At 37.1% G+C, this 53153-nt stretch carries 45 protein-coding genes; 37 read left to right on the top strand and 8 right to left on the bottom strand.

What is annotated here, in order from left to right; genetic code table 11:
- Window positions 1-42: 42 nt before the first annotated feature.
- Window positions 43-354, bottom strand: a complete 312-nt coding sequence (locus N3F66_04210) for a helix-turn-helix domain-containing protein (GenBank protein MCX8123350.1) — start codon at window positions 352-354, stop codon at window positions 43-45.
- A gap of 243 nt (window positions 355-597) precedes the next feature.
- Here N3F66_04210 and N3F66_04215 point away from each other — a divergent pair, with 243 nt between their 5' ends.
- The 5 genes from N3F66_04215 to N3F66_04235 all read left to right on the top strand — a co-directional run bounded on the left by N3F66_04215 (window position 598) and on the right by N3F66_04235 (window position 4864).
- Complete coding sequence (locus tag N3F66_04215) at window positions 598-1293, top strand: hypothetical protein (GenBank protein MCX8123351.1); 696 nt, start codon at window positions 598-600, stop codon at window positions 1291-1293.
- 164 nt (window positions 1294-1457) lie between these two features.
- A complete protein-coding gene (locus N3F66_04220; protein MCX8123352.1) occupies window positions 1458-2264 on the top strand; it encodes an SDR family oxidoreductase in 807 nt (268 codons plus the stop codon).
- Between the two features lie 50 nt (window positions 2265-2314).
- Window positions 2315-3085, top strand: a complete 771-nt coding sequence (locus N3F66_04225; protein MCX8123353.1) for a polysaccharide deacetylase family protein — start codon at window positions 2315-2317, stop codon at window positions 3083-3085.
- 157 nt (window positions 3086-3242) lie between these two features.
- Complete coding sequence (locus N3F66_04230; protein ID MCX8123354.1) at window positions 3243-3965, top strand: M23 family metallopeptidase; 723 nt, start codon at window positions 3243-3245, stop codon at window positions 3963-3965.
- Window positions 3966-3982: 17 nt separating this feature from the next.
- Entirely contained in the window at window positions 3983-4864 is an 882-nt protein-coding gene (locus tag N3F66_04235; protein MCX8123355.1) for a PHP domain-containing protein, read from the top strand.
- Between the two features lie 98 nt (window positions 4865-4962).
- On the opposite strand, the gene N3F66_04240 is transcribed toward N3F66_04235, so the two are convergent.
- On the bottom strand, window positions 4963-5841 hold the full coding sequence (locus tag N3F66_04240; protein ID MCX8123356.1) for a hypothetical protein: 879 nt from the start codon (window positions 5839-5841) through the stop codon (window positions 4963-4965).
- A gap of 209 nt (window positions 5842-6050) precedes the next feature.
- Between N3F66_04240 and N3F66_04245 the strand changes: the two genes are divergently transcribed.
- The 3 genes from N3F66_04245 (at window position 6051) to N3F66_04255 (ending at window position 9768) form a co-directional block, all read left to right on the top strand.
- Window positions 6051-6944 (top strand): hypothetical protein, encoded by an 894-nt coding sequence (locus N3F66_04245; protein MCX8123357.1) that lies wholly within the window; start codon window positions 6051-6053, stop codon window positions 6942-6944.
- A gap of 1039 nt (window positions 6945-7983) precedes the next feature.
- Entirely contained in the window at window positions 7984-8322 is a 339-nt protein-coding gene (locus N3F66_04250) for an STAS domain-containing protein (GenBank protein ID MCX8123358.1), read from the top strand.
- Between the two features lie 126 nt (window positions 8323-8448).
- Window positions 8449-9768, top strand: coding sequence for a LysM peptidoglycan-binding domain-containing protein (locus N3F66_04255; GenBank protein MCX8123359.1), 1320 nt, complete (start codon window positions 8449-8451; stop codon window positions 9766-9768).
- A gap of 32 nt (window positions 9769-9800) precedes the next feature.
- Here N3F66_04255 and mazG read toward each other — a convergent pair whose 3' ends face one another.
- Entirely contained in the window at window positions 9801-10577 is a 777-nt protein-coding gene (gene mazG / locus N3F66_04260) for a nucleoside triphosphate pyrophosphohydrolase (GenBank protein ID MCX8123360.1), read from the bottom strand.
- A 416-nt stretch (window positions 10578-10993) separates the two neighbouring features.
- On the opposite strand from mazG, the gene N3F66_04265 reads away from it, so the two are divergent.
- The 6 genes from N3F66_04265 to N3F66_04290 all read left to right on the top strand — a co-directional run bounded on the left by N3F66_04265 (window position 10994) and on the right by N3F66_04290 (window position 18398).
- Window positions 10994-12262, top strand: a complete 1269-nt coding sequence (locus N3F66_04265; GenBank protein MCX8123361.1) for a serine hydroxymethyltransferase — start codon at window positions 10994-10996, stop codon at window positions 12260-12262.
- Window positions 12263-12477: 215 nt separating this feature from the next.
- A complete protein-coding gene (locus tag N3F66_04270; protein MCX8123362.1) occupies window positions 12478-13467 on the top strand; it encodes a FecR domain-containing protein in 990 nt (329 codons plus the stop codon).
- A gap of 158 nt (window positions 13468-13625) precedes the next feature.
- Window positions 13626-14801, top strand: coding sequence for an ATP-binding protein (locus tag N3F66_04275; GenBank protein ID MCX8123363.1), 1176 nt, complete (start codon window positions 13626-13628; stop codon window positions 14799-14801).
- A gap of 62 nt (window positions 14802-14863) precedes the next feature.
- On the top strand, window positions 14864-15649 hold the full coding sequence (locus N3F66_04280; GenBank protein MCX8123364.1) for an MBL fold metallo-hydrolase: 786 nt from the start codon (window positions 14864-14866) through the stop codon (window positions 15647-15649).
- Between the two features lie 23 nt (window positions 15650-15672).
- Window positions 15673-16866 carry an L-2-hydroxyglutarate oxidase gene (lhgO, locus tag N3F66_04285; GenBank protein MCX8123365.1) on the top strand — a complete coding sequence of 398 codons (1194 nt, stop codon included), beginning with the start codon at window positions 15673-15675 and terminating at the stop codon, window positions 16864-16866.
- A 197-nt stretch (window positions 16867-17063) separates the two neighbouring features.
- The gene (locus tag N3F66_04290) at window positions 17064-18398 is read left to right on the top strand and encodes a UDP-glucose/GDP-mannose dehydrogenase family protein (protein ID MCX8123366.1); all 1335 of its coding nucleotides are present in this window, start codon (window positions 17064-17066) and stop codon (window positions 18396-18398) included.
- Window positions 18399-18479: 81 nt separating this feature from the next.
- On the opposite strand, the gene N3F66_04295 is transcribed toward N3F66_04290, so the two are convergent.
- Window positions 18480-18938, bottom strand: coding sequence for a DUF3996 domain-containing protein (locus N3F66_04295; GenBank protein MCX8123367.1), 459 nt, complete (start codon window positions 18936-18938; stop codon window positions 18480-18482).
- 187 nt (window positions 18939-19125) lie between these two features.
- Here N3F66_04295 and N3F66_04300 point away from each other — a divergent pair, with 187 nt between their 5' ends.
- The 12 genes from N3F66_04300 to N3F66_04355 all read left to right on the top strand — a co-directional run bounded on the left by N3F66_04300 (window position 19126) and on the right by N3F66_04355 (window position 36868).
- Complete coding sequence (locus N3F66_04300; GenBank protein ID MCX8123368.1) at window positions 19126-20082, top strand: L-threonylcarbamoyladenylate synthase; 957 nt, start codon at window positions 19126-19128, stop codon at window positions 20080-20082.
- 194 nt (window positions 20083-20276) lie between these two features.
- Entirely contained in the window at window positions 20277-21668 is a 1392-nt protein-coding gene (locus N3F66_04305) for a glucose-6-phosphate isomerase (GenBank protein MCX8123369.1), read from the top strand.
- A gap of 15 nt (window positions 21669-21683) precedes the next feature.
- Window positions 21684-22298 carry a dTMP kinase gene (tmk, locus tag N3F66_04310; protein ID MCX8123370.1) on the top strand — a complete coding sequence of 205 codons (615 nt, stop codon included), beginning with the start codon at window positions 21684-21686 and terminating at the stop codon, window positions 22296-22298.
- 11 nt (window positions 22299-22309) lie between these two features.
- A complete protein-coding gene (locus N3F66_04315; protein ID MCX8123371.1) occupies window positions 22310-23611 on the top strand; it encodes a hypothetical protein in 1302 nt (433 codons plus the stop codon).
- Window positions 23608-25923 (top strand): SpoIIE family protein phosphatase, encoded by a 2316-nt coding sequence (locus N3F66_04320; protein ID MCX8123372.1) that lies wholly within the window; start codon window positions 23608-23610, stop codon window positions 25921-25923. Before N3F66_04315 ends, N3F66_04320 begins: the two co-directional genes overlap by 4 nt.
- Complete coding sequence (gene sppA / locus N3F66_04325; protein MCX8123373.1) at window positions 25841-28339, top strand: signal peptide peptidase SppA; 2499 nt, start codon at window positions 25841-25843, stop codon at window positions 28337-28339. The genes N3F66_04320 and sppA overlap by 83 nt, the downstream gene beginning before the upstream one ends.
- A gap of 64 nt (window positions 28340-28403) precedes the next feature.
- Complete coding sequence (locus tag N3F66_04330) at window positions 28404-29882, top strand: hypothetical protein (GenBank protein ID MCX8123374.1); 1479 nt, start codon at window positions 28404-28406, stop codon at window positions 29880-29882.
- Window positions 29864-31291, top strand: a complete 1428-nt coding sequence (locus N3F66_04335; protein ID MCX8123375.1) for a hypothetical protein — start codon at window positions 29864-29866, stop codon at window positions 31289-31291. The genes N3F66_04330 and N3F66_04335 overlap by 19 nt, the downstream gene beginning before the upstream one ends.
- 57 nt (window positions 31292-31348) lie before the next feature.
- Window positions 31349-32437 carry a glutamine-hydrolyzing carbamoyl-phosphate synthase small subunit gene (gene carA, locus N3F66_04340; protein MCX8123376.1) on the top strand — a complete coding sequence of 363 codons (1089 nt, stop codon included), beginning with the start codon at window positions 31349-31351 and terminating at the stop codon, window positions 32435-32437.
- A gap of 305 nt (window positions 32438-32742) precedes the next feature.
- Window positions 32743-35040, top strand: a complete 2298-nt coding sequence (locus N3F66_04345; protein MCX8123377.1) for a vitamin B12-dependent ribonucleotide reductase — start codon at window positions 32743-32745, stop codon at window positions 35038-35040.
- 3 nt (window positions 35041-35043) lie between these two features.
- Complete coding sequence (locus tag N3F66_04350) at window positions 35044-35856, top strand: 50S ribosomal protein L11 methyltransferase (GenBank protein MCX8123378.1); 813 nt, start codon at window positions 35044-35046, stop codon at window positions 35854-35856.
- A 19-nt stretch (window positions 35857-35875) separates the two neighbouring features.
- A complete protein-coding gene (locus N3F66_04355; GenBank protein ID MCX8123379.1) occupies window positions 35876-36868 on the top strand; it encodes an MBL fold metallo-hydrolase in 993 nt (330 codons plus the stop codon).
- 17 nt (window positions 36869-36885) lie between these two features.
- Here the strand turns inward: N3F66_04355 and N3F66_04360 are convergent, their stop codons facing one another.
- Entirely contained in the window at window positions 36886-37848 is a 963-nt protein-coding gene (locus tag N3F66_04360) for an alpha/beta hydrolase (GenBank protein ID MCX8123380.1), read from the bottom strand.
- A gap of 746 nt (window positions 37849-38594) precedes the next feature.
- Here N3F66_04360 and N3F66_04365 point away from each other — a divergent pair.
- From N3F66_04365 to N3F66_04375, 3 genes are all read left to right on the top strand, one after another.
- Complete coding sequence (locus N3F66_04365; GenBank protein MCX8123381.1) at window positions 38595-38870, top strand: DUF167 domain-containing protein; 276 nt, start codon at window positions 38595-38597, stop codon at window positions 38868-38870.
- A 123-nt stretch (window positions 38871-38993) separates the two neighbouring features.
- On the top strand, window positions 38994-39374 hold the full coding sequence (locus N3F66_04370; protein MCX8123382.1) for a hypothetical protein: 381 nt from the start codon (window positions 38994-38996) through the stop codon (window positions 39372-39374).
- Between the two features lie 9 nt (window positions 39375-39383).
- Window positions 39384-40205 carry an MnmC family methyltransferase gene (locus tag N3F66_04375; protein MCX8123383.1) on the top strand — a complete coding sequence of 274 codons (822 nt, stop codon included), beginning with the start codon at window positions 39384-39386 and terminating at the stop codon, window positions 40203-40205.
- On the opposite strand, the gene N3F66_04380 is transcribed toward N3F66_04375, so the two are convergent.
- Entirely contained in the window at window positions 40180-41886 is a 1707-nt protein-coding gene (locus tag N3F66_04380; GenBank protein MCX8123384.1) for a hypothetical protein, read from the bottom strand. The genes N3F66_04375 and N3F66_04380 overlap by 26 nt on opposite strands.
- 128 nt (window positions 41887-42014) lie before the next feature.
- Here N3F66_04380 and N3F66_04385 point away from each other — a divergent pair, with 128 nt between their 5' ends.
- The 3 genes from N3F66_04385 to N3F66_04395 all read left to right on the top strand — a co-directional run bounded on the left by N3F66_04385 (window position 42015) and on the right by N3F66_04395 (window position 44593).
- Entirely contained in the window at window positions 42015-42410 is a 396-nt protein-coding gene (locus N3F66_04385) for a secondary thiamine-phosphate synthase enzyme YjbQ (GenBank protein ID MCX8123385.1), read from the top strand.
- A 148-nt stretch (window positions 42411-42558) separates the two neighbouring features.
- Window positions 42559-43413 carry a MoxR family ATPase gene (locus tag N3F66_04390; GenBank protein ID MCX8123386.1) on the top strand — a complete coding sequence of 285 codons (855 nt, stop codon included), beginning with the start codon at window positions 42559-42561 and terminating at the stop codon, window positions 43411-43413.
- Window positions 43403-44593, top strand: coding sequence for a VWA domain-containing protein (locus N3F66_04395; protein ID MCX8123387.1), 1191 nt, complete (start codon window positions 43403-43405; stop codon window positions 44591-44593). Before N3F66_04390 ends, N3F66_04395 begins: the two co-directional genes overlap by 11 nt.
- A gap of 53 nt (window positions 44594-44646) precedes the next feature.
- Here the strand turns inward: N3F66_04395 and N3F66_04400 are convergent, their stop codons facing one another.
- Window positions 44647-45678 carry a tetratricopeptide repeat protein gene (locus N3F66_04400; protein ID MCX8123388.1) on the bottom strand — a complete coding sequence of 344 codons (1032 nt, stop codon included), beginning with the start codon at window positions 45676-45678 and terminating at the stop codon, window positions 44647-44649.
- 214 nt (window positions 45679-45892) lie between these two features.
- On the opposite strand from N3F66_04400, the gene N3F66_04405 reads away from it, so the two are divergent.
- Entirely contained in the window at window positions 45893-46858 is a 966-nt protein-coding gene (locus N3F66_04405; GenBank protein ID MCX8123389.1) for an ATP-binding cassette domain-containing protein, read from the top strand.
- The gene (locus N3F66_04410; protein ID MCX8123390.1) at window positions 46840-47688 is read left to right on the top strand and encodes a tetratricopeptide repeat protein; all 849 of its coding nucleotides are present in this window, start codon (window positions 46840-46842) and stop codon (window positions 47686-47688) included. Before N3F66_04405 ends, N3F66_04410 begins: the two co-directional genes overlap by 19 nt.
- A 28-nt stretch (window positions 47689-47716) precedes the next feature.
- On the opposite strand, the gene N3F66_04415 is transcribed toward N3F66_04410, so the two are convergent.
- On the bottom strand, window positions 47717-50809 hold the full coding sequence (locus tag N3F66_04415) for a HEAT repeat domain-containing protein (protein MCX8123391.1): 3093 nt from the start codon (window positions 50807-50809) through the stop codon (window positions 47717-47719).
- A 250-nt stretch (window positions 50810-51059) separates the two neighbouring features.
- On the opposite strand from N3F66_04415, the gene N3F66_04420 reads away from it, so the two are divergent.
- The 3 genes from N3F66_04420 to N3F66_04430 all read left to right on the top strand — a co-directional run.
- Entirely contained in the window at window positions 51060-51500 is a 441-nt protein-coding gene (locus N3F66_04420) for a ribosome maturation factor RimP (protein MCX8123392.1), read from the top strand.
- Between the two features lie 11 nt (window positions 51501-51511).
- Window positions 51512-52834, top strand: a complete 1323-nt coding sequence (gene nusA, locus N3F66_04425) for a transcription termination factor NusA (protein MCX8123393.1) — start codon at window positions 51512-51514, stop codon at window positions 52832-52834.
- Between the two features lie 35 nt (window positions 52835-52869).
- The coding region (locus tag N3F66_04430; GenBank protein ID MCX8123394.1) for a hypothetical protein at window positions 52870-53153 on the top strand (284 nt) is incomplete at its 3' end.

A 53153-nucleotide genomic window follows, 5' to 3' on the forward strand; every position in this document is an offset into this window, starting at 1 on the left:
GGAGATGTGTATAAGAGACAGTATCAACTCTGGTGAATAACCCTACGCCAGTAACGATAGTATGTTTTCCCGTAGTTCAGAGATGCGTTCTATTTTACTTTGTTTTGCCTCTTTCCGTCTTTTATGAGCTTTGTGCCTATCTTCTTTGGCATTGTAGGTATGTGTCGCATTCCGCTTGAGTTCTCGTAACACGGTAGATGGTGATGGGCCTATCTTTCGTGCAATTTCCCGTAGTGAAAAATTTTCATGTGCATACAGCATTTTTTGAATGACTTCACGCTCATTTCTGTTATATGTGTATAGAGCCTCATAAGAGCTTATCCTCCATAAGTGTTGTTGTGGATCAACAATCACTATATTGGATATCCTTCTTATGAGGCTACATTTTTTTCATCGTGTGTTGCACTTCATTATTGAATTTGCATTTATATTCTGCTTGAAGGAAGGCAAACTGTAAATGGGGTCAGAGCACATTAATAAGGCTTGACTTATTTTATATAATGAAATTAAATTAAGGTGATAGAAGAAAGATTCAGTTGAGCATTTACAACATTTTTTAAATGTTGATGTTACATAAAATATTGTGGAGGGTTCCCTGTGAAAAAGTTTAGTGTATTATTTGGCATTATGTTTGTTATATCATGTGGTGCTTCTGTTAATCCACAGTTGAAAGCAAAAGTAGACAGCCAGTTTGCGCAGTCCCAAGAGACAACGTATGCGGGCACACAAAAATTTATGAAGCCAAAACCGTATGCAGTAGGGCAATATGTGGTGATGGGACAAACTGATTCTGATGGTAAAAAAAGCGTAACAAGAATGGCAATAGTAGGTAAAGCACAGGGCGGATGGATCTTTGAAACTTATACGCTCTCAGACAATCAGGAAGGGATAATGCAGATGCTTATAACTGGTCTTGAGAAAGCCGCAATATCAGGCAATCTTGATGATATGGATATAGTATGGGTAAAGATAAAAGATGAAAAAGGTGATGTGCAGACCGTTGAAGGTCCAATGCTTACTATGATGAAAGGCATGTATAAAAAAGGAATAGCCAGTGTTAGCATGAAGATAACCAGCTATAAAGATGGTGGAGTGATTCAGGTGCCGGCAGGCATTTTCAAAGGGACTAACGTAGTGGATTCTGAAGCTTCATTCTTTGGCAAAAAAATAAAATCAAAAGGGTGGTATCATTATGCAGTTCCCATTAATGGCATTGTGAAAGCAGTGGATGATGATGGGAATACAATTGTTTTACTGAAATTTGGGAATGATGCGAAGCCAATGATGAAGTAGTCTAAATCTTCATAATGAGTGAATCATAGCTTCAGTGCATCTATATAATAAAACAATTATATTCTAAAATAGAGTCTCCCCTCTCCCTACTTTAAGGAAATAGGTTGGGGGTGAGGTTAAATAAGAAATCATTATTTGATCATTATTTGAAAGGAGGAAAGCCAATGAAATCCCTGCAGGGTGCCTGTATCTATATTACAGGTGGTTCAAGTGGAATTGGCCTTGCGTTTGCAAAATTAGCTGCATCAAAAGGTGCACATATTGCAATAATTGCACGCGACACAAAAAAATTGGAACAAGCAAAAAAGGAGATTCAATCCGTTTGTGTAAGCAGTAACCAAAAAGTTGATGCGTTTTCAATAGATGTGTGTAATGCAAAAAAGCTGTATAAAGTCGTACCTGCAATGATAAAAAAATTTGGTAATCCTGATGTTTTAATATGTGCTGCCGGTGTGGGTTTATCAAATTATTTTGAAAATATACATGATGATGACTTTAAGAAAATTATGGATATTAATGTATTTGGAATATGGTATACATTGAAAGCATTTTACCCGTATCTTAAAAACAGAAATACACACTGTGTATTGCTCTCATCTCTTGCAGGGCTTATTGGAGTGTATACATATTCGGCATACGGAACTTCCAAATTTGCTGTATTTGGCCTGGCTGACTGCCTTCGAAGTGAATTTAGAGAAAATGGAATAACATTATCGGTTATTTGTCCACCTGAAGTAGATACACCATTTTTACAGGAAGAACTAAAAACTATACCAAAAAAGGCAAAACGTATAAAACGCATTACAGGTATGTTATCAGCCGAAGAAATTGCTCAGGCAATAATGAAAGCTATAATGAAGAAAAAATTTTTGATTGTTCCTGGCTTTATGAGTAAAACTACATGGTTTTTGCACCGATTATTAAACGGATATGGTACACGGTTACTGACTGATATATTGATTAAGCTATGATAAAAATTGACAACCTGCTTATAATAATAAGTTTTTTAAGTGTTTTGTTGGTGTCAATATATATAGGTGTATACTATACAACTGATACATATATACAAAAAGAAAAAGAAGTATTTAAACCGATAGCTCATAGTAATTTTACAAGGTTTCATAATGTTCCAATCATACTGTACCACAACATAGATGGGAAAGGCCCTTACTCAATTCCTTTTGAAAAACTTAAGAATCAATTTACACTTTTGCAGAATAATGATATCAAAGTGATTTCACTACAACAGATGGAATCACATATTGATATGCATAATCCCTTTACGGAAAAAGTTGTTTCAATAACATTTGATGATGGGTATTATTCTATGTATTCTATATTGATGCCATTGGCCCGTTCAATGAACTATCCTATAACCCTTTTTGTATATATAGATACTATTATGCATAGAGGAACAAATAATTTGACTTGGAGGATGTTACAAATAATGCAAAAAAATAATATTGATATACAATGCCATTCTCAGAGTCATGTTGATCTGGTACAATTGCTTGAAAAAGGTACATTAGAGAGTAAATATGCATTATATAAAGAGATATATCTTTCAAAAAAAGTTCTAGAATTATATTTGAATAAAACAATTGATTATTTTGCGTTCCCGTATGGTAGGTACTGTGTGGAATTGACGGAGCTTTGCAGGGATGCAGGGTATACACGTGTTTTTTCAACTGATTATGGACCAAATATAGTAACAAGGGATAATTATTGTTTAAGAAGACACCATGTTAAAAGCAGTTATCCTGATGAAAAAGTGTTATCGTTGGCATGGTAAACTAAAAAATTGTTGACAAATGGAGACTATATTTCACGTTATAATAAGGTTGCTATCGGCTCCCAAAGAATTATCTAACAAATAGATGCAATACATAGTGATATAACCCTCAAAGTGGTTGTTGTATTAAAAATACTGTGTGCAGGATTGATCTGTTATGAGTATAAAGAAATTATTATTTATTTTTTTTATTATTTTTACTTCCTTCACATTTGCCAATGAAATTTACTTTATAGACAATGAACATATTCAACGGTATAAAGGAAAAAGTGGGAAATGGGTAGAAGTTGCCACTCTGAAACAGCTAAAAATGTATTCTGAGCAGTTTGGTGCAAGTACTGATGAAGTATACACAATCAATGGAATTAATGAAAAAAATTTCAAAAAATCATATATTTTTATTCCTTATTCAGATTCATATATTCAAACCTTGATGGAAAAAGGGATTACGTTACAACCAGTTACTATTTCATATAACGAATTTATCTGGCCAATAGGTGATCCTGAGAAAATTACGTCTGGGTTAGGAAGGCGTTGGGGGAGATTCCATCCGGGAGTTGATATACCTGCACCAAAAGGCACACTGGTGAGAGCTGCCATGGAAGGAAAAGTAATCTATGCAGGGTATTGCGGAAATTATGGTAATTCTATCACGTTAGAGCATAGAGATAATTATATCACTCGCTATGCGCATAATTCAGTGTTGCTGGTAAAGATAGGAGATTATGTACAGAAAGGCCAGGTGATAGCTCTTGTTGGTAGTACCGGACGATCAACGGGTAATCACCTACATTTTGAAATACGATGTGCTGATATACCTCTTAATCCGCTGGATTTGCTTCCAGAAAAAACCCTTATTATAATGAAAAACCCCAAATGAAGTGATACAATTAGTACATGGCCCACCGGATTGATCTGCATATTCATTCTCACTACAGCGAAGATGGTGATTACTCTGTAGAGTATATTTTTCAACTAGCCAAGCAGACAAGGTTATGTGCAATCAGTATTACTGACCATGACTCAATAGAATCAATACCCGATGCAGCCAGGTCATCCGAAAAATATGGCATAGAATATGTTCCTGGTGTTGAATTAACAACAATCTATGAAGATGGCTCTCAACAGCATATTTTGGGATATTATATTAAGGATAATCCCAAACTAAATGAAATATTAAAAAAAATAGGACAATATAGATGGGAGATAGCAAAACGCAGAATTGAAAAATTGCGTGAAATTGGCTTTTCCATGAATGAAGATAATGTATGGAAGAAAGCAAATAATCGTCCTCCAACTGGTACTGCAATAATGCTTGAAGTTTTTGAAAATCCTGCAAATAGAAAGGATGCGCGCCTACAGGAATATTTTGAAGGAAAAAAATCCGACAACAAATTAATGTTTTTTTATAGAGAGTATTTAGCAGAAAACATGCCTGCATACGTGCCGTTTATATCAATTCCAACAAAAGAAGGTATTGAGGTGATAAAAGCTTCAGGAGGTATTCCAGTGCTAGCTCATCCTAAGTTTGTTAGCGGTGAGGAGCATTTACAAAAGATTGTTTCAATGGGAATAATGGGAATAGAAGCTATCTCCTCATATCATACTAAACAGGAAGTTGAATATTTCAAAGAATTTGCCAAAAAATATAATCTATTAGTAACTGCTGGGTCTGATTTTCATGGCCCAACATCTAAGCCAAAAGTTTCTTTGGGAGGAATAGAGGGAAATGATTGCAGTCTCTTGGAAGATTTAAAGAAATTGAAAAATAACCAATAATGATAATTGGGATTACACAAAAGAAAGCAGGTATGATAAAAATAATAGAGGTGGGCTTTACCCCACCTCTTAATATATGAATTGCATATTACAGATATTTATTTAGTTTGTGGTGGAACCTCTAATTTAAATTCATTAATAATATCGCTGTCTTTGGGGAAATTTTGCAAAATTTCTTTTTCCTCTTCTGGAGTTCCATAATATGCCCAATGACACAATTGGCCTATTAAACCTTTAATCTCTTCATCCAAATTGTTATAAATAAAAATTATATTAGCACCTGATTTATATCCCCAGTTAAAGCCATCGGCGCTGTTAACCATAAATGTTTCAGTGATGCCATCACCATCACTATCCTCTGCATAGTAAAGCTTTTCGTCAATGGTTTTCCCACTTACGGTAACTTTGTATTTAGTTGGTGTTTCGGGTGCATTGAGATATGCAGGAATAGGAAGGGGAGTGCGGGTAACAATGAGCCCCGATTCTTTACGGTCAACCATAAGCTTTTTAAATACTTCAACATGTTTTTTAATTAACGCATTACGGACATTTATGAAAAAAGTTCCAAAATTTTTAGATACAAAATCCTCGCTGAAGTTTTTCAGCAGTTCTACTTTGCGTTCAGTTATGCGTACATAGTCAGGTTTATTATTAATTTTATTTTCCCATAAGTCGCCTACTAATTTTGTTTCCATTTCTAAACGAAGACGGTTGTTTGCAACTATGTCAGGATTATCATATCCATCCTGAATAAGATATATTTTCTTCCCTTTTATTATTAATAATGCAGAAAAAGAATTGTCCATATATGGTGAAACCTGTTTTTGAACATGCTGATATGCTATTCTGTCCTCATTGTAGCGGGAAAGGTCTTCAATTATAATTGGCTGGAAGTTAAAGTCAATTGCAATAACTGAAGTTGTACATAATAATATTACAAGCATAACAAGAAAATTCCGTTTTTGTAAAATAAACATACATGCCTCCATCCTTGTGTGTAGTAAAAATTCACGTTGGTACCGCTTGAAATAGCAGCAAAATAACTAAATAATAATCAGTGCATAGAATAACTGGTTAAAATGTTTTTGTCAAATCTTTTATCTAATTTAAAAAAATAGTTGTTATTTAAAACAAATTATTTCTATTTTTGCAGTGGATTGATTGTTATTAATATAATGAAATAAATATGCGACATAATAATTGTTATTATTGTGGTCAAAATGGATTTATATTCAGATCCTATCGTTTTGAGGATATGGCGATAGTTGCTGATGTAAAGATAGAAAAGAAGCATGAGGGCTGGCCAGGTATCCCTCACGGTGGGTTGGCGATGACCACATTCATTGAATTAATTGATATTGCTAAGGAATATCCAGCTCTCTATCCGCATGAATACAGATTTCGTTTTGCAGGGGAACGATTGATGTGTGGTGATGTAGTGCGATGCATTGTTAATAAAGGAGATGCTCGTTACTATTTTGGTACGTTTGGTAAATCATTACAACTTCCCTATTGCAATTGCCGTTACAGTGAAGAACATGTTCATTCATATAGGGGGGAGATTGTTGAAATCTTGAAAAATAATATGGATGCATCAACACCGTTTATTATTCCTAATATGTCAACAAAACTTATTAATACTTCTTCGGGCCAGCATGAGCAGCGGGTATTTTATATAACCGATTATAAAACAGATAGAACCTACTTGATTTCCCATTTAAGTGGTGATAATAATTTTGTGCAAACTTCGGATGGATATGTTCATAATGGTGTACTTAGTTCGCTGCTTGATGAAACCATGGGTTGGTCAACGTTTCTATCGGTATGGCAGGCAGGGGTTACTGTTGAATTACAGATAACATTTTATGATAGAGTAAGTGCTAATGAAGCATTTCATGTAATAGGATTTTGTGATGATGTAAGAGGTGAATACGGTAAAAAGATAACTACTGCCTATGGTGGTGTTATAGCACTGCGTGATGGTGGGCTTGCAATCATTGCATTGGCATATGGTAGATGGTTGACACTGCCAGGGTTTAAAGAACTTATGATACAGTATTTGAAACATTATAGTGAATAGATTAACCGATATAGTTAAACCTAATAATTACACCGGCGACATTATTATAGCTCAAAGCTTCATTAATTTTTTAATTAACTCAGCTAATGCTTTTGCCTTAGATTCATCATTTTTGGATGTTTTGTATATCCTAACTTCTAAACCTAATAATGTTATATTATTATCATTATTTATAATTCTACTGAAAATAAATATATAAATGTTATGATAATATATATAACAATTATATTAATTGTAATCAGTATGCTATCAAAAAAAAATGTGTACTGCCAAATCAGTGAAATGAATAAATTGGCGTAAAATAGAGCAATTAGGATAGTTTTGCAATAAAACGTAATAATGCAAACAATAGTTAAATTTATTGTATGTAAAGAATTATCAGTGTTTTGATTATAACAAAATGTTATAAAATATAACAACAGAATATTAATATTTTATATTTTTTTAAAATTATTTAAAATAAATGTTAACAGAATGTAAACGGTAGTAAATGAATAGAGCATTAAGAAATAGTAAACGTTATTTTAAAATGTATTAGTCCAATGGCTACACTTGCACATTGAGGGGCGATATGATACAAAAAGCAACGGAATGAGCGCCTTTGAGAGGAAAGGATTATTAAATGTAAGTGTAGCCATGATTTGTTATAAAATTTATGTTTTCATAGAGCTCATAGTATGCTCCTATGTAATATGCCAAAAAATTGCAAGTGCCATAAATAATGTTTTAATTTCTTACTTTTCACCCCATTTTTTTATAGCTATTTAAGTAAAATATTCCTTCATCATGCTTTATATCATACATTGTCATATATTGTAATATTATTATATTAAAATTAAATATGTTGATTTAAATCAACAAAAATATAATATAAAGGTATATATAATTTTTTTTAAGTTACAAAGAATTGGAACGGGTTGCAAAAAAAATTGTTTACAAAACATTAAAAATAAAATATCTTGACATGTTATTTTTATTAGTGTAGTATTTTTTATTAATGTAATGCAATGTGAGCATTATTTTTGGGAGTTAACAATTTATGGATATCACAAAAAGAACAAAGGATGACGTTGTCATACTGGATATCTCAGGCGAAATAGACCTTTACAATGCACCGGAGATTAAGGACATCATCAACAGCCTCATTGAAGAAAAAAAATTTAATGTCATTATTAATCTGGAAAAAGTAACGTATATCGACTCTTCGGGGATTGGTGCGCTTATTTCAAGTCTATCAAACTTAAAAAAATATCAGGGTGGGTTGAAGATAATTAACGTATTTGCATCAGTGCGAAAGGTTTTTGAACTCACAAAGTTAACATCCTTCTTTGAAATATATGATTCAGAAGAAGCGGCAATAGAATCATTCAAACGGTAAGTATAAATTCAACCTAAGATACGTGTTGCACATATCCATAATGAGTTTCAGTGGTGTAAGAATTTCAAATAAAGAATCAATGCTGAATCATGCTCAGCATGATGATCTGTATGTTCGGAGGAATATATGAAAATAAACAAAATTATCGCTGTAGTACTAGTTATTGGTGTAGCAATGTTAACTGCCTGTTTTGAAAAGGTTCCTGTTAAGGAGCTATCGCTTGCAAAAAATGCAATTAGCGAAGCTGAATCAGTGAAAGCTGATTACTATGCAAAAGATGAATACCTTTTATCTAAAGATTTGCTTTTAAAAGCTCATGATAATGTAAAAAATGAGGAATATGATAAGGCAAAGCAAAATGCGCTAGACTCACAGAAAAAGGCTAAAGAAGCCTATGATAAAGCGCTCCCACTTCTTGCCAAAGATACTCTTGACGTAGCAACGCAAAGCTTGCAGGCGGCTGATGATGCATATGCGGCAGTTCTTGCAAAGGAAGATTATGCAAAAGCTAATGACATGTTGCAGGAGGCAGGCAAGCAGTATGAAAATAAGAATTACCTTGCCACCTACAAAGCTGCCCTTGACGCAGATATGTATGCAAAAAATGCTCGCAATGTAGCAATGAACCAGAAGGAAACGCTGGCTGATTCAATTAAAGAAGTAAATATTGTTATTGCTCAGGCAGAAAGTTACGGTGCCACTCAATATGCTCCTGAAAAACTGGCTTTGGCAAAGGAACATTCGCAGGTTGCGCGCATGGCGTATGAAACAGGTGAACTTAAAAAAGGTTTTTCAGCTGTTGAAGTTGCAAAGCTCAATGCTGATGATGCATACTTTATTTCGCTGAAAGCAACTGCTGCCAAAAAGATTGAGGAAGCGCAAACAGCTATACAGACAGCTAAAGGCAGTCAAGCTGCACAGCTTTCATCAAGCGATATTAAGGCTGCAGAGGAATCGCTTGAGCAGGCAAAGACTTTATTTAACGATGCCAAATACAAAGAATCAATGATTGCTGCAGGGCAGGCTATCAGTATTGCACAAGGAGTGTCTTCAAAGAAGGCGGTGGCGATAGCTCCTGTGATTGAACAGCAGGCAAAAGAAACAGCAGTTGTAAAAGAAGAACCTAAAGAAGCCCTGCAGAAAAAAGTTGAAGAAGAAACCGACTACACACTGTATAAAGTAAAGTATAATCCTGCAAAAAGGGACTGCCTGTGGCGTATTGCCGAAAAATTTTACAATGACGGATTTAAGTGGAAAGTGATTTTTGAAACAAACAGGGATATTGTAAAAAACCCTGATTTAATAAAACCTGGCTGGATGCTGAAAATACCAAAAACTGCAACAAAGATAACACAGCCAGTAAAACCAGTAAAAGATGAAGGTAAACAAGCAGTTATAAAAGAAAAAGAGCCACCTGCAACTGAGCTTAAAATGAAAACTGAATAAATGTAAGGGGCTGCTTTTGCAGCCCCTTAGTATTATTTATTCTTTGATTCTTCCCACAGTGCATCCAATTCATGGAGTGAGGTTTGCGTAATATCCTTGTTCATTTCATCAAGGCGTTTTTCTATATATTGAAAGCGCTGTATGAATTTGGATACAGTATGTTGGAGAGCTTCTTCGGGATTGATTTCTACATGCCGTGCAATGTTAACTATAGTAAATAAAATATCACCAATTTCTTCCTTAAGTGCTTGGCGGTTTTCTTTATTGTTTTGTAGTGCATGGTTAAATTCACTTACTTCTTCGTGTAATTTGGATATAACGTCTTCAATACGCTCCCAGTCAAAGCCAACCCTACCAACTTTTTGCTGCACACGGTATGCCTTCAGCAATGCGGGAAGATGAGCTGGTACACCTTCTAACAAGGACTCTCCATTTTGTTTTTCTTTTTTCTTAATTTTTTCCCAGCGGTCTATGACCTCATATTTATCTTTTACGGTATCGTTGCCAAATACGTGAGGATGACGGCGGATTAACTTTTCAATGACAGTGGTGGCCACATCATCAATATCAAAGATATTTTGCTCACTGGCAAGCTGTGCATGTGCATAGATTTGATATAAAAGGTCGCCTAATTCTTCTTTAAGGTTTTCATAATTGTTGTTTTCTATTGCTTGATATACTTCGTAAGCTTCTTCAATGAGGTAAGGCTTCAATGTATCTGAGGTTTGTGCCTTATCCCACGCACATCCATTGGGGCTTCGTAATATGCTTGCGATTTCTTTTAATCTATACAGGGGTGGTGTTTCCATTGTTTTCTCCAGAAAATGAATGTTAAGTATGTGAATATGTATTGTTATAGAGATTAATAATAATTACATGTTGTATAGTACACAAAATAAAAAGCAATGATATCCGCTGCCACAAAAGAATACTACTATAGGGTATCCTGCAATTTTTATTACGATTGTTATACATTCATTTATAGCGCTTTATTACAGTAATATCAAAACTAATGCACTAAGCTTTAGATTTTTTATGCTGATGCTATGTGCACTGCATCACTATAAGAAAAGACAAAGATTTTAAAAAATTATTTGAGGAAATTATTAGTATCAAGTAAGTAAAATTTTATGTTGACACTATTATATTATTGTGGACATACGCACTATAGAGCATACCATAGTGTAGATACATACTAATTTTTCCCTAACATACGAGGTATTTCATGAGTATACAAAAATTTTTAAAGGATTCGGATCCTGAAGTATTTTCAATTATTCAGAAAGAAAATCAGCGTCAGGAGAACACGCTTATACTAATTGCATCAGAAAATTACACATCACAGGCGGTGCTGGAGGCGTCGTCCTGTACAATGACCAATAAATATGCAGAAGGGTATCCCGGCAAGCGTTACTACAATGGCTGTCAGTTTGTTGACGAGGTGGAAACCGTAGCTATCGCCCGCATTAAAAAACTTTTTGGTGCCGATGTTGCAAACGTTCAGCCACACAGTGGCACGCAGGCAAATATGGCTGTGCTTATGGCATTGCTTGAACCGGGCGATACCATTATGGGAATGAACCTTTCACATGGCGGTCACCTTTCGCATGGCTCCCCAGTTAACTTTTCGGGTATTTACTTTAAGGTTGTATCATACGGTGTCACAAAGGATACTCACCGCATAGACTACGACCAGGCAGCTATGCTTGCTAAAGAGCATAAGCCTAAAATCATCATTGCCGGCGCATCAGCATATCCGCGCATAATTGACTGGAACAGGTTTCGGGAGATAGCTGACAGCGTTGGCGCTGTGCTTTTAGCTGACATTGCGCATATTGCAGGGCTTGTTGCAACAGGGCATCACCCTTCGCCAGTGCCAGTTGCTGATTTTGTAACGATGACCACTCATAAAACACTGCGTGGGCCACGCGGCGGATTAATACTAGCAAAGCAAAAATACGAAGGGATGATGAACAAGTACATTTTCCCGGGCATTCAGGGTGGGCCGCTTATGAATACTATTGCAGCCAAAGCGGTGGCATTTGGTGAGGCGCTGCAGCCGTCATTTAAGGATTACTCGGCTCAGGTAATTGCTAATGCTAAATCTTTGGCCCAAACATTGTTATCGCGTGGACTTACTCTTGTCAGTGGCGGCACAGATAATCACCTGTTGCTGGTTGATCTTCGCAATAAAAACTTAACCGGCAGGGATGTTGCCAACAGGCTGGAAGAGGCTGGTATAACCTGTAATAAAAATGGTGTACCGTTTGATGATAAATCGCCTATGGTAACGAGCGGTATACGCCTTGGAAGCCCTGCACTCACTACAAGGGGCTTGAAGGAAGATGATTTCAGGCATATTGGCAATTTAATCTGTGACATCATTGATAATATGGATGATGAAAAAGTGCTAAACCGGGTGAAAGGCCAAGTGCAGGAAATTTGCAAGGCATATCCCACTGATTTTTTGCGCCTAGAGCCGCGAGGAATATAGTTCTTGACTAAATGCACGAAATGTAGTAGCATTCATACGTCATTTGATGAACATAAAGGTAAGAAGCATAAATCATTTATTCTAAAGATTTATCACCCTTTTGTGATTGGAAATGACAGGGTATGTAGTCTGGGATTTCTAATGACAGAAGAGAGAGTTTAGGTACCATGTTTTAAATCAAGCAAAAGCAATTTTTATTTTTATTGGAGGAATATATGAAAAAGGTAGTAGCCGTACTAATTATGTGTTCCATAGCAGTAGCTGGCTGTAAAAAAGAAAAGAAATATACCGTGGCGCGTGAAGGGCTGGTTAACTTTGTTTCTGGCACAGTGCTGCTTGTTACAAATGGAACTGAAGCAAAAGCCCAGATTGGCGATGCAATCAAAGAAGGCATGACTATCAAAACAGTGGGGCCAAAATCGTTAGCTGAGATTTATATTGGCGAAAATGCTGTAAAGATTTTAGGCGATACAGTTGTAAAAGTTGAAAAACTTTTGACCAATGTTGACAGCAATACTGAAGAGTCATCGTTTATTGTAGAAAAAGGGCGCATGTTCTCAAAAGTAACAAAGAAGCTTGCCAAGGGCGATAGTTATCAGGTAAAAACTCCTACCGCAATAGCAGCGGTACGCGGTACTGATTTTCTGGTGACTCAGGAAGAGGATAAGAGTAATGTTGCCTGCTTGGATGGTATGCTTGAAGTCTTGAACCAGAGCCTGGCAACAGGTCAGCCAATAGTGCTTGAAGAAAAGCAGGAAGTTGATGTTGTTCCTGGGCAGGACATGGTAGCAAAGCAGATATCTGAAGACAAGCTGCGTATGCTTTCAATTCTTCTTGAGATAAAGGCAATGCGAGAAGATATCCGCAAGAAGTATGAGCAGCAGCGCGAGGAAATTTTGAAGTATGTAGAAGAACAGAAGAAAGCTGACAAAACGATGCTAGAAGAACAGCGTGAAAAGGACAAAGCGCTGGTTGAAGAGCAGAAAGCTCGTGACAAGGCAATGATTGAAGGCATAAAGGGTGAGATAAAAGGTGAATCAGGCAAGGCTGCTCAGCAGTCACTTGATGCAGCAAAGAGCCAAATGCAGGATGCCAAAGCGGTTGATAAGGACCAGGCTTCAACAGAGGCAAAAGATCAGATGAGTGCGATGAAGCCAAAGATTGAAAAGCCAAAAGTAGATTTAAATCAGTTTAAGAATCAGTGATATATAAAATTTATTACTATTATACATATTACCCCGCTTCTGCGATAAGCGGGGTAATGTTTCTAATAATTTTGCTATCAGGCAAAATTATTAGCTATTTTTTTTGCTTATAGGCAAAAATTCTTGACTCCCACCCCATTATTTAGTACTGTATATTTATGACAGTAGATAGATATCTTACACGCTCCATTTACAATGATCTTAACCAAAAAATGGTATTTGTGGGTGGTCCACGTCAGGTTGGTAAAACTACACTTGCCAAAAAGTTAATTGGCAAAATGTATGACTGTGCTGCTTATTTCAACTGGGATAATCGTCAGGATAGAAAAATTATTATACACAGTCAATGGCCAGGGAATGCCAATCTGATTATTCTTGATGAAATACATAAGTATAAGAACTGGAAGTCGTTTGTAAAAGGAGAATATGATAAACATAATGAACGGTTTCACTTTCTTGTGACAGGGAGTGCTCGTCTTGATGTGTACAGGAGGGGTGGTGATTCTTTACAGGGCAGATATCATTATTACCGATTGTATCCTTTTTCACTGGCAGAATTAATTGGCAAAAACAATCTCCCTGAAGTGTTTAATGAGTTAAAGATTGAGAATATTCACCATGAAGATGTACTATTACAGCTTGATACGTATGGAGGATTTCCTGAACCTTGTATTAGTCAAAACAGTAAAACTCTGAGGCGGTGGCATAATGAAAAGATTGAACGAATGTTTAGAGAGGATATCCTTGATATTGAACGGATCACAGATATGAGTAATATGAAATTATTTAGTGATATGCTTCCAGAACGCGTGGGTTCACCGTTATCATTGAATTCATTGCGAGAAGACATTGGAGTAAGTCATAAAGCAGTTTCAAACTGGTTGAATATATTGGAATCATTTTATTACTGTTTCAGAGTATATCCTTATGCTCAATCAAAGATCAGGTCAATTAAAAAAGAACCAAAATTATATCTTATAGACTGGTCTGAGGTTGAAGATGAAGCTGCAAGGTTTGAAAATATGGTTGCAACACATCTTTTAAAATTTGCACATTTTATTTATGATAGCGAAGGGTATGTGTGTGAATTATGGTATTTGCGAAATGTTGATAAAAAAGAGGTGGATTTTTTACTGACAGTCAATAGAAAACCCTGGATAGCTGTTGAAACTAAACTATCTGATGTTTTAGTTTCAGGTAACCTTGAATATTTTAAAGAAAGGGTTCCTATTCCATTCTGTTATCAAGTTGTAAAAAAACCTGGCATTGATTTTTTTACTCCTTCAAATATTAGAATTATTTCAGCTGATAAGTTTTTGGCAGCTCTTGTATAAATTATTTATTTACAAATTCTTATTATATACTAAATTAAATAACCAATTTAAGGAATCGTACTATGATCAAATTAGCCTTCATAGGGACCGGCACCTGTAACGCAACTTCACGTAAACCACAGTCGCTTGCATTTTCTATTGATGGAGAGCTTGTCATGGTTGACTGTGGCGGTGGTGCCTATCATGCTATTGCTGCACTCAATGATCCTGATTTCAACTATAGCACTATTTCTACAATTATACTTACTCATTATCACGTTGATCATGTTTCAGGACTGCCTGACCTTTTATGGGGTGAGATGTGGGATCATACAGGGCACCGAACCGAACCGCTGACAATAGTGGGTCCGAAGGGATTGCATAACTTTTATCAGGAACGACTTATGCCGTTTATGGGGGACTATCCGCTGCCTTTTAAGGTGGATCTGATTGAATTGAAAGATGGTGATATTTTTGAAGGAAATGGATACAGGGTAACATCAGTGGCACTTGCACATGGTGATTATGCATCAGGGTATCGGTTTGATTTTGGTACTTTATCGGTAGCAATTACTGGTGACACAGGATACTGCGATGCGTTGGTTACACTACTTTCATCTGTGGATAAAGCTGTAATTGAGTGGGGTATAGCTTCAGAAGATGAGTATCCGTTGCATCTATCTTCCAAAGACATTATTACGTTAATAAAAAATGATGCCTGGCCACAGAATGTATATGCACTTCATGTATACCCTGTTGTGGATGTAGATTTTAATGAACAAATACAAAAAATGAAAGCACTTGTTGCTTCATACAATAAATCCATTGAATTCCCTTCCGATGGGGATATATTGACATTGATTTCTTGATATTTATTTTTTGGAAAATATTCATGAAAACAATAGAAACTGATTACTGTATCATTGGTGCTGGTGTTGTAGGTTTAGCTATAGCGCGAGAGCTATCGCTTAAAAAAAAGAAAAAAATTATTGTGTGCGAAAAAGAAGCATTGGCAGGCTGCCATGCTTCAGGCAGAAATAGCGGGGTACTGCATGCAGGCATTTATTATTCAACTGGTAGCATGAAAGCGCATACCTGTGTAGAGGGCAACAGATTGATGAAATCATTCTGTAGATCAAAAGGGGTTAAGGTTAATGAAACAGGCAAGGTCATTGTGGCAAAGAATGAAGCACAATTGCCCACTTTGCATTTGCTGTATGAGCGCGCACGTAATAATGGAGTCCAGGTCCAATTAATTAATGTAAAACAATTAGCTGCTATTGAACCTTGTGCAAAGACGTATAATGAAGCGTTATTTTCACCACAAACAGCGGTTGTTGATCCAAAGGCAGTGATGCAGGCATTATATGAAGACTGTGCGCAAAGGGGAGTAACGGTGCTATTTAATACACCGTTTTTTTGTTTTGACGACAGTGCTACTGTGATTGCTGGTCAGTATGCAATACAATTTGAAAAGCTCATTAACTGTGCTGGTGCATACAGTGATATCATTGCACATTCACGGGGGCTTGCACGTCATTTGACGTTAATACCGTTTAAAGGGATTTATGCCAAATTAAAAAAAACAAGCAGGCTTAAAATTAACGGCAACATATATCCCGTGCCCGATGTTCGCAATCCATTTTTGGGTGTGCATTTTACTGCTAATCCCCATGGCGATGTGTATATTGGACCCACGGCTATGCCCGTGTTTGGCCGTGAGCACTATGGGTTGCTCAAAGGTCTTGGCACAGAAAGTGCCAGTATATTCTTCAAGGATGCAGTGCTGTTTTTTACAAATAAAAATTTCAGAACCGTTGCGCTAGAGGAGCCAAAAAAATATATCCCCTATTTCTTTTACAAGGATGCAAAAGAATTGGTACAAAATCTTTTGTTCAGTGATATTGAACCAACAATAAAATCAGGCATACGTCCACAGCTGGTTGACTGGTCCAAAAAGGAGCTGGTGATGGATTTTAGCGTGTTTGCAGATGCAAATACAGTGCACGTGTTAAATGCAGTGTCGCCAGCATTCACTGCATCTATGGCATTTGCAAAATTAATAGTTGATAAATATTGTATATAATAATTGAAATGTTTTTTATAGGCGATAGTTTTATCTATACACTATTGCAGATAAATGTAGCATGTTATTAGTATGGTGTTAGTTTATACGGAGCGCATTGTTTTAAACTAAAGTGCTTTCATTACATTCCTTTGTTGATTGACCTGGTATACAAAAGTTAATAATAAAATCTATTTTTTAATTGAAGGAGTTGAAATATGAAAATTAGTGTTGTTGGTACAGGGTATGTGGGACTAGTTACAGGTACTTGTTTTGCTGTAATGGGGAATACTGTTATCTGTGTTGATAGCGACAGTGAAAAAGTGGAAAAGCTAAAAAAGGGAATTATCCCAATCTATGAACCAGGCCTGGATGAACTTGTTATTGAAAATTACAAAAAGGGAAATCTGCAGTTTACCACCGATATAAAAGAAGCACTGGAAAAAACCAATGTGCTTTTTATTGCGGTGGGCACTCCTATGGGTGAGGATGGCAGTGCTGATTTACGTCATGTCCTTGATGTGGCCCAATCAATTGGAAAATATATGACACATGACATGATTGTGGTGGATAAATCAACAGTACCGGTTGGCACCGCAGAAAAGGTTAAGGCAACCATTTTAGAGGAGTTAAAAAAACGAAAAGCCTCCTTCAAAATAACAGTAGTGAGCAATCCTGAATTTTTAAAAGAAGGTGCTGCAGTTGAAGATTTTATGCGTCCTGACAGAGTCATCATTGGTACTGATGATGAAGAAGCACTTGCTATAATGAAAGAGCTGTATGCTCCATTTACGCACAGCCATGAGCGATTTATAGCCATGGATATACGCAGTGCTGAGATGACAAAGTATGCTGCAAATGCCATGTTGGCTACAAAGATAAGCTTTATGAATGAAATAGCCAATATATGCGAAAGAGTTGGGGCTGATGTCAACATGGTGCGTATTGGTATTGGCAGCGACCACAGAATTGGGTATAGCTTTATTTATCCGGGTGTTGGATATGGTGGATCCTGCTTTCCCAAGGACGTACAGGCATTAATTAAAACGGCCAAAGATTATGGGTATGAGCCAAAGATTATTACAGCTGTTGAAGAGGTAAATGCAAAACAGAAACTTTTGCTGGTCAACAAGGTTGTAAAGCGCTTTGGTGAGGATCTCTCTGGGAAGGTGTTTGCAATATGGGGACTTGCATTTAAGCCGGAAACCGATGATATGCGCGAGGCGGCAAGCATTACTATCATAAAGGAATTACTAAAAAGAAATGCAAAGGTTAAAGCCTATGATCCTAAAGCAACAGAGCAGGCAAAAGGGTTTTATCTTAAGGGATTACAGAATATAGAATATTGCGATAGTAAATATGACGCACTCAATGGTGCTGATGCATTGTTGCTTATTACAGAATGGAAGGAATTCCGAAGCCCGGATTTTGATGAGATCAAAAAGCGGCTTAAAAACCCTATTATTTTTGATGGAAGGAATCAGTACAACATCAAAAAATTAACAAAAGAAGGTTTTGAAATTTACCAGATAGGCGTTGGTCAAATTAAGTAGTTTTTATAAAGAAATATTACGCAGAGTACACAGAGGGGCTCTCCCATTTTTCTGTGTATACTCTGCGTACGCACGACGGTATTAAAAATAGTAGCGAGCTCCCAGGCCTCCGCGGATATCAAAATCAATATCGGGAATTATACGCAATGCAGGCACCAGTTCCAGAAATATGCCTATTGGAACTTTAGTAAAAGTGTATTCCAGTCCAAAAGGTATTCTTACATCGATTCTATTTTCTTCTTCATGTTCATCTCGTTTGTCTTTTTCCCAATTATGAAAACCGCCACCAACACCAATGTAAAATGCCAGTTCACTTACTGGGAAAACTCCGTGGAAGTGGTGCAAGTAATCTGCATATATGTAAAGATCATCGGCAGATTCACCAATGCCAAAGTCAATGGCATCGCTTTTACCCATAAAAATTTTAGCTGTTAAACCGGATGGGTCACCCAAAATAAAACCTGCACCAATAGTATTTGCAGCAACCAGCGGGGTGGTGAGCAGTGAAAGGATTATCACAGGTAACAGTAATTTTTGCATTGGTCCACCTCATTCAATGTCACATTAATTGTACGTGCTGCCTGATAGTAAATATTCAATAATTACATACGTCAATTCAATTTTTATTGCCATTTTATGGCTACATAAAATTTTTAGCATGATTTATCCAATGTAATATAATAATTAGATAGTAGTATATGTATGGATAAAAAGGGTACTATATACAATGATATATCCTGCAACGGATACATACATCAATAACGCTGCACAGGCTATACAAAAAGGGGAAGGTGTTGCATTCCCAACTGAAACGGTGTATGGTCTGGGCGCAAATGCCCTGAATGCTACTGCAGTAGCAAAAATTTTTGAAATTAAACAAAGGCCTTTTTTTGATCCACTTATTGTGCACGTAGATTCGCACGAAATGGTAAAAGAAGTGGTGGCCTCAGTTCCGGATATTGCTGCTCGGTGTATGGAAACTTTCTGGCCTGGTCCGTTAACGCTGGTACTTCCAAAGAAACATATTATACCTGAGATAGTTACTGCGGGATTGGATACAGTTGCGGTGAGGATGCCCAAACATCAAGTGGCACAAAAACTGATACAAAAAAGTGGCGTCCCAATAGCGGCACCAAGCGCAAACCCTTTTGGTTATTTGAGCCCAACCACTGCTGGTCATGTTGCCTCACAATTAGGAGATAAGGTTGCTATAATTCTTGATGGTGGACAATGCCCCATTGGAGTTGAATCAACAATTATCAAAGTTGATGGTGAATCAATCATTGTGCTGCGGCATGGCGGTGTGCCGGTTGAAGAAATTGAAGCCATTGCAGGAAGTGTAACTGTCACACGTTCGGTCATGGTGGAAGCACCAGGACAGTTGCCCTTCCATTATGCTCCCCACACAAAGATTGTGCTAATTAAAACTCTTGATAATGTACCTGATGACAGTTCATGCGGATTGCTTCTTTTTAAAAAAAGAAAGCTTCAATATAAAAATATACATATACTGTATCTATCAGATGATGGTGATATGCGGCAGGCTGCAGCCAACCTCTTTACATGCCTTCATGCACTTGATGCAATGAATCTGTCGGTGATTTATGCCGAGGAGGTGCCTCAGGTAGGATTGGGAAAGGCCATCATGGACAGATTACTAAAAGCAAAGGCGCGCCACAGTTGATTCTTTAGTATAGCTTTTTAGCGTGCAAATTTTGTTTGTCACAGTAACTGTCGCCAATAATATGATTGACATGCTATGGTTTTATAGCATATAAAAATTATACTATATGCAATGGAGCTGGTTCAGGCTCTATTGTATTGCACGTCAAGTCCGTAATGGCATACTCACAATCCTGTTTTAAAAGGAGTTGGAGCATGATACAATTTGATTTTAATTATTTTATGGATGAGCATATTGGAGCTGTCCATGGCATTTCAAAAGATGATATAAATGCACTTACCCCCAAATGTGATGCTGCACTCAAAAGAATGGATGATGAAAAGGCTAAAGGGTTGCTGGGTTTTTTGGAGCTGCCATTTGCCACAGATATTGTAAATGATATCCGCACATATAAAAATACAGTATCATGGTGTGATACGATAGCTCTTGTTGGCATTGGCGGGTCAGCATTGGGACCACAAGCGTTGAAAAATGCACTTGCAGATATCTATCTTAATGAATTGCCAGAAAAAAGCCGTGGGAAACGATGTAAAGCATATTTTTTTGACAATGTGGACCCCGGTGAGATGCAGTCGCTTTTGCAGATACTGAATATACCATCAACGCTGTTTTTAATAATATCAAAATCAGGAGGAACTACCGAAACCAATGCAAACTTTGCAATTGTGCTGGATGCAATAAAGAAACACACAAAAGATTACGCTAAACATATTGTAACAATAACAGATCCACAGAAGGGTGTATTGCGCCAGATTACACAAGAGGAAGGATTTGTTTCATTCCCTGTTCCGCCAAATGTTGGCGGTAGGTTTTCCGTACTGTCAGCGGTAGGGCTGGTGATTGCAGAATTTTTAGGCATTGACACGTTGAAGCTCTTGAAAGGTGCAGGTGATGTTGTTGAAAAATACTATGGGAGGGATGTTTGGCACAATGCTCCGCTTTTAAATGCAGCATTCCATTACCTATTTGATGTAAAAAAGAACAAGCGTATCAATGTGCTTATGCCCTATACGCGCAAGCTCTACCTTTTTGCTGATTGGTATAGGCAGTTGTGGGCTGAATCGCTAGGAAAGCGGTTTGATGTGCAGGGCAACGAGGTTATGGTTGGGCTTACTCCTGTTGCAGCGCTGGGGACAATTGATCAGCATTCACAGCTTCAGTTATATCTGGAAGGCCCAAATGACAAGGTTATTACTTTTCTTAAGCTAAAAGACTTTGGAACTGATATACTAATGCCTGAGTTTTACAAAGGCAAAGTAGAACTTGAGTATCTTTCGGGAAAAAGCCTTCGCAGGCTTAATGAATTTGAAGAGCAGGCTACTGAACTTGTATTAAAAGAAGCATCACGCCCCAATGCATCTATTATTCTTGAAAGGCTTGATGAAGAGACAATTGGCCAGTTGATCATGTTTCTTGAAATGCAGACAGCATATGCAGGATATCTGTATAATATAAATCCTTATGACCAGCCTGCAGTGGAACAGGGTAAACGGTTTACTTTTGGACTTTTAGACAGGCCTGGTTACCAGGAGTATAAAGACAACTTTGTGAAAGGCTATATAAAAAAAGAATCATATATACTGTGAAATTTTTTGACAATCATGAAGATTAAAACCCCGCTTTTTATTGTGTTTGAAGGAATAGATGGTGCAGGCAAATCCACTCAGGCAAATCTTTTATATGCGTACTGTAAAGGAAAAACTAACGCAGCTTTATTGCAGGAGCCAACAGATAGCCAGTATGGCAAAAAGCTTCGTGACATATTAAAAGGCAAAATTGCAGGAACCCGGCAGGAGCTTCTTTCATTATTTATTCAGGATAGGGCGTATGATGTTGAGCATAATATACGCCCATTATTGGAAAAAGGATATGTAGTGATAGTTGATAGATATTTTTATTCTACTGCGGCGTATCAAGCAGGGGATGATTTAAAACCAGTGGATATTGTGAGGATGAATATTGAAAAAGGTTTCCCGGTACCTGAGAGAGTATATTATATAGATATTGATCCCGTTTTAGCTTTGGAACGGATACATCAAAGGTCGGGCAACAACAAAGAGATATTTGACAAATTGCATGTTCTTGAAACGATAAGGAATAACTATTTATCGATAGCTGATAAAACCTTTGCATTCATTAATGGGAGTGGCCGTGGAGTTGAAGATATTTTTAAAGAAATACTAAATGATTTTACAAAACATTTTGTAACAGGATAAATAGACTTTGTATGAGGGTATTACGCCAATTAATTATTCAAGGGATAAATATTATTTTTCTTTCCTCTTTGCTGTGTATGGGGTGGACGCTTTATACAGCCCATATTGAGGGCAATCTTCTTGTTATCTTTATAGTGTTTTCTACTGTGATGGTATTCCCGCTGTATACCCATTACATTGAACGGTTGTATAAAAAGATCATTCCTCTTAAATATGAAGACCTATATATTCAGACAGTGGATAGTTTTTTGTCGCTGGAATCGTTTGATGACATTATTAAGGAAATATTTGATAAAGTGTTACAGTATATAGGTGTTAGATCAGGTCTTTTAATATTTTATTCACACAATACAGATGATTATACCATCTATTATCAGAAACAGCACAAACAGAAAATCATTCGCAAAGCCCATATTGATAAAAATAATATTATATTCAGAGTTATTCAATCCAGCGATGATATTCTGATAAAAAGCAAGATGGATCCTTCGTTGCATTTTCAAAGAACTATCATGTTTGAGATGGAAAAGCTAAATGGTGAAATTATAATTCCTATTTACTATCATAATATTTTTTTAGGACTTATGGTCATTGGCGAAATGAAAAGAAGAATAGCAAAACGGGATATTTTGATGCTAAAGGCCCTGGCGTCAAAGATTGCTACAGTTGCGGTGAATAGCTTTTTTGTGCATGAATTAATTAGAAGCAAGGAAATTGAAAAGGAGTACGAAATGGGGTATAAAGTGCTAAAACAGTTTATGCCTCCTGATACTGGTGTTATCCAGAATGTCCGATATACAATAGTAAAAAATAATTCCAGCGCAACTACATATTATTTTAATATTTATAGCCCTGATACATGGACTACATATATTGCAGTATGCCCATTGCAGTCAAAAATTTCATTATTATCGTTACAGATACCTGCAATCAGTGTATTATTACAGAGTTATTCACGGCTTGGTTTTGGACCAGACAATATTATAAAAAAAATAAATGAAGTATTAACTAAAAAAGAATTAATTGAAAATGATTTACCTTTGATAATAGTAAAGAAGAAAAAGAAACAATATTGTGTTAGTAGATCCCGGGACTGTGATATAAAGATATATTTTCAGAAAAAGAAAAGAATTTTTCATCTTGTTCTTAGTAATAAAGTGAATCAAATTAAAAATATTAATAAACTTATAATAACTGCAAAAGATTTGCCACAGATAGTAAAAGAAAGTTTGAACATTGAACACCTCGCATTGCCTGATGATTTTACTAAACATGAAGATAATTTTATTTTGATACTTCAAGAAATTGTATGAAAAAACAAATACTTATCTATAGTTTCAGTGTTATATACATTCTATTATTTATTATAACGGTTTTTGATGGTTATACAAATGCAACCTATTACCCTTTTGACAGGTTATTGGTTGGCAGCACATTTTATTATCGTTTGAAAGATAATCCGCAGGCGGCATTCAATTCAAAGTTGCTTAAATGCAACAAGCTGTCAGTAAAAGAAAATTTAAATTCAATAGCAGAGTGGGAATGTATTGTTGAAATCAATAATAAAAAAGTTACGCAGCGTTTTGCCAGTAATAATATTATTTCACGATGGCTGGTTTTGCTGCTCACATTTTCTTCAATACTTTTAGTTGTGTGGGCCATTGGTGTATATTATGCTCGCAAAGACATATTTGCTGATGTATTCATGTTGCTGGCAGCTGCAGTTGCTTTAAATTGTGTGGAATATATTGATCTGTTTTTTGTTCATAGATTGCATGCTATTTTCCCTCTTATCAGTTCAACAGTCCCTTTTTCACTGTTTACTATTGTGTATATGATGAATGACAGTATAGCAATGCAAAAAAAATTCTGGTACTGGGCAATAGGGATAATTGGTGTTACATTAAGCGCTCTATCGTTTTTCAATACACTACCCTTTGAAGTGATATTTAAGCTTTATGCTGTAATTATGATTGTGTTATTTATTGTGGCCATATTTTTTTTGCTTTTTAAAAATGACAACAGAGCAAAGTTTTTAATAAAAAGAAATATTGTAATAGCAGGGGGAATTATAGTAGGCGGAGTATTGCCATTTGCGGTTTTGCTCATTGGCACAATAATTGATATTAAAGCATATATTTTGTTGTCACTTTTTTGTACTGTAGCAATACCAGTGAGTGTAGGCAATGGACTTTTAGCAAACTATAGCTTAGGTTCGGTGGCAAATCTTCAAAAAAACAGTATATCTATGGTTGTGGACAGTATCATTGCTGTGGTCATATCTACTGGATTGTTTTACATTTATAATTTTTATTCCATATTGCTATCGCCCCCTATTATTATTGCCCTTTTTGTTGCAATTATGCTAGTCATCCTCCATATACGAATGCTTATTATACGCACACTTGATGATATAATATTTTTGAAAAATGATGAATATGCACTGTCTCTGCAGCGCATAGCCGAAATTATAGCCTGGCCAAAGGATCTAAAAGAAAAACTTGATGCAATTGAAAATGAACTAAAAACATTAATTAAAGTTAAAAGGATAAGTTATGCTATCATTGATGACTATCATTATAATGATGACAGGATAACTGTTATAAGTGATATTTCTGAACTTGCCACTTTCTTCAATAAAAGGAGAGAACCCATTACATCAGCAAGTTTTTTTTCCAGCAGAGACTATGAAAGAGCTGTTGAAAGATATATTTCAGAACATGGCATTGAAGCATGTATCCCGGTATATATAGATGGTTCACTGAAAGGGATTCTCTTTGTTCATAACAAAGGTGACTATTTTACAAGCATGGAACTTAATTTCCTTTCTATGCTTGCATTGCAGGTGCACCAGTTAATTATAAACAGCAAAGCATTGGCAGAATATATCAATTCCCGTAATTATGAGAAGGAGCTTGATCTTGCCTCATACATACAAGTGCGTCTTTTCCCAAAACAGCCTCCTAAAGATTGTGGTATACAGTTTTCAATATATTCAAGACCATATTTAAAAGTCACTGGTGACTACTACGATATAATTCCGGTGGATAAAAACAGAGTGGCAGTTGTTATTGCAGATATTTCAGGCCATGGTCTGTCAGCTGCAATGATTTTATCAGCAACCAGTGCTATCATTAACGGCATGTTAAAAGAGAAAAAAAGTATTGATAAAGTTGTTGCCGAATTAAATCATTTTCTCACAATCAGGTATTCAGGATTTGAGCTTATCACGTTGTTTATTGGTTTATATAATAAACAAACCAGATCTATGGAGTATATTAATGCAGGTCACTTAGCACCTTTAGTAATCTTGAATGATAACAAGCTATGTCATCTGGAAGGAAGGTCAAAAATACTGGGTGTTGACCCAATAACACGATATTACTCATCACGGTATTCGTTTAGCCCTGGTGATCAGATGTTTCTTTATACTGATGGATTAACAGACCTATATAATAGCAACAGTGATATAACCTTTGGCGAAGATTCATTGAAAATACTACTGAGTCAATCTTTTGGAAAATCTATTGAGGAGAAAATTCATGCTATTACAGAAGGAATTATGGTATTTGGTCAGGAATATATCAAAGATGACATTACTATTATTGGCATGCATTTTGATTAATACAATAGTTGCTGGAAAAGCTGTTGCCAATATTAAACAGCAAGCCAATGATGTGTTAATGCCGGGTGCTACAGTATCGATGCCGGGTATCCCATCATATAGTGTTATCAACCCTGTTTTTGCGGATATTAATGAAGCGTTCTCACTACAATACAGATACGCACACATAAATAAAGGTGATATTGGAATGCATTATGCCGCCACAACCATCTTTGGGTTTACATGCGCCTATAGTACTGTGGAGGCGCTGTTTAAAGATGAAAATGTTGTAAAGACAGAAGGCCATTCCTGGTATTTTGCTAAAGGTATAATGCTTTCTGACTGGCTAGGTGTGGGTGTAAGTTATAACAGGTATACTGTCGAAAGTGAACCTGTGAAATCGTGGGGATATAGCTTGCTTTTGTTTCCCTCTAGATTTCTTTCGTTTGGTATGGTTGTAGATCATGCAAATGAGCCTTCATTGAATCAGACTACAGTAAAGCAGCGCCAATGGTATTCTATTGGGATTAGACCATTTGGGAATGTTATATCATTGGCATGGGATATAAAACGGTACAGAGGGGAAAAATGGGATGATGTGTTGCACATGTTCACTCTTTCAGGTATAGTGTGGCATGACATTATGTATTCTGTTCAATATGATACAGATAAAAATATATTCTTTGCTATGGCTATCCCATTTGATATATCAACCAGAACTGGTGGCACATCAATGTATGACTTTGGCTATATGAATTTTGATAAACAAAAGGCTACAGCGTATACGTTTGGTATAACATTGACGGAAGAGCGTTTCAGGAATGCATTCAGTTCCAAGATGCGGTATTTGTCGATAGTTCTACGGGAAGAGGTCAAGGAGATAAAAGAAAAAGGAGTATTTGAGCCATCACGGGCATCATTTTTTGATATTGTACGCTCACTGCGTGAAGCAATGTATGATAAAAGCATTGCTGGGATAGTCATACAGATAGATGCACCAGCATTAAATTTTGCCCAGGCACAGGAGTTGAGAGAAGAAATCAAACGCTGTAAACAGAAAGGCAAACCGGTTTATTGTATACTTGCATCGATGGGCAATTTAGAATACTATATTGCTTCGTCTGCTTCTACAATATTTTATGTTCCAAACCAGCCATTTGCCATTACAGGGCTTAAAGCTGAAGTGTATTTTTTCAAAGGGCTGCTTGATAAAGTGGGAGTGAAGTTTGAAGAAGTGAAAAAAGGGCAGTACAAGTCATTTGGCGAATCTTTTACACGTCAGCAGATGTCAGATGCTGCAAGGGAAAACATTATATCACTACTCAAAGACTTAAACCTGCAATTCATTAATGATATTGCAAAGGACAGGAATATTTCAGTAGGGGAAGTGGAGCAATGCATTGCAGCAGGAATGCTTACACCGCAGCAGGCAAAAGATAAAGGGTTTATAGATGAAATAGCAAGGCCATTTGATGTGATGCAGAGGCTTGGGGTTGAGCGATATGGGTTATCATACCTGGTTACATGCGAAAATTACATAGAAGAGAAGATGTTTGTATATGAGTGGGGCCAAAAGCCAAGGATAGCTGTTATCTATGTTGAGGGCAATATCATACGAGGTCAATCGAGGGAGGATGGAATCTTCCAGCCAACAATGATTGGGGACGTTAACTATCAGAAGTATCTTACAAAAGTATTTTCTGACAGGGATGTAAAGGCAGTTGTTATACGCATTAATTCTGGAGGTGGATCGGCAATAGCCTCTGATTTGATGTGGCATTCGCTTATGGCAATGAAAAAAAAGTATAAAAAGCCCGTGGTAATCTCATTTGGCAACATTGCTGCATCAGGTGGTTACTATATTGCTTGTACAAATGACACTGTTTTTACAAGCAAAGCAACCATTACAGGTTCAATTGGAGTGATTTTTGGCAAACTTAATTTGGAAGAGTTATACAATAAATTAGGAATCAATAAAGAAACAATCAAGATGAGTGAATTTGCTGACATATTTTCAGAGTCGCGCCCCTTTACCGAAAAGGAAAAACAGCTTATTCAAAAGAGTGTAGATTTTACGTATAATGAATTTATTAAGAAAGTAGAACTGGGGAGGAATATACCAGCCAGCACAATTCCGATGGTTGCTGAAGGTAAGGTCTTTACCGGTTCACAGGCTTTGCAGAATGGTCTTGCAGATAGGGAAGGTGGTCTTATTGCCGCGTTGTCCTATGCCGCTACGCTGGCAGGCATCAAAGGGGAATTCCAGGTGGAACAATTACCTCAAAAGGATATGGATTTACGAAAGATACTCAAAGGGACAAGCTTCCAGGCATCACTGTCAGGCATTCTGCAGTATGTACTGAATACAGTTATGTTTGAGTCGCTCTCTAACGAAGAAGTGTTGTTATTATATCCATATGATATAGTAATACAATAATATTTCACAATTTTTATCTACTTTTAATTCTTTGTTATTATCGCATTCTAAAAAGAAGGTTTTTGTGAAAATAAGAATATGTAAACTATTGTATTATGTACTGTTAATGGTATATGTAGTGTTATTTTCCTTTCCAGCCTATGCAAAACCCAAAGCAGGATTTGGCTTATTCAGAGGATATTCATCAGATGAAAATTATTTTGCATCCCTCATACGACAGCATTGCATAAATATTGCAGCATCGTTACAGATTTTTGATATACTAAACCCCGATAACCTTCTGCAACAGTTACAGCATTTGCCCTGTAAGGAGGAGCAATGCATAGTACAATTTGCACAACAGGCTGGTGTGCAGATTATTATTGGTGGCACAGTGGAGCGTGGTTCCAGAGGGTACACAATTACCATAAAAGCGTTTGGCTTTGACATGCCATATTATGGTACACAGATCTGTGATTATAAATCTAAAGTTGAAGTCAACATCCTTGACAGAGCTGACCGTGAAGCAAGCTATATTGCCGAAGAAATAGCATCACAGTTTATGGCCATGCTCTGTGAGAAGTACAGTGTACCCCTGATAGTGCACAACAACAGAGTTGTAAGTGACTATATCATTAATGGCAGGTATACATACTACACTGTACAGACTGTATATGAAGGATATTCAGTGCTTATTCCTGCCGGCAGTGTTGAAGTAAGTGACAATGTCATAAACGGTTCTGTGCCTGATGGCTGTGTTGTAGTGAAGGATTTCAGGAAAGAAGCTGCATATCTACAGCAGTTTTACTATGGTAGAAAGCGTGAAATTGTTTTCAAAAAAGGGCATGCGGAAGATAGCTGTACCCTCATGGCATTTACTGTACCAGCAAGTGCAACGATGCCTGTAATTGTGCCTCTCTTTGGTTACTATGCCAATGAGGACTACCACGGGCTTTTGTTATGGTCAGCTAATGTGCTGCCCTACGTTGGGGTACAGGTGTGGGGGTTTATGCACAGGCCTTCTGTTCTCAAACGTGAACATGAGGATATATCACGCCATTTGATGGCATCATATTACTTTGGGTGGTACATGCTTGTAGTTGGGGGGATGCCATCATTTGTAGATGCATTCTCGAATCAGTACCTTACACAGGCGCGCAGTTATAAGGGACAGGTACCAATCATGGGATCCACAACTACTGAAATATACCTTGCGCTGTTAGGTGGTGGAAGCGGATTGTTCTACAAAGGGCATCGAATGTGGGGCTATCTGTACTTTCACCTTACCAATATTTGCATGTATGGATTGCTGTATAATTATGCAAAACCAATGTGGTGGGATGAACAACATAACCGCTACACTACTGGTGCATCCAATACAAAAGCAGTGTATGTATATGCCGGGTTGCTATCGCTTATAAAAATTATGGAGATAGCTCATACATTGCATATACCCTATGAGCTATCGGTAACAGATGAAGGTAAATTTGTAAGAATCTTTCCTTTGTTAAAGATAAACCCCTATGAAAAGGTAGTAGGAATATCATGCGCTATGTATTTCTAATTGTATTTATAATGGTGTGCCAGCTGCCAGTATACGCAGATATGCCTGTTGATGTTGTTATAATTAACACAAGCATACAGACACCAATGATACAGGCATTGAGCAGCATAACAAAAGATGCAGTAAAAGAAGCATTTACTAGCTGCAGGCAGCTTGTCCCTGCTGATGTAGAAAGTTTCTACAGCATGACAGGTAGTCCGTCAGCTGGTGATATTACTGGCACAGCGCACCTGTACGGGGTGTCGCTTCTTGTGTACATGAGGGTCTTCCTTGTAGGTCCGGTGTATTACGGTGAGCTTTCATTTGTACCGCTTGATGATACAACCCCATTTAAAGAAGAAACTATAACAGTACAGGCTACTGTTGCTAAAAATATCCCCTTAAAAATTAAACGAGAAATTATCAGACGCCATACGGATGTACTACAGTGTACGGTAAAAATAAAAGTGGATGCCCACACTTACATTATTGATGCAGGACAGTGGCATGGGCTTGAGGTCAAAACATATACATTAAACAATGGGAAAAAGTGTGAAGTGAAAGTGCTGCATAGGTATAGTGCGTTGGTGCGGCTTGAAGATGAATATACAGTTGGTGATAAGCTGTCACTATCGTCAACTGTGAGCCGTAAAAAATTGCTTGATGCACTCACCTCAGCCATTCATGAAAATGTTGTGTACGAATATTCAGGCAAAAAATTGCTCAAAGGCGACAGTGACAGCAAGCGTGCAGTTGAGAGCTGTTGTATTGTTAATCCATTTGGCAATATTCTTCTTCCTGGGTATGGCGCATATCTTGCAACGCACTATCTGGGATTTACCCATTCTGAGCCAGACTGGTGGGGTGTGTATGCCGGTGCATTCACAGTGATTGGACAACTTTTACTTGTTCCGGCACTTGGCAACGGGAAAGTAAATTTTTTTCCGTGGATTAAAGATCATGATAAGACTGATGCCCTCTACCACCTACATTGGTATGTATGGGCAACGCTGCCGGTTACCTATACGGTTGCATTTTTTAATCAGCTTGCCTATGCATACCAAAAACAAAGGCTTCTGCCCCCATTTTTTGATGAAAGGAATGTAACTGCCCTACTTATTTCGGCGATAGTTCCGGGAGGAGGCCTTTTTTATAAAGGCCACAGGCTGTATGGATATGGGTACTGGCTATCAGAGTTTACACTTGGAGGATTGCTAGCATATAGCTTTCAGGATACATCAAAACGCTCACTGTGGGCTGGGATGATAGCGGGGATAAAACTGGTGGAGCTTTTCCACGCATGGATTGCATCGCCTGCATATACAGTCTATTCCTATGAGCTATCGCACACTACTGTCCCCATTAATATTGGGATAGGAGGCTTTAGCAGCGATGTGTGTTTTTATGCATATTTTTCCAAAAATTATTGAAGTGGCTACCATTTGTAATATAATTGATATACAAACTGTATGAAAGAAAGGAAAGCTATGTCTAGGAAGGCATTTTTAATATTAGAAGACGGAACTACATTCGAAGGCGTGGGCTTTGGATGGGATGGAGAAGCTATAGGCGAGGCTGTATTTAACACTTCTATGAGCGGATATCAGGAAGTGTTAACTGACCCATCGTACAGCGGGCAGATAGTTGCCATGACCTATCCTATGATTGGCAATTATGGCGTCAACGATGAGGATGTAGAATCATCAAGGGTTCAGGTGGCAGGTTTTGTTGTAAAGGAATACAGCAAACTGTATTCAAACCACAGAGCAACACGGTCGCTTCATGACTATCTGAAAGAATACAAGGTGCCGGGTATTGAATGTGTGGATACGCGTAAGCTGACACGCCACATTCGTGATAAAGGGGCGATGCGTGCAGGGATTTTCCCAGATAAAAAGGGAGCACTGGAAAAAGTGTTGGCTCACCCACAGATGGCAGGACTTGATTTGACTCGCAATGTCATGTGCAACAAACCGTACACGTTTGGACAGCATATCGATGCGGCACCTACCATTGCAGTCTTTGACTTTGGGGTTAAAACCAATATTTTGCGGCTTCTGAAAGCTGAGGGGTTTAATGTTATCGTGTATCCGGGCATAACGCCACTATCAGACGTATTGCAGAATAAACAAATAAAAGGAGTATTCTTATCTAATGGGCCAGGGGACCCTGATGCGGTTGACTATGCAAAAGTGCTGGTGAAAGATATTTTAAAAACAGGTATTCCATGTTTTGGTATATGCTTAGGGCATCAGCTGATAGCGCTGGGATTGGGAGCAAGGACATATAAACTTAAATTTGGCCATAGGGGTGCAAATCAGCCAGTGAAAAACCTTTTAAACGGGAAGGTAGAAATAACTTCTCAAAACCATGGGTTTGCAGTGGATTATGAATCAACTAAAAAACTTTCGGATATTGAAATTACTCACGTCAACTGCAACGATACTACTGTAGAAGGGTTGCGTCATAAAAAACTTCCAGTATTTTGCGTGCAGTATCATCCCGAAGCAAATCCTGGTCCGCATGATTCACGGTACCTGTTTAAAGATTTTTATACTATGGTGTCGCAGGCATAATTATAAAAATTTATTACAACAAACATCTGCTTAGGGCAGGTGTTTGGTATAAAGTAGTATATAATTTTTTTATAATGATTGTTGACAAATCACTGCCAAAAGGTAGCATTATTGATTCCCGCATAACTTTATGATTACACATAGCAGTTGATTATTAATTCATGTTTTTATACATTATGTACAGATATATTTATATATTTGTTATTGATAGAGGTTTCACCGTACTCAATGACAAGTATGCACGTAATGGATACGGAGGGATGGGTGCAAAAATCTAAATTTAAAATTTTGCTGGAGGAATTTCTGTGAGTGCAAAAGTACACAGCTGGAATGAGATTGCAATACATTCGGATAAAGAACCTCAATTAACAGAAAATGCGAAGATTGTCCTACAAAAGCGGTATTTAGCTAAAGATGAAGAGGGCAAATGCATAGAAACGCCCCGCCAGATGTTTGAGCGGATAGCAAAATATGTTGCTTCGGCTGATTTACTGTATGGAAAAGATTTACGTCATGTGAATCAGGTTGCAACCACATTTTATGAGATGATGGTTGATCTTCTGTTTATACCCAACAGCCCCACTTTAATGAATGCAGGAAGGCCTTTAGGGCAGCTTTCTGCGTGTTTTGTCCTGCCAGTGGAAGATTCAATGGATGGCATATTTGATGCAATTAAATACATGGCTTTGATTCATAAAAGCGGAGGAGGCACCGGTTTTTCGTTTTCGCGGTTGCGCCCTAAAAATGATGTAGTGCAGACAACAAAAGGTGTTTCAAGCGGCCCCGTATCATTTATGAATATCTTTAATGCAGCTACTGAAACCATAAAGCAGGGAGGCACCCGCCGTGGTGCTAATATGGCAATACTCCATGTAACCCATCCTGATATAATAGAATTCATACGTGCAAAGGAAAATAATGATGCATTGACCAATTTTAACTGTTCGGTAGCAGTAAGCGATGCGTTCATGAAAGCAGTTGAGGATGATGATGAATATGAACTTGTAAATCCTCGCAATGGCAAGCCTGCCGGAAAGCTCAAAGCCCGCGAAGTATTTGATCTTATTGTACAGATGGCATGGAAAAATGGTGAGCCGGGATTAGTATTTATTGACAGAATAAATGAAAAGAATGTGTTAAAGAAAGTTGGTCTGATAGAGAGCACCAATCCCTGTGGGGAACAGCCATTGCTTCCATACGAATCATGCAATCTTGGTTCCATTAACCTGGCCAGGTGTATTGTATATAATGGATCCACTGTAGCAGTTGATTATGAATTGTTAAAGGATATAACCTATAAGGCAGTGCATTTCCTTGACAATGTTATTGATGTCAACAAGTACCCGTTGCCAATGATTGAGGAAAATACAAAAGCAAATCGAAAAATTGGGCTTGGTGTTATGGGTTTTGCAGACATGCTCATTGCGATAGGTGTGCCGTATAATTCTGAAGCGGCCTTAAGTATTGCAAGAAATGTCATGGCAACTATTCAGGAAGCATCAAAAGATGCTTCACGTGCTCTGGCAAAAGAGCGCGGTGCATTCCCAAATTTTCCACTGTCTGAATATGCTGAAAAAGGCCAAGAGCCTTTGCGCAATGCAACTACAACAACAATAGCACCAACGGGCACCATAAGCATTATAGCCGGCACATCTAGCGGGATTGAGCCCATCTTTGCCCTTGCCTATGTACGCAACGTGCTGGATAATAACAAGCTTGTTGAATCACATCCACTGTTTGTAGACTACTGTAAACAAAAGGGCATTTACAGTGACAAGCTTATGCAGAAAGTTGCAAAAACGGGTTCAATAGCTCATATTGAAGAATTGCCAGACGATGTCAAGGCATTGTTTGTTACCGCTCATGACATAGCTCCTCATTGGCATGTGCGCATACAGGCAGCATTTCAGGAGTTTGTGGACAATGCTGTTTCAAAGACTGTAAATTTTCCAAATTCAGCAACTGTCAATGATATTGCAACTGTGTACAAATTGGCGTACCAGTTAGGGTGTAAAGGTATAACGGTATATAGAGATGGCTCGCGCGAGTCACAGGTGTTGCAGGTTCAAAGGGATGAAAAAGAAAAGCGTCCAGTAGTAAAAATACAGCCACGCCCGCGAAAAGAAGTAACCTGGGGGAAAACATTGAAAATGAACACAGGCTGCGGTTCGTTGTATGTAACTATTAACGAAGATGAACAGGGATTGTTTGAGGTTTTTGCCACCATGGGGAAAGCAGGGGGGTGTGCTGCAAGTCAAGCGGAAGCAGTAAGCAGGTTGATATCGCTTGCGCTTCGTTCGGGCATTGAACCACAGCAGATTATTAAGCAACTTAAAGGAGTGCGCTGTCCAAACCAAGCATGGGTCAAAGGGGGCAGGATCTATTCCTGTGCCGATGCAATTGCCAAAGCTATGGAGCGATATATACAACCTGACGCTCTTCAGGCTGACAATGTAGATGACATGAATAAAAATATAGCCGAAACAAATGGCAAGGGAGCGGACACCGTCATGGTTGGTGTGTGCCCTGAATGCCATGGGCCGCTGGAATTTGAAGGAGGCTGCTCAGTATGCCGAATATGTGGTTTTTCACGGTGCGGATAGTGCATGTTTCAGGTGTATTTTACTTTTGACATTGACAGGGAATTGGCTGCCAAACTGGAAGCGCATGCCCAAAGCATTTCCATATTGTATGATAAAAAAGCCATTATCGCACTTTTTAATTCAGAAGACGAAATACCTGTGTTTGCACGTGATTACATTCTCTCTGTAAATACACTTGATGAAGAAATATGGAAATATCGCTATTTAGATTCATTCAATGGTATAGCAGTCACATCATCAGTGTTTATTTATCCTGCAACAAAAGCAAATGTGTGCGATAGCTCATACAAATATTGCATTGCAATTAACCCAAAAGATGCCTTTGGGGATGGAACACATCCTACTACACGCATGTGCATTCAGTCATTGGAAATGATTGCCAAAGCTATCGCCCCTGAGCTTTGTGCAACATATACAGTATGTGATGTAGGGACAGGTACTGGCATCATAGCTATTGCAGCTGAGCTTTTTGGATTTGGCAGTATTGATGCGTGTGACATTGACCCTGTGGCAATTGAACGCGCAAAAGAAAATGCTGCCTACAATGGATGTAAAAACATTAATTTTTTTGTAAAAGATATTGCAGATATGCAAAATACAAAACAGTATAAAATTGTTGTTGCAAATTTATTGTCAGATATTATTGAGAAAAATGCGGATGTAATTGTGTCTTTGGTTGAAAAAGGTGGTACGTTAATTGTCAGCGGTATACATGACCGCTGGGCAAAAACCGTGCGTAAATTGCTTGCAACATATTGCAAGCTTGTAGATGATACTATCATGGACCAGTGGCATTGCATGGTATTTAATAAATAAAAGCGATAGCTCATAACAAATGAATCCCCAGGAAATATATCCCGGCATTTTCAGAGTTGTACAGCACAGATCACGGAAAATAGCTCCTCCGGTGAATGTATATATTATTGCAGGTGAAGAAGGATTAATATTTGATGCAGGATATGGTGATGACACTTCAATACGCTTGATGGGTGAAGCAATTAATTTTGTGCAGAATAAAAATCCCAAGTGGCACATCTCAAACGTAATACCAAGTCATTCACATCCTGATCATTTTTCGGGGCTAAAGCAAATACAGAGTCACTACAATATTAAGGTTATGCTTACAGGAGAGATGGCAAAGGTTTTAACTGATGTACGAGCGTACCATGAGTCGTACAGATTGAGCACCGTGCAGCAGTACCGTTATGCCACACTATCCCAGCGAATATCCCAACTGCCACTACAGCTTGTATTCAGAAGCATGTACAAAAGGGTATATGGCATTTCATTTCTTCAATCGTATGATAGCACAGTGGTGCCAGGCCAAACTATATCGGTAAATGGCTATACCTTTACTGTACTACATGGCCCAGGGCATTGCAATGACCATATCATGTTGTATGAAAAACAGGAGGGCATTTTATTTGCTGGAGACAATATTTTACGAAGCATTTATACCTGGCTTGGTCCTCCCCGTTCAGACCTTGCAGAATATTACGCTACTCTTGAAGCATGTTGCAATCTGCCAAATTTAAAACTCATATTAACTGCTCATGGCAGCCCAATAAATAATCCCAAAGAAAGAATAAAAGAAATAATAGAATACCGAAAACTCAGGACAAAGCAAGTATTTTCAATTGTTGCCAATGAAGAAAATGGAATTACATTTAATAAGCTTTTGAATATTATTTATCCGCGCTCTGTTGAGCGCCGATGGCTGGCAAAAGGGTGGATTATTGTTACAATAGAATATCTGTTGCAAAAAAATGCCCTCAGATTTGAGGGCAAAAGAATTAAGGCCAACAAGTTTGATATACACAAACTGTAAAAAAGGAGCAAATGTTCCTATCGAGCAATCAATAGCTTTTTCCCTGTTAAAAATTCAAAGGCATCCTGTGCAGTTTGTTCAGGAATTTCTTCCATAGGTATATGTCCTACTCCTTCATAAACTTTGAAGACAGCATTTGGCAGGTCTTTTTGCCATTTTGGAAATTCTGTTGTATAGGGGATCCAGGTATCCTTTGTTCCCCACATTACCATAATTGGACATTTAATAGCAGTAAGCCCTCTGGATAGATCCTGCTTTTTGGAATACTCCTTCATTACCATGAATACATCTATCCATGCTCTTCTGTTTCCTTCTTTTTGCGATAGCTCAAAATATCGGTCCACTACTGCATCAGTAACTTTTGTCTGATCGCCGTAAACTTCGTGTACAGCTTTATTTATAAAATATCGAGGCATGCCAATTCGTGCGAAAGGTCGTACAAATATATTTGTAGAAAATTTTAACAGCCATGGCATATCCTGAGGATATCCAACAGAATCAATCAGGATAAGTTTTTCAACTTTATCGGGATGAGCTACTGCAAATTTCCATGCTATAAAACCCCCAAGGGAGTTTCCTGCTATTGAAAGCTTTTTAATGCCTATCTCTTCGATAGCTTTATTAAGAAGTTCCACACTATATTCTGGGGTATAGTTTTTGGATGGGATTTGGCCTGATAATCCAAAACCGGGTATGTCAAATCGGATAATCCTGAAATGTTCTTTCAATAATGACACCCATCCATCCCAGGTATGCAAAGATGAGCAGACTCCATGAATAAGCAATAATACCGGTTTATCTTTTTTTCCTTCATCTCTGATATGAATGGTTGTCCCATCAATTATAATAAAACGCGATGATTCATTGGCGTATTTAGGTTTCAGATCATCAAGGGGAATATTTCTCATACCCAGTGATGAGCAGCTTACTGTTAGAGTAAATACCATAAATAACATAATAAGTCGTGTGAAAGTGTTCATGAAATACCTCCATAGGAAAATACACAGTAATGTGATGCCTGTAAATGATATTCAAAAATAACAATTGTTATTAAAGAATCCTTTTAATTCTAAATTGAGTTCCTTATATAAAAGGGTTACTGATAATCTTTTGTATACAATATGTAATAAATGTTTGGTTTGAATTTATGGTTCAAACCAGATACTATCTCTATAGATAAATAGGAAAAAATAGAGTAAGTAAAAATACTGACAAGTCGGTACTTTTGTCAACAAATATTTTATAACCTATAGCAGTGTTGATAAGAATTTTTAATATATTGAAATGATGATTATAAAAAATTTTTCAATTGTTAGTTTTCTATAAAGATGTAAGGTAGTGAGAATAGAGAATATAAAATTTATGATTTTAATACAAAAACTATATTTAAGTTGTCTTTTTACTATTGCATGTCATGTGTTATATTGTTTTCGAAATTTACTCGGTAGCAGTGATAAAATTTTTATGTCACACATAAAAAATTAATAGTAATGCTTGACTTTTTCTTATAAAGATATTTTATTATATAACGAAGAGTAAGTTTTAGGTTATTTACAACTCTAAATTCTTACTATTCTAGCCGCAAGGAATCTTGCGGAAAGTCAGTTTGGTACTAGATGTACCACAAGTAAGGGTAAAGGTTATCCAGAAAAGAAAGAGGGTGAAATTCCTTCAAATTTCATCCTCTTTCTTTTTTATCACTCTACCTAAAATACTGTTGAAATGTATGGAAGAATATTTTATTTCTGTTAAGGTTATACCAAAATCATCAAAAAACAGTGTACAGTTTGAAGATGGTATTTTACGAGTGCACCTGAATGCACCACCTGTTGATGGAAAAGCAAATAAAGCACTAATACAGCTATTAGCCCATGTGCTTGGAGTTCCAAAATCCTCTGTAGAAATAATACGTGGTGAAAAAGGCAGGAATAAACAGATTAAAATTAAAGGCTTAAATGATGTTGCTTTGAAACAAAAACTTGATGATTATAATAGCAAATAATTTTTACTTTGTGTTCTTAAATACAAATGCACAAACAGAATATGAAACCGAGAACTTCTATGTTGCTGATATTGATAGCAGATGATGTGCATATTCATAGAATAATTTGTTAGGATTGCTATCATGGTGAGATTTTTATTTTACGTTAATCTCTTACTGGTAATTATAATTCTACAATCATGTGCATCAGAGAATGAGTCTATTAAAGAAGGGTGCATAAATAAAAATACATTGCAAGTAGTAGTTTTCATTCCTCAAAGTTCATTGCCGCAGGGGAAAAAAGATAAAGATATCATAGTAAAAGAAGCATTGAAAATTTCAGACAAGCGTTGCGAAGCCATCATCACGGGTGCATTGACCATGAACAATAAAACATTTGAATCACGTGATGCGTATGTTGTGTCATGGAAGATTGGTTTGATTCACAAGAAGCCCAATGGACATGTTGTCCAGGTGGATTATACATTACGTGATGAGATTGCTTCATTACTCCATTGTAAGTAGCATTGATGTATGCAATTTAAAACATTGATAACAGACGATGCAACTATCACAATTTTTGATGAAAGCTATAACGAAGCAATGCATTCGCTTTCTGGTGCCTATCAAGAAGCTGTCTTTATGCATGTTATTCCTTCAAAGGTATTAGAGAAACACGGTCAAGTACATGTGCTTGATATAGGGTTTGGCCTGGGCTACAATGTGCTTGCGTTATGTTATGAAGCCAAAAAACAAAATCGTGATGTTTTCTATTCAATCACCTCATTAGAAAAGAATAAATATATGGTAGAAGCAATGGAATGCGTACATTTCAATGATGATAGAGATAAAGTATATGAACTGTTGAAGCATTCAGCGCGTGGCAATAAAATCATTACTGATTATTTTAGTCATAGTGTACTGTATGGGGATGCCCGACAGTTACTATCGCTTTTGCCTGAAAACAGTATTGATGCTGTCTTTCACGATCCCTTTTCCCCTTACAAGAATCCTGAGTTGTGGAGTGTAGATTTTTTTAAAAAGCTTTTTGATGTATGCAAGGATGAGTGCATCGTTACAACATATTCAGCAGCAGTACATGTGAGGGTAGCAATGAAAAAGGGAGGTTTTATTGTTGGGAAGGGTCCTCAGGTGGGCAGAAAAAAAGAAGGGACTGTGGCAACCAAAAGAAATAATGCCGTTACTCCTCTTGGTGAAGAATATTTTGCATTGTTGAAAAATGATCCCAAGGCCATACCCTTTACTGATCCTGGTTTATGCACTACAACAGAAGAAATACGAGAGCGTCGTAGACTAAAAATGCTACAAGTTAAAAGAGGTCTTCAAGCTCCTTGATAACTGATGAGCCGTTTTGTTTCTTTTCTTCCTGCAGTGTACTATGAGCATCTTTTTTTTGAGAACCAATGCCTAGTGGCGTTTCGCCTTCTTTGAACTCAATATCTCCCGAAAGATCACCTTCGGAAAGTCGGTATGATAATGCACTTGCGTAAAAGTATGCCAGGTGGATTGCCTCATACACTTTTTTATTTTGGAGAATGTGCACTGATTCAACATTGATGTCAAATTCAAGAAAATCCTGCGGATTTTCAATTATTTTATTTTCCTCATCCATATCGTGAATGAGGATATCTAGTTGGGTAGCAATCTTATCCATGATAGCTTTTGTTGTCATTCGCATGTTTTTTGATTCAACTTTTTTCTTTTTTTCCAGCTGTGTGAGGCGCTTTGTGTATTCAATATACTGTGCATTGTTCAGTGGCTTTTCAGCGCGTATCCGCTCATAGGTTTCAAGGACATGCATGTATTCTTCAAAGCTTTCGGTTACCTTACGTAATTCATTGTAGCAATCAGTGAGCCTGTTTTTATAATCTATTTTGCCTGCATCAGTGAATTGAATATTATATTTGATTTTGTTTGTGGTGAGTATAATGGAAAATTCATCATCAAACTTTTTAAAGAGGGCATACGTAATCAAGGCCTTGTCTGCTGGGTTTACTTGAACATACGAATCTTTTGGGAATAATGCTACTATATCGTTGGTGCTCAAATTCATTAGCGAAAGCCCTTTGAGAATATGTTGGGGAATTTGAGGTTGTTCTTCTTGCTCCTTGGGGATTTGTTCTTCTGCCTTTTCAGCAGGCTTTGATGCTTTGCGTTTGCCAGGCAAATCGCTGTCACTTATTTGTAAGATAGTCCGTATGTAAGGGCTTGTAATATCAATATAGACATTGTAGTAGTGACAAAATATACTATGGAGCCTTGGCAGAAATTTATAAAAAGTAATATACAGGCTGTTACGAATGTATTTTCTTTTTTCATAGTGTGTAGATTTTTGCTTTTCTAACGATGCCTGTATTTCCAGCGCATTGTTGTAAGCCAGTTCAATTAATTCAATGTAGGGATAAAGGATATAGAGGCTTTTATACATGGACATAAGGTGGTTTTTGAGTTTTTGCATGCTCACCATACTGGTTGACTGGTACAGAGCTTCGATTTCATTAAAACGTGTCCTATCAAAGATGTTTGAAATCATTACAATAAGTTCATAATAAAGGGGATTAATCTGGTCAAGTTTGGATATTATTTGCTTGCTGTGCTGCGGGTTGAATATGTGAAAATACTGTACCTGGAACTGAAGAAGGGCTGTTTTATAGCTATGGATAAGATTTTCCATAAATCGGGGTTTAAAGAATTCTGCAGATAAACCGGATACCCCAAGTAAAAACAACCGCACGCGGATAAACAGTTTGGATAGTTTTTTTTGCAGCCACGTTTCAAACATTTCATCTGATTGTATTTTTGGCTGCTTTGGTTCTTTTGGAACTGTTCTTTGTGGTGTTTGTGATACTGTTCTAACTGCAGGCTTTACAATTTTTGTTTGCCGTATGGATGGCTTTTCGCGCTCCTCAATAACTTTGCCACCCGCTTGAACAAATTTTTCAAACATTTTTTTGCGGGTTTTTTCATCAAGTTCGTCAACTTTGATATTTTCTTTTGTTTTATCTATCTTTTTCATTATACTTCTCTTTGTTTTTAATATATATACACAATATAATGTATGTCAACAATATTTAATTTAAGAAAATAACTTGCAAAAATCTGAATAGGTATAAAATATGTGAGCACAAGTAATGTTGGTAGTATATGATTACCTTTCAGATTCAGACAACTCGAAAAGAAGAGTTTATTGATATAACTGCAAAAGTTACTGATGCGGTTATAAAATCAAATATTTCAAATGGCATCTGTTGTGTGTATGTACCGCATACCACTGCGGCTATCACCATTAATGAAAATGCGGATCCAACTGTACCAAAAGACATTCTTATGGGATTGTCGCACCTTAAACTTGAATCGTTGCATTTTGCTCACCTTGAAGGCAATTCGCCAGCTCATATCAAGTCTTCAATAATTGGTTGCTCCATAGCTATCATTGTAGAAAATAAACGTTTGCAACTGGGCACCTGGCAGGGAATATTTTTCTGTGAATTTGATGGACCACGCACACGGAAGGTGATAGTTCAGTGTGTGGGAACATAACAGTGTAATTTTTTGTTTTTGACAAATTTTGCACTAAACTTTTATGTATGAATACATAGTCTATATGGTAAATGGCATTACACCATTCAAAGTATGGTTTCTTAATGAACTATCCTTATAGAAAAACAATATTATATTGAGGTGAACAATGAATTATTTTACGGGTACCCAGGATTATGTTCTATCACAGGAACTTAAAGATAATGTGAATGTGGCGATAGCATTAGGGCGCCCACTGCTTGTTAAAGGTGAACCGGGCACAGGAAAAACATTGCTTGCACATTCTATTGCCAAAGGCCTTGGGAAAAGGCTTTTGGTGTGGAATATTAAATCCACAACTAAAGCGCAGGAGGGCTTATACGTATACGATACCGTGCAGCGACTGAACGATGCACGGTTTGGCGACAAAGATGTTTCCAATATAAAACAGTATATTAAGCTTGGTAAATTGGGAGAGGCTTTTGCCTCAGAAGACCAGGTAGTACTGTTAATTGATGAAATAGATAAAGCCGACATTGAGTTCCCTAATGACCTGTTACATGAGCTTGACATCATGAATTTTTATATACCTGAAACAGGCGAAACTATAACAGCAAAACACCGCCCCATCGTTATTATTACATCCAATAGCGAAAAAGAATTACCCGATCCGTTCTTGCGGCGGTGTGTGTTTCACTATATAGCTTTCCCTGATGAGGAGCTCATGGAAAAGATTGTGAGAGTACATTTCCCTGATATTGAAAAGAAGCTCTTACGTGAGTGCCTCAAAAAGTTTTACTGGATACGACAATTTGACATGCTACGGAAAAAACCCTCAACCAGCGAACTGATTGACTGGATTCAGGCGCTTATTGTGGGAGGTGTGCCTATTAAAAAGATTGAAGACGAATTGCCCTTTATTGGAACTCTTTTGAAAAAGAAAGAAGACATTGATGTAGTTGTCAATTCTGGTAAAACGCATTACGCATATAATAGCAGTGTAAGGACACGCGATGTTTATTAATTTTTTCTTTAATCTCAAAGCACATGGTGTGCCGGTATCACTTCATGAGTGGATAGCACTGCATGAGGCTCTTGCGTTGAATCTGAATGATACCAGCCTCACAAAGTTTTATTATATGGCACGTGCCATTCTTGTGAAAAATGAAGTATTTTACGATAGATACGATATCGCCTTCCTTGATACATTTAAAGATATTGAAACAACTGATGAGCTGCTTGAACAGATTTTAGAAGGCCTTAAGAAAGTTAAAGAACTTCATCTCACCGAGGAGGAAAAGCGTGAGATACAAAAGCTGAATTTAGATGAAGTGCTACGAAATTTTGAGGAGCAGCTGCGTCAGGGGCATTATAAAAATCATGTTGGTGGCAATAAAGCTATTGGCACTGGTGGCCGCTCCACGCAGGGTGCCTGGGGATATAATCCTGCAGGCATTAGAATAGGACAGGGTGTTTCTCGAAACAAGAGTGCTGTACAGATAGCTGAAAAACGCCAATTTAAAAATTACTCAAATCAGGTGGTGCTTGATACCCGGCAGATGCGCGTGGCGTTATCACACCTGCGTTCGCTTCTGCCTATCGGCCCTGAAGAAAAGCTTGATGTTGAGAAGACGGTAGATGCCACAAGCCGCAATGCAGGTGAGCTTGAGCTTATATGGAAAAAGAAAGAGAAAAAGGCTTCAAAGCTTATATTATTGATGGATGTAGGTGGTTCTATGACGCCGTACGCACGGCTTGTTGAACGGCTTTTTTCTGCTGCTTCATCGCAAATAAGCAAGCTGAAATATTACTATTTTCATAATTGTATATATCAGGACTTATGGAAAGATATTGAGCGCTCAGAGTCAATCAGTACAGCTGACTTTTTGAAAAATGCAGATAAGGATTATAAGCTCATCATCGTTGGGGATGCTGAAATGGCACCCTCAGAGCTTACCTGGGTCAATGGAGCTATCGACTACTGGTACCATAACGATATACCCGGGATTGTGTGGTTACAGCGAATACGCGAAACTTTTACTCATTCAATATGGCTTAATCCCATTCCCAAACGTTCATGGGATTATATACAGACAACACGTATGATTAAAAATATCTTTCCAATGTTTGAGCTTACATTGGAAGGTCTTGATGAAGGCATTAAGCAACTGGTGTCAGGCAGGGCACAACAAAAGGTAAGGTAAAAATATAGATACTTGTACTGCCTGCACAATGTCGGGCGGTATATCTGTTGGTGCTATCGTAATGTTTTTTGCAATTCAAGTTTGGCGACAGCTCTTTCACGATACTCCCGTGCTTTTTGATGCTCAGGATCTACTAGCAGTACTTTATCCCATTCGGCAATGGCCGCTTCAAAATTATCCTGTTCGTAATAAGTAATCCCATTCTGATAATATGTATTTATGTTGGCTTCTAATTTTGATTTAATAACTGATAAATAACTAGTAGTGTTACGATACCCCGGCTCTTCATTGTCCACTCTTTTAAACAGCCGATAGGCAGTTATCAGGTCCCCTTTGGTATATGCTTTTTCGCCATTAACATACATTTCATTGATGGTTTCCATCCTGTATATTTCTTTTAATATATCTTTTGCTTTTTCATCCCATGGATTTACTTTCAACGCTTTATTGCAGTAGGTCTTTGCTTCTTCAAATTTATTCTTTTTCCTGGCATCTAGAGCTTTAGAAGTATAAGGGTATGAAGCATTTTCAAGTTGATTTTTAATCCTGGTCTTCAATGCTGCTAATTCCAAACTTTCGGGATTGTACAATCCTGCATTAAGTGTACTCTGGTATGCGGCAATGTATTGTTTCTTATCAAATTGTTTTTTAGCAGTTGTGAAGTGATAATCGTATTTCTTTTTGGCATAATTTGAATTGCGTATGCTTGTAATCTGTGATTTAACGTCTTTATAGTTGGGATCACGTTTTTCGGCTTCTAGAAATTGTAAAAGTGCATTCTCCAGGTCGCCTTTGCGCTTATAATTCATGCCTGCATCATAATATTTTTGAGCTCTTTTCTGCAACGCTTCTGTAGTAATAATCAAATACTGGCGTGCCCCGCTATGTTCAGGGTCAATGGACAGTACCGTTTCAAAGCGCTCCTTTGCCTGTTTATAGTCCCCTTTTTTATATAATTGGATACCTTCCTGGTAGTTTTCATTCATTTTTTTCTTTTGCTGCTGGTATATTGTGGCACAACCAAAATTTGCAACCAATGAAAAGATAAGAATGAGAATATGTATTTTTATCGTAGATTTCCCCATATCCTGCTCCTTATTCTCATTTTTGTTACAAATTATATAATACTACCGGTCAAATCAACAATTTATTAAAATATTTTTATATTGACAATGATATTGCATGAAGGTTTTGTTTTAAGAAGATTGATTGCAGTAAATTAATTAACAAAAGATGGTGCCTTTGACCTGGAATGATTTTAGGTAAATTCTACTTTTTACAGGAGAGTTAATTTATACAATGATTCACAGCGATAATGTTGTAGAAGCACGAGATGTAGTAAAAACCTTCACAATGAAGAAAGGTTTTTTTGGTAAAAAAACTGTGATAAGAGCTGTGGATGGAGTTAGTTTATCCATTCCAAAGGGGAATACGTATGGACTAGTTGGCGAAAGTGGATGTGGAAAAACAACACTGGCACGTACGCTACTTCGCCTTATTGAACCTGATAGTGGGCAAATTATAATTTTACATACACCACTGCATACATTATCAAAAGATACACTGCGGCGGTTCAGAAAAAACATGCAGATTGTCTTTCAGGATCCCTATGGGTCGCTCAATCCCAGGATGACAGTAGAAAAGATAATATCCGAATCCCTCCGCATTCATGAAAATCTTTCAAAGGAGGAGGTAAAAGAAAAAACGTATGCACTATTGAGTATGGTTGGGTTGGATGCAAGTCATGCTGCACGGTATCCTCATGAATTCAGTGGTGGCCAGCGGCAGCGAATTTGTATAGCCAGGGCACTTGCAGTGAGTCCATCCTTTGTTGTGCTTGATGAGCCTATATCAGCGCTTGATGTATCTATTCAGGGGCAAATATTAAATTTACTAGCTGATATACAGGATACATTAGGTGTTGCATATCTATTTGTAGCGCATAATTTAGCTGTGGTAAAACATGTTAGCACTATGGTAGGGGTTATGTATCTTGGGAAAATTGTTGAGGAAAATTTTTCAAATGCATTATATAAAAAACCACTTCATCCGTATACAAAAAGTTTGATTGCTTCAATCCCGGATATAAAACCTGCCAAGCATGCATTTCAGGTTGTAAAGGGCGAGATCCCTTCTCCAGAAAATCCCCCTCAAGGGTGCCATTTCCATCCACGATGCCAGTATGCTATGCCACTATGCAGGGAAGCATATCCGGCCACAGTCACTGTAAATGGAGCAAAGGTTGCATGTTTTCTCTACCATTGAGGATAGCAATAATAATTTTAGTTTGTGGTAGTTTTTGCCTGGCTTTGGATGAATTTGCAGTAACTGTCGCCCAAAAACCAAAATATACCATTTATGAAAAGGATGGTGTACTCTTTTGTTCGGGTGATACACAAGTAGCAGTGCAAAATAATAAAGGTGCAGAAAAGCTTGTAATAAATGATCTGGACTCTGCAATAGAAATATTCAAAGAAGGCCTGCAACATGCTCCGCTGTTTTATCCTTTTTTGTATAATATTGGAATTGCCTTTATGCGTAAAAGGGAGTATGATGCCGCCCATGTATATTTTGAAAAAGCTATGCACGTTGTGCCAGAAAATCCAAAAATATATATATTGATGGGAGAGCTTTATGCATTAACAGGAAGAGAAGGCGATGGACTTATACTATTCAGAAAAGCGTTGCAGATTAACCGAAAGGAGTTAGTAGCAATAATAAAAATAGGGAATATCTATGTTGATCGTAATCAGCTTGAATTAGCTCAGCGTTATTATGATGCTGCATTAAAAATTAATCCACAGTACCCTGATGCAGTCATTGGCTTTGCAAAAATCCATTTTAAAAAAGGTGAATATTATAAAGCCTTAGTCTGGCTCAAATCAATAGATGTGGCAAAAACACAGTATGATAAAGCATATCATTATTATTTTGCCGAAAGCTCATTCAAGTTAAAAGACTATAAAACAGCATATGAACAATATGCAAAATTACTGCAGTATAAAGATGATGTTTTTTTTCTTTCTCATTCGTATGCGTTAATAGAGCATAAGATGAATCTTTCACGCCAGTTTGCTGAACTGGAAATGGAATAAAAGGATACACTTGTTGTGTGTTGACATTTTACTTCATGATAAAGTTTGATATTTCCAAAAAAATCTTTTTCTTCAAATTTTCAAGCATTCGTGCAACCTGTGTATTGAGTTCCCTGTCTGTGCTTCTTTTCTGTATTAACTTATTAATTTCGTTGATTTCATTGTGCAGAATTCCGTTAAGTTTTTCAAGAGTAGCAAGATATTCAGCAGAGCCCTGTGACTGTAAATGAAGTTTCCTCTTTTTTATTTCATCAAGCAACTCGCGTTCTTTTTCTTTTTTTGTGGTTTCGTTCAGCATAATTTGGTCAAGTGTTTGCTGGGCTTCAATGATGGAATTGATTTTATTTGATATATAGTACAGAGCAGTATGAGGAGGATTTGCAAATATATGTGGCAGATGAGTACAGGTAAATTCCTGATGTATTGCGTTGTAAAGATTTTCATCTATTATAGCATAGTTGTATAAAATATCATCAGTGTATTTTTCATCTGCTACCAGCAGAATATCCTGCCCTGCATGGATTGTCCTGGCATTGTATGACTGGATTATTGCTTTAAACGGCATGGCTGCACTAGAATTGTGTTGTGTGATGGTATGTTTAATTGCAATAAATGCATCTGCAATGTTCAAAGGATTGTTTGAATACACTATAACAGAACCAGGTAAAAGTGAATAAGTTATACAATTATTTTTTTTACAATGGTCCAGGATGAGCGATTGAAAATTAGCAAGTGATGTAGCAAGCTCTTCAAGCAACACTGGATTTTCATATGCCAACATCTTAATAGAAATGATGAAAAGATCTTTTACAGCATCTAATTTACCTGGTTTGACAGTTATTTGTGGTGTGGTTTGAGAAATGTCAATGCCATTCTTTCGGTACATATTGGCAATAAAATTAACTATATCATCACATGTTTCTGCAGGCAAATTCAGCAACAACGATATGATTTGGTGACCTATTGCATATTCTTCTTTTAATAGTGATAACAAAAAATATGAAAATTCAGGCATAGCATAATTATGAAATATATATAGCATTTCTATCTGAATATCCCTGTTTTTGATTATTAGCATTTCTTTAATATACCGTTCAACATCCTTGTTGTTAAGCTGTAATAATAATGCACATGCATATATGCGAATTCGAATTCCTGATTCTTTCATGCAATCTAACAGAAATTGAGTTAATGCCCGTTTATTGAAATCCCTTAACCGGGGAACAATACTGCCTATAGCCTGAAGTATTGTTTCTTTTACTAAAATTTCGTTTGTATCAGCAAAAAGTGTAATAAGCCATTCCAATTCTTTTTCATTGCCACAGTGCCCAAGTGTAAGAATGGCAGATTGCTTGATTGCCACATCATTGTTTGTTTCTATGATACTCCTTAAAATTTCAGTTGAGTTTTTATACTGGGTGGTTTCTGCATGTGCAAGCAGATTTAATGCTTCAAGAGTAACTTCGGGATTAGGGGGTGGTGTACTTTTTAACAGTTCAAAAAGTATAGAGGCTGCTTGCTGGTCTTTGTAATTTGAAAAATATTTGAGGGAAAAAAGCTGTTCTTTACGGTCGCCAGACAATAACATTAATTCCAGTTCACCCAGCATGTAAGGATATCGCATACGTGATAATGTTTGAATGCAAGATTCAAATAATATTTCATCTCGATATTTCTTTAAGTAATTGTAGATTTTTACAAGGAGTGTTGCAGCAGATTGAATGTTTAATTGAGCTATAATATTGCAGAGCCGTACAATCCTTTCCTGCAGAAATCGTTTCTCAAAGTCGATTGTTTCAAGCCGTGAAGCAGAAATTTCCCTGCTTTTGGGATCACTGTCATAGAGCATTTCTATTAACAACGAAAATGGTTCTCTGGTAGAGCTATCGACATATGGAAGATGAGTGGTTATAAGAGCAATAATTTTCTGTATCTCCTGAATTTGTTCATGACGAAGATAGTGAATTATCTTGTGTAATATTTGTGGAGTAAATTTTGATAGGATGAAGTCCCTTACCTTCCTGACAGCCTCAGGGTAATTTTTTTCCTCTACATTTGATATCATGTAGTTTTTTCTGTAAAGTTCAAAAAATGAGTCCAATGTAACAGTAAAGTAATTAAAAAGTTTATCTTTGAGCAAGGCACTGGTTCTGTCACTCTGAAGTGATGTGAAATAGTTTAAGATAATATCTACAATTATTGCATTGTGATGAGAGGAAATGGTGCCAAATGAAATAAGGGCACGAATTAAAGGTTCTGGATCACGCAACAGCATAATTTTGTGCTGGAGTAAAAAGAGCAATTCTTCTTTTTCATTTTCGCTTTTGCCATTGAGTACTTTTAATACGTAATCATTTGTTTCTCTGTGTTTGGATACAATGAGGGCGTTTAAGCATGCAATTTTAACCATAGAGGAAAACTCATCAAATTGCGAAAGCATCTTTGATAAAAAAACCCTGGCTTCAATAATGAGGTTATCTTCACTTTCTGTGGTGGATGTTCCGTTTTTCTGAGTTTTTTGAGTAATGCAATAATGGCTGATATATGAAACAGCATCAAAGATAGCAGAAAGAGTATAATCATTATCCTGTGTTAATGCGCTTAATAAATGTATATCATTGTATATTGATAGTAATCGTATTGCGTAGTACCTGATTATTTCGCTTGTAGCAGTATCGTTGAGAATATCTTTTAATGTAGTAAGGAGATTGTTGTCGGGAACCATTAGTATCCTGAGTGTTTCCATGCACTGTTGTACAACTGAATAATTTGATTCTTTATTGTAATTCTGCATAATGTAATTGGTGAAAAGCTCAACAGTTTGTTTGTTACCGTAGGTTGCAAGGTACTTGCAGATCTGGACCTTTTCCTCATCTGTTATTGGCTGTTGAAATAATGTGTGGAATAAGTCAGTAAATCCAGGAAGTAAATATTGTGTTATTGTCCTTATTGCACTGAAGCGAATAATTGGCTCGGCTGATAATTCTGCACAAAGTATATTATGGGCAACTTCAATTTTAGAATTAGCAATAAAAGGATGTAAGCATATACGTAAATACGGAGTAAATTTAAGATTTTTAGTAAGTTCAAGCTTAATTGATTGAAGAATGTCGCGTTCCATACAATACCTTTAGTGCATCATTATTTATTAAAAAAATATACAGTATGAACAGGCAATATGTAAATCAGAATTTTTCATAAGGAAAATGTAAAGATAAAAAAAAGCTTGAAATTGTACACATATAATACTATATTGATTAATTGAGGTAGTTGGTTTTCTGCTTTATTATTAAAGGTTGTGTGTAAAGCGGGTGGCAAAAGCCACTCTTTTTTTTAGCCATTTTAAATGTCATACAAACGTGAGATTTGCAATGAAACGTAACGATACCATTGACAAAATCATTCAGAATGTTGCTCATGACTTGGGGTATAGCATCTACGACAGCGTTCTTGTTTTGCATGGAAAGACACCACGTATAACTGTAAAGATTGATCATATTAATGGTATATCCCATAGTGATTGTGAAAAGTTCAGCAAGGAATTGTCACACCGATTAGATATGGAAGATGTACTTGACGATTATATACTTGAAATTTCTTCACCAGGGATAAAGCGTGAACTAAGAACAATTGATGATTATATACGGTTTATGGGGTCGCCAGTAAAGGGTATTTACAATCAAGATAATGTCAGAAAAACCTTCAAGGGCACGCTTAGTAGTGTAAATGGTGAGATAGTTACTATTAATGAATCTAATAAAGTATTGACTCTTACGTATAATCAAATCATAAAAGCAAATCTAGATTATTAAAGGTGAACTGTATGAGTGGAAATTTTTTTGAAGCGTTGCATCAGATTGCTACTGAAAAAGGCATAACCCGTGAGATGATTGAGGAGATAGTTCAGTCAGCAATGCTTTCTGCATATAAGAAACAATATGGAATTTCCAGACCTGTAGAAATTACCTTTGACAGGGAAAAAAATACAGTGAAGATTGTTTCTAGAAAGATGGTAGTGCGTGTTCCAAAAAATCATGCTGAGGAGATATCGCTGGAAGAAGCACAGAAGATTAAGCCTGATGCAAAATTTGGCGATGAAATTGTCGTTGAAGAAAACCCGCTTGAAACATTTGGGCGCATTGCTGCACAAACAGCAAAACAGGTCATACTGCAGAAAATTAAAGAAGCAGAAAAAAATATTGTGTATGATGAATACAAAGACAAGGTAAATGAGTTAATTAATGGATATGTGCAGCGTAAAACAAAAGAAGCACTGTATATCGATTTAGGGAAAACAGAAGGCATTATCCCTGCCCGGGAACAATCTCCTCTTGAGCATTATAAGATTGGTGACCGAGTTAAGGCAATTGTGCTGAGTGTACAGAAAAACAGCAAAGGACCAAGTGTAGTGCTTTCACGGGCACATCCCAAATTTGTTGAAAAACTCTTTGAAATGGAAATACCTGAAATATATGATGGCATTGTAAAAATAGTAAATATTGTACGTGAGCCAGGGCTAAGGACAAAGGTTGCGGTCACAAGTGATAGGGATGACATTGACAGTGTGGGAGCATGTGTTGGCATGAAGGGCGTACGAATCCAATCGATTGTCCGCGAACTTGAAGGTGAAAAAATAGATGTTATAGAGTATTCACCTAATAAAAAAGTTATGGCTCAAAATGCCCTTACTCCAGCAAAGGTTAAAGAGATTATTGAGACACGAGATGGCGGCGTTATCGCTGTTGTGGACAACGACCAGTATAGGCTTGCTATTGGAAAAAATGGCCACAACGCACGGTTGGCTGCTAAATTGTGCGGATTTAATATCGACATCAAGACCGAAGATCAATATCGTGAATTCTTAAGTTCAAGTGAATCGCGTGCACTGGTTGAGCAGCTTTTTGCTACAACGTCTGAAGGCGAAACGCCACTTGAAGAGCTACCTGGGCTTGATGCACGAACTATTGCTCTGCTTGAGGCAGGTGGTATTTTCTCTGTGGAGGACCTGGTTGAAAAATCTGTTGAGGATCTCATGCGTATTGATGGTATTGGCGAAAAGACAGCTCAAAAGATAATAAATATAATACAAGAATATGTTGACTTTGAAGAAGAAGATTATGAAGATGAACAGGAAAACGATAAATAGCAGGTAACTTTATTTTAACTAATAGGAATGTATTAATGAAAGCTATTGATGTTGCAACAAAAAATCATGTTTCAACAGATGATGTCATAAAGATCTGTAAGGATCTTGGCATTCCCTGTACTGATGAGCAGTCGGAATTGGCAAATGATGATGTATTTCTTATAGAAAAAAAGATTCAGATAATAAAAGAACAGAGAGCTCAGGAAGCCAAGAAACTTATACAGCAAGCAGAGTTGAAAAAGAAAATAAAACTGAAACGAAAAGTACATGTAGCTAAGGAACTTAAAAAAGAAGCTGAAGCAAAAGAATCCGAAACTTT

The sequence above is a fragment of the Spirochaetota bacterium genome (genome assembly GCA_026414805.1).
Classification (GTDB): Bacteria; Spirochaetota; UBA4802; order UBA4802; family UB4802; genus UBA4802.

Coding starts and splice junctions, on each gene's coding strand:
- N3F66_04350 (MCX8123378.1), top strand. CDS start 35,044: ATGTTTCAGGTGTATTTTACTTTTGACATTGACAGGGAATTGGCTGCC.
- N3F66_04375 (MCX8123383.1), top strand. CDS start 39,384: ATGCAATTTAAAACATTGATAACAGACGATGCAACTATCACAATTTTT.
- carA (MCX8123376.1), top strand. CDS start 31,349: ATGTCTAGGAAGGCATTTTTAATATTAGAAGACGGAACTACATTCGAA.
- N3F66_04290 (MCX8123366.1), top strand. CDS start 17,064: ATGAAAATTAGTGTTGTTGGTACAGGGTATGTGGGACTAGTTACAGGT.
- N3F66_04320 (MCX8123372.1), top strand. CDS start 23,608: ATGAAAAAACAAATACTTATCTATAGTTTCAGTGTTATATACATTCTA.
- N3F66_04270 (MCX8123362.1), top strand. CDS start 12,478: ATGAAAAAGGTAGTAGCCGTACTAATTATGTGTTCCATAGCAGTAGCT.
- N3F66_04245 (MCX8123357.1), top strand. CDS start 6,051: ATGCGACATAATAATTGTTATTATTGTGGTCAAAATGGATTTATATTC.
- nusA (MCX8123393.1), top strand. CDS start 51,512: ATGAGTGGAAATTTTTTTGAAGCGTTGCATCAGATTGCTACTGAAAAA.
- N3F66_04315 (MCX8123371.1), top strand. CDS start 22,310: ATGAGGGTATTACGCCAATTAATTATTCAAGGGATAAATATTATTTTT.
- N3F66_04235 (MCX8123355.1), top strand. CDS start 3,983: ATGGCCCACCGGATTGATCTGCATATTCATTCTCACTACAGCGAAGAT.
- sppA (MCX8123373.1), top strand. CDS start 25,841: ATGCTATTACAGAAGGAATTATGGTATTTGGTCAGGAATATATCAAAG.
- N3F66_04385 (MCX8123385.1), top strand. CDS start 42,015: ATGATTACCTTTCAGATTCAGACAACTCGAAAAGAAGAGTTTATTGAT.
- N3F66_04220 (MCX8123352.1), top strand. CDS start 1,458: ATGAAATCCCTGCAGGGTGCCTGTATCTATATTACAGGTGGTTCAAGT.
- N3F66_04405 (MCX8123389.1), top strand. CDS start 45,893: ATGATTCACAGCGATAATGTTGTAGAAGCACGAGATGTAGTAAAAACC.
- N3F66_04395 (MCX8123387.1), top strand. CDS start 43,403: ATGTTTATTAATTTTTTCTTTAATCTCAAAGCACATGGTGTGCCGGTA.
- N3F66_04335 (MCX8123375.1), top strand. CDS start 29,864: ATGCGCTATGTATTTCTAATTGTATTTATAATGGTGTGCCAGCTGCCA.
- N3F66_04415 (MCX8123391.1), bottom strand. CDS start 50,809: ATGGAACGCGACATTCTTCAATCAATTAAGCTTGAACTTACTAAAAAT.
- N3F66_04240 (MCX8123356.1), bottom strand. CDS start 5,841: ATGTTTATTTTACAAAAACGGAATTTTCTTGTTATGCTTGTAATATTA.
- N3F66_04250 (MCX8123358.1), top strand. CDS start 7,984: ATGGATATCACAAAAAGAACAAAGGATGACGTTGTCATACTGGATATC.
- N3F66_04390 (MCX8123386.1), top strand. CDS start 42,559: ATGAATTATTTTACGGGTACCCAGGATTATGTTCTATCACAGGAACTT.
- N3F66_04275 (MCX8123363.1), top strand. CDS start 13,626: ATGACAGTAGATAGATATCTTACACGCTCCATTTACAATGATCTTAAC.
- N3F66_04370 (MCX8123382.1), top strand. CDS start 38,994: ATGGTGAGATTTTTATTTTACGTTAATCTCTTACTGGTAATTATAATT.
- mazG (MCX8123360.1), bottom strand. CDS start 10,577: ATGGAAACACCACCCCTGTATAGATTAAAAGAAATCGCAAGCATATTA.
- lhgO (MCX8123365.1), top strand. CDS start 15,673: ATGAAAACAATAGAAACTGATTACTGTATCATTGGTGCTGGTGTTGTA.
- N3F66_04230 (MCX8123354.1), top strand. CDS start 3,243: ATGAGTATAAAGAAATTATTATTTATTTTTTTTATTATTTTTACTTCC.
- N3F66_04265 (MCX8123361.1), top strand. CDS start 10,994: ATGAGTATACAAAAATTTTTAAAGGATTCGGATCCTGAAGTATTTTCA.
- N3F66_04380 (MCX8123384.1), bottom strand. CDS start 41,886: ATGAAAAAGATAGATAAAACAAAAGAAAATATCAAAGTTGACGAACTT.
- N3F66_04300 (MCX8123368.1), top strand. CDS start 19,126: ATGATATATCCTGCAACGGATACATACATCAATAACGCTGCACAGGCT.
- N3F66_04400 (MCX8123388.1), bottom strand. CDS start 45,678: ATGGGGAAATCTACGATAAAAATACATATTCTCATTCTTATCTTTTCA.
- N3F66_04360 (MCX8123380.1), bottom strand. CDS start 37,848: ATGAACACTTTCACACGACTTATTATGTTATTTATGGTATTTACTCTA.
- N3F66_04305 (MCX8123369.1), top strand. CDS start 20,277: ATGATACAATTTGATTTTAATTATTTTATGGATGAGCATATTGGAGCT.
- N3F66_04420 (MCX8123392.1), top strand. CDS start 51,060: ATGAAACGTAACGATACCATTGACAAAATCATTCAGAATGTTGCTCAT.
- tmk (MCX8123370.1), top strand. CDS start 21,684: ATGAAGATTAAAACCCCGCTTTTTATTGTGTTTGAAGGAATAGATGGT.
- N3F66_04280 (MCX8123364.1), top strand. CDS start 14,864: ATGATCAAATTAGCCTTCATAGGGACCGGCACCTGTAACGCAACTTCA.
- N3F66_04355 (MCX8123379.1), top strand. CDS start 35,876: ATGAATCCCCAGGAAATATATCCCGGCATTTTCAGAGTTGTACAGCAC.
- N3F66_04255 (MCX8123359.1), top strand. CDS start 8,449: ATGAAAATAAACAAAATTATCGCTGTAGTACTAGTTATTGGTGTAGCA.
- N3F66_04410 (MCX8123390.1), top strand. CDS start 46,840: ATGTTTTCTCTACCATTGAGGATAGCAATAATAATTTTAGTTTGTGGT.
- N3F66_04295 (MCX8123367.1), bottom strand. CDS start 18,938: ATGCAAAAATTACTGTTACCTGTGATAATCCTTTCACTGCTCACCACC.
- N3F66_04365 (MCX8123381.1), top strand. CDS start 38,595: ATGGAAGAATATTTTATTTCTGTTAAGGTTATACCAAAATCATCAAAA.